General features: G+C 53.4%; 57 protein-coding genes and 1 riboswitch (1 of these 58 running past the window's edge). Of the genes, 55 read left to right on the top strand and 2 right to left on the bottom strand.

What is annotated here, in order from left to right; all coding sequences use genetic code 11:
* The 6 genes from BBD41_RS14270 to rsmI form a co-directional block, all read left to right on the top strand.
* On the top strand, positions 1–336 hold the 3' portion of the coding sequence (locus BBD41_RS14270; RefSeq protein ID WP_099477956.1) for a YaaR family protein. 108 nt of this gene lie to the left of the window's left edge; 336 of the gene's 444 nt are visible here — the last part of the coding sequence; the start codon falls outside the window, past its left edge; the stop codon is at positions 334–336.
* 191 nt (positions 337–527) lie between these two features.
* Positions 528–1,514: a DNA polymerase III subunit delta' gene (gene holB, locus BBD41_RS14265; protein ID WP_099477955.1), complete on the top strand. Its 987-nt coding sequence runs from the start codon at positions 528–530 to the stop codon at positions 1,512–1,514.
* 56 nt (positions 1,515–1,570) lie between these two features.
* A complete protein-coding gene (locus BBD41_RS14260; protein WP_007132855.1) occupies positions 1,571–2,371 on the top strand; it encodes a PSP1 domain-containing protein in 801 nt (266 codons plus the stop codon).
* Positions 2,372–2,403: 32 nt separating this feature from the next.
* On the top strand, positions 2,404–2,775 hold the full coding sequence (yabA, locus tag BBD41_RS14255) for a DNA replication initiation control protein YabA (protein ID WP_077570918.1): 372 nt from the start codon (positions 2,404–2,406) through the stop codon (positions 2,773–2,775).
* A 160-nt stretch (positions 2,776–2,935) separates the two neighbouring features.
* Positions 2,936–3,700, top strand: a complete 765-nt coding sequence (locus BBD41_RS14250; RefSeq protein WP_077570920.1) for a tRNA1(Val) (adenine(37)-N6)-methyltransferase — start codon at positions 2,936–2,938, stop codon at positions 3,698–3,700.
* The gene (gene rsmI / locus BBD41_RS14245; protein WP_099477954.1) at positions 3,697–4,587 is read left to right on the top strand and encodes a 16S rRNA (cytidine(1402)-2'-O)-methyltransferase; all 891 of its coding nucleotides are present in this window, start codon (positions 3,697–3,699) and stop codon (positions 4,585–4,587) included. The genes BBD41_RS14250 and rsmI overlap by 4 nt, the downstream gene beginning before the upstream one ends.
* Positions 4,588–4,876: 289 nt before the next feature.
* On the opposite strand, the gene BBD41_RS14240 is transcribed toward rsmI, so the two are convergent.
* Entirely contained in the window at positions 4,877–5,131 is a 255-nt protein-coding gene (locus tag BBD41_RS14240; protein WP_006207408.1) for an AbrB/MazE/SpoVT family DNA-binding domain-containing protein, read from the bottom strand.
* Positions 5,132–5,454: 323 nt separating this feature from the next.
* Here BBD41_RS14240 and BBD41_RS14235 point away from each other — a divergent pair, with 323 nt between their 5' ends.
* From BBD41_RS14235 to BBD41_RS14175, 13 genes are all read left to right on the top strand, one after another.
* Positions 5,455–6,744: an HD domain-containing protein gene (locus tag BBD41_RS14235; protein ID WP_077570924.1), complete on the top strand. Its 1,290-nt coding sequence runs from the start codon at positions 5,455–5,457 to the stop codon at positions 6,742–6,744.
* A 160-nt stretch (positions 6,745–6,904) separates the two neighbouring features.
* The gene (locus BBD41_RS14230; RefSeq protein ID WP_077570925.1) at positions 6,905–7,672 is read left to right on the top strand and encodes a TatD family hydrolase; all 768 of its coding nucleotides are present in this window, start codon (positions 6,905–6,907) and stop codon (positions 7,670–7,672) included.
* Between the two features lie 212 nt (positions 7,673–7,884).
* Positions 7,885–8,098: riboswitch (cyclic di-AMP (ydaO/yuaA leader) on the top strand.
* Between the two features lie 276 nt (positions 8,099–8,374).
* Positions 8,375–9,565, top strand: a complete 1,191-nt coding sequence (locus BBD41_RS14225; protein ID WP_099477953.1) for a resuscitation-promoting factor — start codon at positions 8,375–8,377, stop codon at positions 9,563–9,565.
* 227 nt (positions 9,566–9,792) lie between these two features.
* Positions 9,793–10,341 carry a ribonuclease M5 gene (gene rnmV, locus BBD41_RS14220; protein ID WP_077570929.1) on the top strand — a complete coding sequence of 183 codons (549 nt, stop codon included), beginning with the start codon at positions 9,793–9,795 and terminating at the stop codon, positions 10,339–10,341.
* Between the two features lies 1 nt (position 10,342).
* Positions 10,343–11,227, top strand: coding sequence for a 16S rRNA (adenine(1518)-N(6)/adenine(1519)-N(6))-dimethyltransferase RsmA (rsmA, locus tag BBD41_RS14215; RefSeq protein WP_077570931.1), 885 nt, complete (start codon positions 10,343–10,345; stop codon positions 11,225–11,227).
* Positions 11,228–11,356: 129 nt separating this feature from the next.
* Positions 11,357–12,253: a sporulation peptidase YabG gene (gene yabG / locus BBD41_RS14210; protein ID WP_077570933.1), complete on the top strand. Its 897-nt coding sequence runs from the start codon at positions 11,357–11,359 to the stop codon at positions 12,251–12,253.
* A 309-nt stretch (positions 12,254–12,562) separates the two neighbouring features.
* Positions 12,563–12,838, top strand: coding sequence for a biofilm formation stimulator Veg (gene veg / locus BBD41_RS14205; protein WP_007132865.1), 276 nt, complete (start codon positions 12,563–12,565; stop codon positions 12,836–12,838).
* 380 nt (positions 12,839–13,218) lie between these two features.
* Entirely contained in the window at positions 13,219–13,401 is a 183-nt protein-coding gene (locus BBD41_RS14200) for a small, acid-soluble spore protein, alpha/beta type (RefSeq protein ID WP_028406020.1), read from the top strand.
* Positions 13,402–13,587: 186 nt separating this feature from the next.
* Positions 13,588–14,454 carry a 4-(cytidine 5'-diphospho)-2-C-methyl-D-erythritol kinase gene (ispE, locus tag BBD41_RS14195; RefSeq protein WP_099477952.1) on the top strand — a complete coding sequence of 289 codons (867 nt, stop codon included), beginning with the start codon at positions 13,588–13,590 and terminating at the stop codon, positions 14,452–14,454.
* Positions 14,455–14,555: 101 nt separating this feature from the next.
* The gene (gene purR, locus BBD41_RS14190) at positions 14,556–15,383 is read left to right on the top strand and encodes a pur operon repressor (RefSeq protein WP_007132868.1); all 828 of its coding nucleotides are present in this window, start codon (positions 14,556–14,558) and stop codon (positions 15,381–15,383) included.
* A 186-nt stretch (positions 15,384–15,569) separates the two neighbouring features.
* On the top strand, positions 15,570–15,854 hold the full coding sequence (spoVG, locus tag BBD41_RS14185; RefSeq protein ID WP_006207419.1) for a septation regulator SpoVG: 285 nt from the start codon (positions 15,570–15,572) through the stop codon (positions 15,852–15,854).
* A 110-nt stretch (positions 15,855–15,964) separates the two neighbouring features.
* Positions 15,965–17,359: a bifunctional UDP-N-acetylglucosamine diphosphorylase/glucosamine-1-phosphate N-acetyltransferase GlmU gene (gene glmU, locus BBD41_RS14180; protein ID WP_077570937.1), complete on the top strand. Its 1,395-nt coding sequence runs from the start codon at positions 15,965–15,967 to the stop codon at positions 17,357–17,359.
* Positions 17,360–17,438: 79 nt separating this feature from the next.
* Entirely contained in the window at positions 17,439–18,392 is a 954-nt protein-coding gene (locus BBD41_RS14175) for a ribose-phosphate diphosphokinase (RefSeq protein ID WP_007132870.1), read from the top strand.
* 155 nt (positions 18,393–18,547) lie between these two features.
* Here BBD41_RS14175 and BBD41_RS14170 read toward each other — a convergent pair whose 3' ends face one another.
* On the bottom strand, positions 18,548–18,748 hold the full coding sequence (locus tag BBD41_RS14170) for a hypothetical protein (RefSeq protein WP_077570939.1): 201 nt from the start codon (positions 18,746–18,748) through the stop codon (positions 18,548–18,550).
* A 108-nt stretch (positions 18,749–18,856) separates the two neighbouring features.
* Here BBD41_RS14170 and pth point away from each other — a divergent pair, with 108 nt between their 5' ends.
* From pth to lysS, 36 genes are all read left to right on the top strand, one after another.
* Entirely contained in the window at positions 18,857–19,420 is a 564-nt protein-coding gene (gene pth / locus BBD41_RS14165; protein ID WP_077570941.1) for an aminoacyl-tRNA hydrolase, read from the top strand.
* 76 nt (positions 19,421–19,496) lie between these two features.
* Complete coding sequence (locus BBD41_RS14160) at positions 19,497–19,727, top strand: anti-sigma-F factor Fin (RefSeq protein ID WP_007132873.1); 231 nt, start codon at positions 19,497–19,499, stop codon at positions 19,725–19,727.
* Between the two features lie 195 nt (positions 19,728–19,922).
* A complete protein-coding gene (gene mfd, locus BBD41_RS14155) occupies positions 19,923–23,450 on the top strand; it encodes a transcription-repair coupling factor (RefSeq protein WP_099477951.1) in 3,528 nt (1,175 codons plus the stop codon).
* Complete coding sequence (locus BBD41_RS14150) at positions 23,434–24,537, top strand: peptidylprolyl isomerase (RefSeq protein ID WP_099477950.1); 1,104 nt, start codon at positions 23,434–23,436, stop codon at positions 24,535–24,537. The genes mfd and BBD41_RS14150 overlap by 17 nt, the downstream gene beginning before the upstream one ends.
* 381 nt (positions 24,538–24,918) lie before the next feature.
* The gene (spoVT, locus tag BBD41_RS14140) at positions 24,919–25,461 is read left to right on the top strand and encodes a stage V sporulation protein T (RefSeq protein WP_028406014.1); all 543 of its coding nucleotides are present in this window, start codon (positions 24,919–24,921) and stop codon (positions 25,459–25,461) included.
* 238 nt (positions 25,462–25,699) lie between these two features.
* Complete coding sequence (locus BBD41_RS14135) at positions 25,700–27,379, top strand: polysaccharide biosynthesis protein (RefSeq protein ID WP_099477948.1); 1,680 nt, start codon at positions 25,700–25,702, stop codon at positions 27,377–27,379.
* 117 nt (positions 27,380–27,496) lie between these two features.
* Positions 27,497–29,005, top strand: coding sequence for a bifunctional methyltransferase/pyrophosphohydrolase YabN (yabN, locus tag BBD41_RS14130; protein ID WP_099477947.1), 1,509 nt, complete (start codon positions 27,497–27,499; stop codon positions 29,003–29,005).
* 165 nt (positions 29,006–29,170) lie between these two features.
* Positions 29,171–29,443 (top strand): HU family DNA-binding protein, encoded by a 273-nt coding sequence (locus BBD41_RS14125; protein WP_007132879.1) that lies wholly within the window; start codon positions 29,171–29,173, stop codon positions 29,441–29,443.
* Complete coding sequence (locus BBD41_RS14120; protein ID WP_077570950.1) at positions 29,443–29,721, top strand: RNA-binding S4 domain-containing protein; 279 nt, start codon at positions 29,443–29,445, stop codon at positions 29,719–29,721. Before BBD41_RS14125 ends, BBD41_RS14120 begins: the two co-directional genes overlap by 1 nt.
* A gap of 166 nt (positions 29,722–29,887) precedes the next feature.
* Positions 29,888–30,169: a sporulation protein YabP gene (gene yabP, locus BBD41_RS14115; RefSeq protein WP_007132881.1), complete on the top strand. Its 282-nt coding sequence runs from the start codon at positions 29,888–29,890 to the stop codon at positions 30,167–30,169.
* The gene (gene yabQ, locus BBD41_RS14110; RefSeq protein WP_099477946.1) at positions 30,166–30,735 is read left to right on the top strand and encodes a spore cortex biosynthesis protein YabQ; all 570 of its coding nucleotides are present in this window, start codon (positions 30,166–30,168) and stop codon (positions 30,733–30,735) included. The genes yabP and yabQ overlap by 4 nt, the downstream gene beginning before the upstream one ends.
* Before the next feature lie 11 nt (positions 30,736–30,746).
* The gene (locus BBD41_RS14105; RefSeq protein WP_077570954.1) at positions 30,747–31,100 is read left to right on the top strand and encodes an FtsB family cell division protein; all 354 of its coding nucleotides are present in this window, start codon (positions 30,747–30,749) and stop codon (positions 31,098–31,100) included.
* Positions 31,101–31,223: 123 nt separating this feature from the next.
* Entirely contained in the window at positions 31,224–31,706 is a 483-nt protein-coding gene (locus BBD41_RS14100; protein WP_077570956.1) for a S1 domain-containing RNA-binding protein, read from the top strand.
* A 347-nt stretch (positions 31,707–32,053) separates the two neighbouring features.
* Complete coding sequence (spoIIE, locus tag BBD41_RS14095) at positions 32,054–34,564, top strand: stage II sporulation protein E (protein WP_099477945.1); 2,511 nt, start codon at positions 32,054–32,056, stop codon at positions 34,562–34,564.
* Positions 34,565–34,801: 237 nt separating this feature from the next.
* Positions 34,802–35,542: a vWA domain-containing protein gene (locus BBD41_RS14090; RefSeq protein ID WP_099477944.1), complete on the top strand. Its 741-nt coding sequence runs from the start codon at positions 34,802–34,804 to the stop codon at positions 35,540–35,542.
* Positions 35,526–36,446, top strand: coding sequence for a protein kinase domain-containing protein (locus BBD41_RS14085; RefSeq protein WP_099477943.1), 921 nt, complete (start codon positions 35,526–35,528; stop codon positions 36,444–36,446). The genes BBD41_RS14090 and BBD41_RS14085 overlap by 17 nt, the downstream gene beginning before the upstream one ends.
* A gap of 56 nt (positions 36,447–36,502) precedes the next feature.
* Positions 36,503–37,933, top strand: coding sequence for a tRNA lysidine(34) synthetase TilS (gene tilS / locus BBD41_RS14080; protein ID WP_099477942.1), 1,431 nt, complete (start codon positions 36,503–36,505; stop codon positions 37,931–37,933).
* A gap of 76 nt (positions 37,934–38,009) precedes the next feature.
* Positions 38,010–38,549 carry a hypoxanthine phosphoribosyltransferase gene (gene hpt / locus BBD41_RS14075; protein WP_077570966.1) on the top strand — a complete coding sequence of 180 codons (540 nt, stop codon included), beginning with the start codon at positions 38,010–38,012 and terminating at the stop codon, positions 38,547–38,549.
* A gap of 100 nt (positions 38,550–38,649) precedes the next feature.
* Positions 38,650–40,707 (top strand): ATP-dependent zinc metalloprotease FtsH, encoded by a 2,058-nt coding sequence (gene ftsH, locus BBD41_RS14070; RefSeq protein WP_077570968.1) that lies wholly within the window; start codon positions 38,650–38,652, stop codon positions 40,705–40,707.
* A 224-nt stretch (positions 40,708–40,931) separates the two neighbouring features.
* On the top strand, positions 40,932–41,870 hold the full coding sequence (nadA, locus tag BBD41_RS14065) for a quinolinate synthase NadA (RefSeq protein WP_077570970.1): 939 nt from the start codon (positions 40,932–40,934) through the stop codon (positions 41,868–41,870).
* A gap of 39 nt (positions 41,871–41,909) precedes the next feature.
* A complete protein-coding gene (gene nadB, locus BBD41_RS14060; RefSeq protein ID WP_099477941.1) occupies positions 41,910–43,526 on the top strand; it encodes an L-aspartate oxidase in 1,617 nt (538 codons plus the stop codon).
* Positions 43,516–44,391 carry a carboxylating nicotinate-nucleotide diphosphorylase gene (gene nadC, locus BBD41_RS14055; protein ID WP_099477940.1) on the top strand — a complete coding sequence of 292 codons (876 nt, stop codon included), beginning with the start codon at positions 43,516–43,518 and terminating at the stop codon, positions 44,389–44,391. Before nadB ends, nadC begins: the two co-directional genes overlap by 11 nt.
* Positions 44,388–45,152, top strand: a complete 765-nt coding sequence (locus tag BBD41_RS14050) for a type III pantothenate kinase (protein WP_077570976.1) — start codon at positions 44,388–44,390, stop codon at positions 45,150–45,152. The genes nadC and BBD41_RS14050 overlap by 4 nt, the downstream gene beginning before the upstream one ends.
* A 53-nt stretch (positions 45,153–45,205) precedes the next feature.
* Positions 45,206–46,090, top strand: coding sequence for an Hsp33 family molecular chaperone HslO (hslO, locus tag BBD41_RS14045; protein ID WP_099477939.1), 885 nt, complete (start codon positions 45,206–45,208; stop codon positions 46,088–46,090).
* Positions 46,091–46,113: 23 nt separating this feature from the next.
* A complete protein-coding gene (locus BBD41_RS14040) occupies positions 46,114–47,049 on the top strand; it encodes a peptidyl-prolyl cis-trans isomerase (protein ID WP_099477938.1) in 936 nt (311 codons plus the stop codon).
* 397 nt (positions 47,050–47,446) lie between these two features.
* Positions 47,447–48,385: a cysteine synthase A gene (gene cysK, locus BBD41_RS14035; protein ID WP_099477937.1), complete on the top strand. Its 939-nt coding sequence runs from the start codon at positions 47,447–47,449 to the stop codon at positions 48,383–48,385.
* A gap of 202 nt (positions 48,386–48,587) precedes the next feature.
* Positions 48,588–50,246, top strand: coding sequence for an anthranilate synthase component I family protein (locus BBD41_RS14030; RefSeq protein WP_099477936.1), 1,659 nt, complete (start codon positions 48,588–48,590; stop codon positions 50,244–50,246).
* Between the two features lie 4 nt (positions 50,247–50,250).
* Positions 50,251–50,832, top strand: a complete 582-nt coding sequence (gene pabA / locus BBD41_RS14025; RefSeq protein ID WP_028406001.1) for an aminodeoxychorismate/anthranilate synthase component II — start codon at positions 50,251–50,253, stop codon at positions 50,830–50,832.
* Positions 50,829–51,716 (top strand): aminotransferase class IV, encoded by an 888-nt coding sequence (locus tag BBD41_RS14020; protein ID WP_099477935.1) that lies wholly within the window; start codon positions 50,829–50,831, stop codon positions 51,714–51,716. The genes pabA and BBD41_RS14020 overlap by 4 nt, the downstream gene beginning before the upstream one ends.
* The gene (folP, locus tag BBD41_RS14015; RefSeq protein ID WP_099477934.1) at positions 51,713–52,573 is read left to right on the top strand and encodes a dihydropteroate synthase; all 861 of its coding nucleotides are present in this window, start codon (positions 51,713–51,715) and stop codon (positions 52,571–52,573) included. The genes BBD41_RS14020 and folP overlap by 4 nt, the downstream gene beginning before the upstream one ends.
* A 36-nt stretch (positions 52,574–52,609) precedes the next feature.
* Positions 52,610–52,972, top strand: coding sequence for a dihydroneopterin aldolase (gene folB, locus BBD41_RS14010; RefSeq protein WP_007132902.1), 363 nt, complete (start codon positions 52,610–52,612; stop codon positions 52,970–52,972).
* A gap of 7 nt (positions 52,973–52,979) precedes the next feature.
* Complete coding sequence (folK, locus tag BBD41_RS14005; RefSeq protein WP_099477933.1) at positions 52,980–53,528, top strand: 2-amino-4-hydroxy-6-hydroxymethyldihydropteridine diphosphokinase; 549 nt, start codon at positions 52,980–52,982, stop codon at positions 53,526–53,528.
* Entirely contained in the window at positions 53,480–53,686 is a 207-nt protein-coding gene (locus BBD41_RS14000) for a helix-turn-helix domain-containing protein (protein ID WP_077570995.1), read from the top strand. Before folK ends, BBD41_RS14000 begins: the two co-directional genes overlap by 49 nt.
* Positions 53,687–54,038: 352 nt before the next feature.
* Positions 54,039–55,064, top strand: a complete 1,026-nt coding sequence (gene dusB / locus BBD41_RS13995; RefSeq protein WP_099477932.1) for a tRNA dihydrouridine synthase DusB — start codon at positions 54,039–54,041, stop codon at positions 55,062–55,064.
* A gap of 212 nt (positions 55,065–55,276) precedes the next feature.
* Positions 55,277–55,753 (top strand): transcription elongation factor GreA, encoded by a 477-nt coding sequence (gene greA, locus BBD41_RS13990; RefSeq protein WP_007132906.1) that lies wholly within the window; start codon positions 55,277–55,279, stop codon positions 55,751–55,753.
* Between the two features lie 239 nt (positions 55,754–55,992).
* Positions 55,993–57,504 carry a lysine--tRNA ligase gene (gene lysS / locus BBD41_RS13985; protein WP_077570999.1) on the top strand — a complete coding sequence of 504 codons (1,512 nt, stop codon included), beginning with the start codon at positions 55,993–55,995 and terminating at the stop codon, positions 57,502–57,504.
* Positions 57,505–57,671: the final 167 nt, after the last annotated feature.

Genomic DNA, 57,671 nt, shown 5'->3' with positions numbered 1-57,671 from the left:
GGGGAACGGGCCACGCACGAGGAGCTGAGCCGCCAGATGCGTGAGATTGCGCTGCAGGGTGACCGATTAGCCAAATCGATGACCGTCCGGGAGCTTAAAGCGTATAAATTGATGGTCCGGCGTTTCCTGGAGGAGACGGTTCGGCGCGGTGTTAAAATGAAGGAAACCCGGGGCTGGGACCGGCGGGGACGCGGCAAGCGCTACAATGTGATCGATGAGATTGATTCGGTGCTGCTTGCGATGGCCGATGAACTGCTGTATACCGAGCAGGGAAGGATCGATTTGCTGAACAAGGTCGGAGAAATCCGGGGGATGCTGATTAATCTCGTATTTTAAACAGCTGGGAGGATCATCCCGGTTGGGGTTTGGAATTAGGATGGCTAAACCAACTTTTTCAGTTCGTAGGCATGATGTTTTTTTAGTTCTTGTAATGGATGGTTATTTAACTTTGGCTTATTAGATTATTTAGATAGCAGGTTCATAAGATGATAGAAAACGAAGTGAATGAAGCAGGAAAGAGAGGACTTATGTCTTTTAATCATATTATAGGCCAGGAGGCGGCCAAGCAGCTGCTGCAGAACGCCCTGCGCAAGCACGCGGTCAGCCATGCCTATCTGTTCAGCGGGCCGGCCGGTGCCGGACAGCTGCAGACGGCGCTTGTGTTTGCCAAGGCATTGTTCTGCACAGAGCTTGAGGATGATGCCTGCGGACAATGTCTGGAATGCCGGAAGGTCGAGCACGGCAATCACCCGGATTTGACGATGATTGAGCCGGATGGCGCCAGTATCAAGATCGATCAGATCCGCGAATTGCAGCTCATTTTCTCATACCGCTCCGAGAACCGCAATCCGAAGGTGTACATTATCGACCATGCGGAGAAAATGACGACCCAGGCAGCCAACAGCCTTCTGAAATTTCTGGAGGAGCCGCAATCGCCGGCAGTAGCTATCCTTATAGCGGAGAATGGACAAGCGCTGCTCCCGACCATTCAATCAAGGGTCCAGTCGGTGCCGTTCCGTTCGCTTTCTCCGCATATGATGGAGCAGGTGCTGGTAGGAGAAGGATATCCGGCAGCCCTTGTTCGCTGTGCCGTTCATCTGGCGTCAGGTCTTGACGGATGCAGGAAAATATTGAATGAGAATTGGTTTGCAGAAATTAGAAACGTAGTGTTACAATTAGGGAAGGAGTCTTTGAACCGAACCGGCCCTGCGATGATTACCGCGAGCCAGAAAGTGTTCAAAACCGAACTCTCCGATCATCTGGACATTCTGTTCAGTTTGTTTCATTTATGGTTTAAGGACATGATTCATGTTCAGTACGGAAGGAAAGAATCTCTCGTTTTCATAGATCAGGCGGAGTATATCTCTGGTCATGCGTCAGCCCGCAGCACAGCACAGTGGGTGTCCTATATGGATTTGGCCGCAGAGTGTCAGAAGAAGTTACGCTATAATGTCAATGGACAGCTCTGTGTAGAGCAGCTATTGATGGGTTTGGGCGGTAACACTCCGGCGTGAGCACACCCCCAGGCCCGAAGGATGGCCAATATGTACAGGCACAAGGGGGTTTATTTTTGTACAGTGTAGTGGGTGTCCGCTTTAAGAAAGCGGGCAAAATATATTACTTCGATCCGCTCGATCTACCCGTAGAGAAGGAGCAATCCGTCATTGTGGAGACGGCCCGGGGGATTGAATACGGTCAAGTTGTGATAGGAAAGAAGGAGGTAGGTGAAGCTGACGTTGTTCTTCCACTGAAGAAAGTCATTCGCATCGCCGGCGACTCGGATGCCCGTGTGGTTGAGGAGAACAAGCAGGCCGCGAAGGATGCATTCACCACCTGTTTAAATAAAATTCGGGATCACGGACTGAAAATGAAGCTGGTCGATGTGGAATTTACGTTCGACCGGAACAAAATCATTTTCTATTTCACGGCCGAAGGCCGCGTGGATTTCCGAGAGCTGGTTAAGGACCTGGCCAGCATCTTCCGGACCCGGATCGAGCTTCGTCAGATCGGAGTCCGGGACGAAGCCAAAATGCTGGGCGGCCTTGGACCTTGCGGTCGCGTACTGTGCTGTTCCTCATGGCTTGGTGATTTTGAGCCGGTATCCATTAAGATGGCGAAGGATCAGAGCTTGTCGCTCAATCCGACCAAAATTTCCGGGCTATGCGGAAGATTGATGTGCTGCTTGAAATTTGAGCATGATAATTATGAAAGCGTAAAAGAGGAGCTTCCATCCGTTGGGAAGCTGGTCGTGACCTCGCTTGGAGAAGGCAAGGTTGTCGGGATCAATGCGGATAAGCGGACGGTTCATGTTCAGCTGTTTGAAATCGGGAAGGTTAAGGAACTTCCGATGGACGACGTGGTTATCAAATAGTCCAATAGAATGTTTATTTTCGGGGTGTAGACTTGGAGAAGAAAAACATTTTTGTGCTCATTCAAGAGTTGGAATCACAGATGGGACATATACACAGTGAACTGGGTGGACTCAAGCTGGTCATCAAGGAACTGCTGGAAGAGAACCATCGCCTCAGTCTTGAAAATGAACAGCTCCGGAAAATACTAAAAAGGGAAGTCAATCCGGCGGAATTGGAACACCCGGTAGCCGCGATGCCTCTGCCTCATGCCGAGAAGGAGGATCAGGAGGAGGATGTGGTCGGGGAAGGATACGACAACCTGGCCCGTCTCTATCACGAAGGCTTTCACATCTGCAATGTGTACTATGGACATTTGCGTACGGAAGGGGATTGCCTGTTCTGCTTGTCATTTTTGAATAAATAAGAAGCCGTAGGGATATTGCCTACGGTTTTTTTCTAGCATTTGAAGGTTATACTGTAAGGGACCTTGCGGCTCCTTGCATTCGTGAACACTGCGCAAACCTATGGGCACGAGAGTTAGCCTCCACACGTGCCCCTAACTATCAAGCTAAAGGGTTGAAACTATGAAATTGAAGGACGTACATTTACATCCATCCGAGCGGATTGATGATCTGCTGACGCATGAGCTCGGAATCATCCAGAGCGAGGAGGTGTTCAGCTTCTCCATGGATGCGGTGCTGCTCGCACGGTTTGCCAGCATTCCGCGGAGAGGGAAAATTCTCGATATGTGCACCGGGAATGGGGTCATTCCTATTCTCTTGTCCACACGGACCAGCGCACCGATCGAAGGAATTGAAATTCAGCCCAGACTGGCCGATATGGCAAGACGAAGCGTCTATATGAATGATCTTGAGCACCAAATCACGATCCGGGAAGGGGACTTGAGAGAGCTGTACAAGGAGACGGGGTATGGAGCATATGACCTGATTACGGTGAATCCTCCATATATGCCGATGAACGGCAGCGACATCAAGCTGAATCCCCACCAGGCTATTGCGAGACATGAGATTCACTGCACGCTGGAGGAAGTGATTGCTTCCTGCTCCAAGCTGCTTCGCCAAGGCGGGAAAATGAGCATGGTACACAAGCCGCTGCGACTGGCTGAGATCATCACGCTCATGAGCAAATACCGCATCGAGCCGAAAGTGATTCGTTTTGTCCACCCCCGTGCCCATCTGGAAGCGAATATGGTGCTGATCGAGGGCATACGGGACGGGAAGCCCGAGGTTCGTCTACGGCCGCCGCTCATCGTTTATGACGAGCAGGGAAAATACTGCGCTGAATTTATGGATATATATTATGGAACGAATGAGGATGATCAAGCATGAGAATATCATTACAGCGAAGCTTTGAACCGCAAGGCGAAGGGAGCACCGGTTCTTTATATTTGGTTGCGACCCCGATCGGCAATTTGGAGGATATGACATATCGGGCGGTACGCGTTCTTAAGGAATGCGATATTATTGCGGCGGAGGATACAAGACAGAGCAGGAAACTGCTCACTCATTTTGAAATTCCATCCAAGCCGCTGTTCAGTTACCATGAGCATAATAAGGCGGCGAGCGGCCCTGAAATTATACGATATATAATAGAAGGAAAAAATGTAGCACTCGTGAGCGATGCCGGTCTGCCGGCGATTTCCGACCCTGGTGCTGACCTCGTGGCCCTTGCGATTGAAGCCGGGATATCGGTCATTCCGGTTCCCGGAGCGAATGCCGCGTTATCGGCGTTAATCGCATCGGGCCTGCCGACCGAACGGTTTACGTTCATCGGATTTTTGCCCAGGGAACGCAAAGACATCGTGGCCCAGTTAAACGCGCTGCAATCGGCCCAGGGAACGCTGATCTTCTATGAATCCCCGCATCGCATCAAGAAAACCCTGGAGCTGCTGAAGGAGGTGCTGGGGGATCGGAAGATTGCGCTGGCCCGGGAGCTCACCAAACGCTATGAGGAATTTGCCCGTGGAAGCGTGGAAGCATGCCTCTCCTGGCTAGAGGAGCATCCTCCTCTGGGCGAATACTGTGTCGTGGTGGAGGGCAGAAATGCCGAGGAAGAGCGGATGGAGCTGAATGCGTGGTGGCAGGAGCTTTCCCTGGAGGATCACGTCGGCAGATATATGCAGGAGGGATTAAACCGTAAGGACGCTATGAAGAAAACGGCGGCAGACCGCGGCGTCTCGAAACGGGACATCTATAATGCGCTGTTGGGGGATTAATTTATTTTAGGAGCCTGACATGCATAAGGGGATATGAGGCGCTCCTTCGCATCGGGCCGGAGTCAACAGCTTGCCGGCGGACATTTCACCCGGTGATGGCCGTCCAGCCAAAATCATGTTTCTCATTGATCGTAGTGGGGATTACATAGCGTGTTGCCGACCGCAGGAATTTTCGCATAAAAAAAGACCTTCCTGCGGCCGGGTTCATAGCCGAGGAAGGCACCAAGGAGATATGAAAAAGGTTAGAATTAACAAAATGTGATTGTGTACCTATTATATACTAATATCTTTAATTTGTCACAGGTGTAGGGATTTCCGAGATACATTCATGGCAAACGATTTTACCTTTGAAGTACGTAACGTTCTCGGCATTGCCGCAGAAGATGCACGCAGGCTCATACTTCTTAAGCATGATGCGTTCACCGTCCACATAAATTTCAAGAGCGTCCTTCTCGCCAATGCCGAGTGTACGGCGCAGCTCGATTGGAATAACGACCCGTCCAAGCTCATCGACTTTCCTTACAATTCCTGTTGATTTCATCATAACTTATTAATGCCCCTCTCGCCATAATTTAAAAAAGTCATAATTCGACATAGTTCTATTTTTTATGTTATTTATAGTACCAACGATTCCCAAAACAGTCAACCTATATTTTTGAGATTTCGGAACCTATTTACGAAAATATAGTGAAATAAACCGCTGTCCTACAACGAAGTTACCATTTTTGAACCAAAAAACGCTTCAATTTTCAAGATGTCGATTTGGAAAGCACCAAATTACCTAATTCGACATTGTTCGACATTAGATGTCAAAAGAAGTGAAAATAGTCCAAGTCCTAAATTTATGACTTAAGGAGTGATTTTACGATGCGCCTGCCAATCTCAGAGGAAAAGGTGTTTAAGGATCCGGTTCATAACTATATTCATGTCCAGGATGATATTATCTGGCGGCTCATCGACACGCCGGAATTTCAGCGGCTTCGCCGGGTCAGGCAGCTGGGCACATCCTATATGACGTTTCATGGCGCCGAGCACAGCCGATTCTCTCATTCCTTGGGCGTCTATGAAATTACAAGAAGAATCATTTCTCAATTCGAGCGGAGGGGGTACTCCGATTGGCCTGCGGAAGAGAGACAGGTAGCCTTATGTGCCGCGCTCCTGCATGATCTCGGTCATGGACCATTTTCCCATTCTATAGAAGAGGCGTTTGAGATGAACCATGAGGATTGGACATGCCGGATCTTGCTCGGCGATACGTGCGTGAACAAAGTGCTCCTGGAGCTTGGAGCAGACTTCCCGGAGCGGGTCGCTTCCGTCATTCGCAAGACGTACGACAAACCGATCGTGATGAATCTGGTGACGAGCCCGCTGGATGCGGACCGGATGGATTATTTGCTGCGCGATGCCTATTACACCGGCGTCAATTACGGGACGATCGACATCGACCGGATTCTGCGGATGCTGCGCCCGCACCGGGACCGGATCGTTGTGAAGGAATCGGGGATGCACGCGGTGGAGGATTATCTCATGTCCAGATACCAAATGTACTGGCAGGTGTACTTCCACCCGGTAACAAGAAGCTCGGAAATCATATTGCGCCAGATTTTCCGCCGGGCGAAGGAGCTCTATGAAGCAGGCTATGCGTTCCGGTTCATGATCGAACCGCTGCCGGCTCTGTTCGAAGGCAGCTTGACCGTACAGGAGTATCTGCGTCTGGATGAGGCGCTCATTCAGACGGCATTCCTGCAATGGACGTCCGAGAGCGATCCGCTCCTTAGCGAAATATGCGGCCGATTTATCCATCGGAAGCTCTATAAATATATAGAAATCGACACCGGCAATCCGGAGACAATCGACGCCGTCCGCCAGGCATTTCGGGATGCGGGTCTTGATCCCGCATATGATCTGGAGATTGATTTTCCGACCGATCTTCCTTATGATAAGTTTCATTCGGGCATGCCGCTGAACGAGAAGCAAATTCTGCTGTTGGACCGGCATGACCAGCTTCGGGAAATCTCCGAGGTGTCCGATATCGTGCGCTCCATTAGCGGGATCCATAAGGGCCGGAATTATCTGTATTACCCGGAGGAGAGAGTGGAGCCGCTGCTTGACCGGATGCCGGCCGAAATTGCTGATTTATTCCGCCGTCAGGGATGAGTCCCCTTATTTTAGGGTACTTGGATCAGGATAAAGATAAATCCGTCTTAAGGTTGCCGCCATCAGAGCAATGATATTGGACAACCATCGAACGGAATGCTAAAGGTTTTGTGCAGGAAAGATACGATCAAGGATCGACAAGAAAGGAGAGGGAGAGAACATGCTGTTCGACACGCATACCCATCTGGATGCTCCCCAATTCGACGAGGACCGGGAGGAGACGATTGCCCGGGCGCTTGAAGCCGGCGTCAGCCGGATGATCAATATCGGTTTTAATCGCGAAACGATTCCGACCACGATGAAGCTGGCGGAGACGTATGATTTTATATATGCGGCGGTAGGCTGGCATCCCGTGGATGCGATCACGATGGAGGAGGGCGACCTGGAATGGATCGCTTCGCTCTGCAGCCATGAGAAAGTTGTTGCGATCGGGGAGATCGGCCTCGATTATCACTGGGATACATCCCCGAAGGAGGTGCAGCACCGGGTGCTGCGCAGCCAAATCGGTCTGGCCCGGGAGCTCCGAATGCCGATTGTGATTCATAATCGCGATGCGCATGAGGATATCGTGAAGATTTTGAAGGAAGAGAAGGCTCATGAGGTTGGCGGCGTGATGCATTCGTTCTCGGGCAGCTGGGAAACGGCTAAGCTGTGCCTGGATATGGGCTTTCATATTTCGTTCGGCGGACCGATCACGTTCAAAAATGCCAAGCAGCCGAAGGAGGTTCTGGCCAAGGTTCCGCTAGATCGCCTTCTCATTGAAACGGACTCGCCTTACCTGACTCCGCACCCCTTCCGAGGGAAGCGAAACGAGTCCGCTTATGTGAAATTGGTGGCCGAGACGGCAGCCGAAATTCGGGGCATGTCCTTCGATGAACTGGTCCAAATTACCACGAGAAACGCGCTGGAACGATTTGGTATTTCGTGAAAACGAGAGCAAAAGCGATGAAAAAGTGAGGAATTGCGATTAATTAAAGTTTTTTAACCTGAAAAGACGATTGTTTTACAATTTTTTAACCTTTTACATCAAAAAATGTGCTTGATTGTTCCTTTACAACCTGCATGGAAACAGGATATCATCTTTTCAGTGATAAGAAGCTGCAAGTTTGCAAAGCTGTAAACTTCAGCGATCATATTTCATGAACCGTCTCGCTTAATCTCCGAAGTCTGGGGAACGGGGGAACCGATACTGCCGTGCATCGTAAACTGTCGTGCATGAGCCGTATATGATTTCTTTATCGGGTCTTTGGGGTGAATGTGAAGGTCCTCGCCATGAGCGGGCGACCGGAGCTAGGGCGTCTCTCTTACGTCCGAACCCGACAGCTAACTCCGTAAGCGAAGTAAGAGGGGAATTCTCGTGCATACCATTTCCATGATTTCAATCATCAGGAAGCCACGTTAGAGCCTCTAGTACTCTTTCACGCTGGCTTCTTTTATTTTTGAATATTGGAGTAGGTTTCGTCATACTGTTGGTAAACAGGAGGTGATTCCTAGTGGTGAACGGGAAGACGGGGATTGACGCAGGGCGTTAGATAGATAGCAGCACGCCTTGCGAGAATAACTGCTATAGTCACGTCAAATGCATTCATGCGTTACCTAAGACGGCGGGACTATGAAGGAGGATGGAATAGTGGGCATTTTTCAACCTGAAGAAACCCATGAATCACAATCATCCAGCATGTCTTACGCATTGCGATGGAAGCATGAGAATTTGCGTCAATTGATGATGCTCGGCGCCATGGGGGCTGTTACGGTATCACTACTCGTATCGCTGGTTATCCATGATCAATCGGGCAAGCAAGTTCAAATTGTGGTCGATGGCCGCGTAACCACGGTAGAAACCAGAGGATCGTTGCTTCAGGAATTGCTGGATGAGCAAGCGATCACACTGAATCCGCAGGATCAGGTCTCGATGCCTTTAAACGGGACGATCCAGGATGGGGACCGGATTATCATTGACCGTGCAATCCCAGTTAAAGTAACAGTAGGGGGCACCACCAAAACCATTTTCACGACCCAGGACACGGTCGATAGTGTACTCAAAGAAGCTGGCATTACGATCAAGGGTGAAGATATAGTAAAGCCGTCACAGGACACGAAGCTTACCAGCGATATGAACATTCAAGTCGTTCGGGTTACGAAGCAGACCGTAGCGGAGAAGGAGAACCGCGAGTTCCGCGTCATCAAGACCGCGGATCCGTCGCTGGAGCGCGGCGATAACCGTGTCATTCAGCGTGGTGAGCCGGGCGTTCTCGTACATCACTACGAGAAGGTGTACCATAACGGCAAGCTGGTATCCAAGACAAAGGTCTCGCAAGAGGTTGAGCGTAAGACGAAGGACAAAATTATCGCCGTAGGTACGAAGAAGGTTGAGAAACCTGTTGTGCTTCAGGCGGCAGCGACTCCGAATGTGAAATCTGCCCCGGCGAAGCTTACGGGCACAAGAAAGGTGTCCACCGCCAAAGCGACGGAGAATAATGTCATCTCCAGAGCGGGTGTTGATTTCAAATACCAGAAAGTGCTGAACAATGTTTCGATGACTGCATATTCCGCCGAGCAGGAGGGAATCGGAACCCGTACGGCTTCCGGAACACGGGTAACCGAGGGTCGTACGATCGCGGTTGATCCGAGCGTCATTCCGATTGGCTGGTGGGTGTATATCGAAGGCATCGGCTTCCGCCGCGCAGAGGATACCGGCGGAGCGATTAAGGGACATAAAATTGATGTGTATTACGATTCGCTGAAAGCGGCCATGAACTTTGGCCGGAAATCGGGCCGCACCGTTTATGTGATCGGTCCCGTAAAGCCTGATGTGAACTAATGAATCCCATTTTCTAATGACATTGCCATTCTAATGCTAACGAATTTAGCTTATAATAGATCATAATGAAGAAGAGGAGAAACTCCTCTTCTTTTGTTTTGCGGCGTTTCGGTCATTTTGAGCCTACCGCCGCATGGATAAGGCTGGGCCGGTTCATTGAGAACGGTTGGACTGGCTGTATGTATGTATGTATGTATGTGTCCTTTTGGGAAGGAAGAGAGAACGTTATGATCCGTGAAGTGATTGTGGTTGAAGGCAGGGACGATACGGTAGCGATCAAGCGTGCGGTGGATGCCGACACGATCGAGACCGGCGGCTCTGCTATTAATAAGCATACGCTGCGCCGTATTGCCCTCGCAAAGGAGCGCAGGGGGGTAATCATCCTGACAGACCCCGATCATGCAGGGGAGCGGATACGCAAAATCATCGACCGTCATGTCCCCGGCTGCAAGCACGCCTTCATTCCGGAGGCGGATGCGACGCGCAAGGGCGATATCGGAGTCGAGAATGCATCGCCGGAGGCCATACGGCATGCCCTGGACCGCGTCCACACCTCGTTTGAGGGGGCGGAGAGCCAGATCAGCCTGGAGGATCTGATCGATGCGGGGCTGACGGCTCATCCGGACGCTGCAGCCCGGAGAATGTTCATGGGGAATGTACTGGGTATCGGGTATTGCAACTCCAAGCAGTTCCATAAACGTTTGGCGATGTTTCAAATATCGCGTGAAGAGTTTCTGGCGGCGTTAGCGCAGCTGGAAGAGGGAGGCCAAAGCTGAGATGAACCGGATGGAAGATATATCGACACCTAGACGTACGAAGGAGATCATTGCCCGCCATGGCTTCTCCTTTAAGAAGAGCCTGGGGCAGAATTTTCTGATCGACCAGAATATTTTGGGCAAGATTGTGGAGGCCGCAGGGCTTGATCAAGAGAAAGGGGCGCTTGAGATTGGACCCGGCATCGGGGCGCTGACGGAGAAGCTTGCGCAAATGGCAGGAGCCGTTACCGCAGTGGAGATCGACCAGCGACTGATTCCGATCCTTAAAGAAGTACTGGAGCCTTATGATAACGTGAAAGTTCATCACGGAGACGTGCTTAAGGTGGATCTGCACGAGCTGTTCCGCGAGGATTTCGCCGAGGTAAAGAAGGTAAGCGTTGTAGCCAACCTGCCGTATTACGTGACGACCCCGATTCTGATGAAGCTGCTGGAGGAGAAGCTCCCGCTGGAGAATATTGTGGTTATGATCCAGAAGGAGGTTGCCGAGCGGATGGCCGCGTCGCCGGGCAGCAAGGATTACGGCAGCCTAAGCATTGCCGTCCAATATTACAGCGAGCCAAAGCTTGTCTGTGTCGTTCCGCATACCGTATTCATCCCGCAGCCTAATGTTGAATCGGCCGTCATTCGCCTGGCGGTAAGGGAAGAGCCCCCGGTTTCGGTTGAGGACGAAGCCTTTTTCTTCGAGGTCGTGCAGGCATCATTCGCCCAGCGGCGAAAGACGATCGCCAATAACCTGAAGAGCCGTTTCTTCGCCGAAGAAGGGCGCGAGCGGCTGGAGCAGCTGCTGGAGGAAGCGGGGCTCGATCCGAAGCGCCGAGGGGAGACGCTGAGCATTGAGGAGTACGCACGGCTGAGCAATGTCCTGTATCAGGCGGGAATCCGTTAGAGCATGGCATGCAGGCCTAGTATACCAAACCGTTGCCAGAGGTGCGGAGAAGCCGCCAGGGGGAATTTTCCCGCCATGACGAACCAATGGCTCCATCAGCCCATACCATAGGGTAGGGGTGATGTTGTGATGAACTTGGGAGACTTGGTCGTTCGTAAATCCTACGGCGGCGATGTAACGTTCCGGGTAGAAGGATTGCGGCATAATCTTATCGTCATCAAAGGCACGGAATTCCGGCTGCTGGCCGACGCTCCCGCCGATGACCTGATCCAGGTACCGCATCCCGCCGTAAGCGAGCGAACGAAGCAGGCACAGATTAAGGCGAATGAGACGCTGGAGAGCCTGAAGAAGCGCCGACAAGAAGATAGTGAGCGGCAGCTGGCGAGCCTCAGGAATAACGGCGGCCCGCAGGCCGCTAAAGGATATTTCGACGTTCCGGGGAAGGTCCTGCATCTGGACGGGGATCCTCAGTATCTGAAGAAGAGCATGGCGCTGTACAACCAGCTTCGGGTCCCTGCGGAAGGCCATTATGTGAATGAATCGGCGATGGCCGATACGTTGTATCGGCTCCTTCCGCGGGTTCGACCCGATATCGTCGTGATTACAGGCCATGACGGGGTCCTCAAGCGCAGACAGCCGTATGATTTATACAGCCTGGACAGCTACAAAAATTCGCATAACTTCGTATCAGCGATCCAGGTGGCCCGGCAATATGAGCGGAACCTGGACACCTTGGTCATCGTGGCCGGCGCGTGCCAGTCGCATTTTGAAGCGCTGCTGCAGGCAGGAGCCAATTTTGCTAGCTCGCCGGGGAGAATCCTCATCCACGCGCTGGACCCGGTCTATGTGGCCGCCAAGACCGCCTATACGTCCGTTCGCGAAACGGTCAACATCAACGATGTTATCCATCACACGATCAGCGGCAGTCAAGGCGTAGGCGGAATTGAGACCAGGGGTAGCTACCGGATCGGCCTGCCGAGCCTCCAGGACCTGTCTACATTGAAAGTAACGCCTTCCGTCAGCTAAGCAGTGCTGCATCGCAAACCAGGCATTCAATTGGGTAGACGCTAGGGGCGGATGAAGAACCGAATATTGATTGTGAAAACCCCGGGAGCCGGGGTTTTTTGTATTGCTCTCTAAGGAGAAGGAAATTGTCAAATAAAATACATAAAGCTTGTCGATTTAGCGCATATTAATGCAAATGGAAATGAGATTTGCCGGGCTGAAAAAAATACATTGACAACGTATTTTTGATGCTGATATAATTAATGTTTTTGATTTGACAAAATGCTGGAAGTTCGGTATAATGGACAAGGAAAGAGGTGGTCGTCGACAATGGCTAAAAATGCGCTGTTGGAAATCAAACGCAGTCTCGATGCCCATTTAGGGCAAAAAATTACGCTTCGGGCTAACGGTGGCCGCCGTAAGACCGTCGAGCGTACTGGTGTTTTGGAAGAAACGTACCCTTCTGTTTTCATTGTTAAGCTGGATCAAGACCAGCAGACCTTTAAACGCGTGTCTTACAGTTATGCCGATATTCTGACCGAAACCGTGGAAATCATGGTGACCGGCGATGACAACCAGATGCGAATCACCTATATCAAGTCATAACGACATGACGATATGTCGCGAGAGAACAGCCTTCGTTAAGCGGAGGCTGTTTTTGTTTTCCTGGAGGGTCCGGTTCAAGCGAGTATCGTCGAAGGCGTATATAGCGTTATAGAGGGAAAGGGCAAAGGTGCTGGCAGCATCCTAACCTTTCGGGTTTCGCATATTCAGGGGATTCTGCCATGGACAGCCTGGAATGAGGGGAGTTCCGGGTACGCATACTAACCGGGAGCGAAACTTCTGCAGTGGGCAGCTGCCGGTGTGCGGGCAGAGGGATGATGCGAGCTGATTCCTTGGTGCCTGATGACCGACGAGGCTTGTCCGCTGAAGATGCGCTCATCACTGCCGTTATGATCACGAAATCATCCAAGGAGGCGTTTAGGATGGGCCGGAGAAGACGCAGTATTATGTCAGAGCAGCTCAAGACTGAATTGGCAAAAGAGCTTGGATTCTACGATACGGTGGAAAAGGAAGGCTGGGGCGGCATTCGCGCGAAGGACGCGGGCAATATGGTGAAGCGTGCGATTGAGCTTGCGGAGCGGGCCGCCAAGAAATCCGATCTCTAAATCCGTTCGTAAAGTGAATGCGGCAAGCAGCCCTCCGGTGACGGAGGGCTCTCTGTTCAGCATCGCAAGACGTAAACCGGGTCCATGACTTCGAAGCCCGAGTTTGTTAAGATAGAGGCAATAGAAGTTTTTCTCTGGATATGGTAAGTTCATGCATAGGGAAAAGCTAAGGATAGGTGAACGTTCTTGAAAATATACGAAAAAGCACCGGCCAAAATCAACCTGATGCTGGATGTGCTCTATAAGCGCCCGGACGGGTTCCATGAGGTGGAAATGGTCATGACCATGATTGACCTTGCCGACCGGCTCGAAATGTCGGAGCAGAAGCGGGATACCATCATCATAACGTCCCAGGCGGGTTACATCCCTCTGGACGAGAAGAATTTGGCCTTTCAGGCAGCAAGACTCATTAAAGAGCGGTACGACGTGCGAAAAGGTGTACATATCCACCTCGACAAGAAAATTCCGGTAGCAGCGGGATTGGCAGGAGGCAGCAGCGATGCGGCGGCGACCTTGCGGGGCCTAAACCGCCTCTGGGGTTTGAATATCCCGAAAGAAGAGCTGCTTAAGCTCGGAGCCGAGCTCGGCTCCGACGTGCCCTTCTGCGTGAGCGGCGGAACTGCCCTGGCTACCGGGCGGGGCGAGGTGCTAAAGCCGATCCCCAGCCCGCCTCAGTGCTGGGTAATCGTGGCGAAGCCGCCGATCAACGTATCGACGGCAGAGGTGTACGGACGTCTTCGCAGCGACCAAATCCAGGTGCATCCGTCGGCGGAGCGAATGATCGGGGCGCTCGAGCAGGGCAGCTTCCACCAGATGTGCAAAGAGCTCGGAAACGTGCTGGAGGAGGTTACCCTGAAGATGCATCCTGAGGTTCAGCAGCTGAAGGAAGGGATGCTGAAGCTGGGCGCGGACGGCGCGCTGATGTCCGGCAGCGGACCGACCGTCTTTGGCCTGGTATCCAAGGAGTCAAAGGTCGCACGGATTTATAACGGCCTCCGAGGATTCTGCAAGGAGGTTTATGCGGTCCGCCTGCTAACCGGAGGAAATGCATAAAACGGACACGGATTCGGGGAAGAATTTTAATCTGAGTTGTATAAATACGTACAAAGATGTTATATTTAACATACAATATTCGGATTTAGCGAGGAATCCCAGTGAAAAAATTAAAACGAAGCGAACGATTGGTCGATATGACCCAATATTTACTATCAGAACCGCATACGTTGATTCCCTTGACGACGTTCGCCGAGCGTTATAGTGCGGCCAAGTCGTCCATCAGCGAGGACTTGGCGATTATTAAGGACGTGTTCGAAAACGAGGGGCTTGGAGAGCTTCAGACGCTCGCTGGCGCCGCAGGAGGCGTACGATATATTCCGAAGCTGCGCAGAGACCACGCCCTCGCTTTTGCCGAGGAGCTGTGCAGGCAGCTTCAGCAGTCGGACCGGATTCTGCCGGGAGGCTATCTCTACATGTCCGACCTGCTTGGTCAGCCGTCGCTTATGAACGAAGCGGGCAAAATTATTGCCACCGCGTTCTCCGACCGGGAGATCGACGTGGTGATGACCGTGGAGACGAAAGGCATTCCGCTCGCCTATGCGACCGCGGCACAGCTTAACCTGCCGGTCGTACTAGTCCGCCGGGACCATCAAGTGACGGAAGGATCGGCCGTAAGCATCAATTACGTTTCCGGCTCCCATAAGAGCATCCATACGATGTCGCTGTCCCGCCGGGCCCTCAAGGAGCGCTCCCGCGTCCTTATCGTGGATGATTTCATGAAGGCCGGAGGCACCATTCAGGGAATGGTCGATCTGCTCGGCGAATTTAATGCCGAAGTCGCAGGAGTGGGCGTATTGGTGGAATCAGGGGCCGTAGAGAACGAGGAGAGACTTCTTCAAGACTATATTTCGCTCGCCCGGTTGAGCGACGTGGACGCCAAAACCAAGATGATTACGGTGAATCCTGGAAATTATTTCGAGAAATAAACATTGCATTTTTTGTCGATATAATAGCGTTTCCATCCGAATAGGCACGAAGTCTGTCGAAAATATCACATTCTAAAAAAAATTCCTGATTTTAGGACATTTTATAGGACAAAAAAGAAGGATTTCGTGTTTGCTGTGTGGAATTATACTACCCAAGTCTCTGATGGAAAAAGGTGGTGAACACATATGCAAATTACGGATGTCAGACTCCGCCGTGTTAACTCTGAGGGGAGAATGAAGGCAATCGCATCCATTACCATCGATAATGAATTTGTCGTTCACGACATTCGCGTCATCGACGGAAACAATGGAATGTTTGTTGCAATGCCGAGCAAACGCACTCCGGACGGAGAATTCCGCGATATTGCCCATCCCATTTCTTCGGGTACCCGCGAGAAGATTCAATCGGCTGTCCTGGCCGAGTATGAGCGTGCGGCTACAGAAGAAGAAGTGATTGAAGAAGGCGCTTAAGATTTACAATTGGGGTTCAAGGAAAAGAGAGCCATATCTGTGGCTCTCTTTTCTTTTTTTGTAGAATGAGATATATTCAGTAGTGAGTTCAAGAGGAGGAGGCATGGCCCTTGAAAAGATTTGCTATTGTGCTCGCCGCTGGGCAGGGCAAACGTATGAAATCCAAACTATATAAAGTGCTGCATCCTGTTTGTGGCAAGCCGATGGTAGGACATGTACTGCAGACGGTACAGCAGGTAAACTGTGAGCGCAGCGTTGTGGTGGTTGGACATGGCGCGGAAGCCGTTCGCACGTACCTGCAGGACGCAGCGGAATATGTTTTACAAGAGCAGCAGCTCGGAACGGGCCACGCTGTGAAGCAAGCCAAGGATCTTCTTGGCGAGGAAGACGGCTCGACGATCGTCATTTGCGGAGACACGCCGCTTGTGACGTCAAGCACGCTGGAAAACTTGCTGAAACTGCACGAAAGTAATAACGCAGCGGCAACGGTATTGACGGCGCATATGGATAACCCGAAGGGCTACGGCCGGGTCATTCGCGGCGGCGATGACAGCGTGCAGCGGATCGTAGAGCAGAAGGACTGCAGCCCAGCTGAGGATGCGGTCACTGAGATTAATACCGGTACCTATTGTTTTGATAATAAAAAGCTATTTGCTGCACTGGAGAAAGTGACGAACCAGAACGCGCAGCAGGAATATTATCTGACCGATTGCATCGGTATCCTGAAGGAAGCCGGCGAAACCGTGCTTGCTTATCAGACCGATGATTACGCGGAGTCGATCGGCGTCAATGACCGGCTTGCCCTCTCCGAAGCCGAAGGCTTCATGCGGGAGCGCATTAACCGTATGCATATGCTGAACGGGGTTACGATCATCGATCCGGCGTCGACGTATATCGGTGCGGATGTGACCATCGGTGCGGATACCGTGCTGTATCCGGGAACGGTGCTGAAGGGCAATACCGTCATCGGTGAGAACTGCGTAATCGGACCGAACTCGGATATTGAGGATTCTGCCATCGCGGACGGTGCCAGCGTTAAGCATTCGGTGCTGAGCAAGGCGGAGGTCGGAGCACGCACATCGGTAGGCCCGTTTGCGTATCTTCGTCCGGGCGCCAAGCTGGGCGAGGACGTGAAGGTGGGAGACTTTGTCGAGGTGAAGAATGCTACGATCGACAATGGCTCGAAGGTGTCGCATCTTAGCTATGTCGGCGACGCCAAGGTCGGGAAAAACGTCAATATCGGCTGCGGTGCGATTACGGTCAACTATGATGGTTATAATAAGTCCGTTACCGAAATTGAGGACGACGCATTTATCGGCAGCAATGTCAATTTGATTGCTCCGGTCAAAGTCGGCAAAGGCGCGTTTGTGGTTGCCGGCTCGACCATTACCCAGTCGGTTGACGAGAATGATCTGGCCATCGCAAGACAGCGTCAGGAGAACAAGCCGGGTTATGCGGAGAAGATCCGGGCGCGAGCTAAAGCCAAGAAGAACAGGGAATCGTAATACGCCGGCTTCCTGAATTGACGTGAAGCGGTGATCGGATAGCCTAATTCAACGAACCAGCACGGAGGGTTTTTATTCTATGACTTATCTTGATTCTAAATTAAAAATATTTACGTGTAATTCCAATCCAAAGCTCGCCCATCAAATCGCCGACTATATCGGTATTCCGATGGGAGAATCGCTTACGACCAGCTTTAGCGACGGCGAAATTCAAGTAAAGCTCTCCGAAAGCGTGCGCGGCTGCCATGTCTATGTTGTGCAGTCCACATGCCTTCCGGTGAATGACAACTTGATGGAGCTGCTGGTTATGGTGGATGCGCTCAAACGGGCATCGGCAAAGAGCATCAACGTGGTCATCCCGTATTACGGATATGCCCGTCAAGACCGCAAGGCTCGTTCGCGTGATCCGATCACCGCCAAGTTGGTGGCGAATCTGATTGAGAAAGCCGGCGCTCACCGCGTCATTACGATGGACCTGCATGCGATGCAGATCCAGGGATTTTTCGATATTCCGGTGGATCACTTGCTGGGTGTTCCGATTCTCGCCCAATATTTCCGTTCGAAGCAAATCGAGAACCCTGTCGTCGTATCCCCGGACCATGGCGGCGTCGTTCGGGCAAGGAAGCTTGCCGATTTCCTGAATGCTCCGCTGGCTATTATCGATAAGCGGCGGCCGGAGCCGAACGTCAGCGAAGTGATGAACATCATCGGACATATCGAGGGCAAAACCGCGATTCTGATCGACGATATTATCGATACCGCCGGCACGATCGTTCTTGGTGCCAATGCGCTGATGGAAGGCGGCGTGAAGGAAGTGTATGCTTGCTGTACGCATCCGGTGCTGTCCGGCCCTGCCCATGAACGCTTGGAGAACTCGCCGCTGAAGGAAGTTGTCGTGACGGACACCATTCCGATCACACATCCGAATCCGAGCAGCAAGCTGACCGTGCTGTCTGTTGCCCCGCTCATGGGAGAAGCGATTATCCGGGTTCACGAGGAATTATCCATCAGCAAATTGTTCGAAATAGAATAACAAACCTGGCCGTAAGGGTTACATCTTCTGCTTGCAGGAAATGTAGCCCTTGCCTTGCTATCCTGACTTCATGAATATTGGAATAGCAGGAAAGTAACCGTTTTCAAAAATGCAGGATTCAAAAGGATATAGCGCCTACTTCATGGCAGGTGTCATCAATATCCAGGTCTTGAAATAAAGGTAAACGTATTGCGGTTATACACCGTTCCCTCAAGCTCGACAAAATAAGCGTCGACCGCCGTGATCAGGCCTACGTCGACATGACACCCGAGCTCGTAGACTTGAACGGGGATGCCATGCTTCATATGGTATTGAAAATGGCTGTGATGCGTCAACTTCTGTTCATACTCTCTCAAAACCGATTCACCTTCTTATGAGGGCATAAATACCAATAGGTTTTGTTCATATTGTACTCGAAATACAGGTTAAGAAGAAAGTATTATTCGTGAAAGGAATTAACTGCGATGAAATGGATTGTCGGATTGGGAAATCCCGGTCCAGCTTATGAGAAAACACGCCATAACGTTGGGTTCATGGCACTGGATGCTCTCGCGGAGCGCCATGGCATGAAGTTCAACCAAAGTAAATGCAAGTCGGTCATTGCCGAGGGCTTTATCGGCGGCACCAAAACGGTGCTGATCAAACCGATGACCTTCATGAATCTGTCCGGCGAAGCGGTGCGGGCCTATATGGATTATTATAAGGCATCGCTCGAAGATATGATTGTTGTCTATGACGATCTCGACACGGTCGTTGGAAAGATCCGTCTTCGGTATCAAGGCAGTGCGGGCGGGCATAACGGCATTAAGTCCATCATCCAGCATACGGGGACCCAGACCTTTAACCGCGTCCGGATGGGCATCTCGAGACCGGAGCCGGGCTACGCCATCGTCGATTACGTCCTCGGGGCATTTCCGAAGGGCGAGCGGGAGCAGCTGCAGCGCATGGTGGACATGACCTGCGATGCGTTGGAGTTCAGCCTGGATCATACCTTTGAGCAGACCATGGCGAAATTCAATAACGCATAGACGGCACGAAGCATAGTCTGAAACGGGAGATTTCCGGGCATACTGAAGGGTATATACGACCTTCAGGAGGCATATGATGGCGATAACCTACGTTTGCAGACATTGTCGAGCCTTTCAGGGCCGGATTGATTCGAGCGTCATTACGGAAGAAAAGCTCGGATTCGATTCCTTGACCCCTGAGGAGCGCAAGGATATAATAGCGTATGATTTGAACGGCGACGTGATGGTTAAGGTCACCTGCGACCACTGCAGGGAGGCGCTTGAAGCCCATCCGGAGCTGAGTCTTTTGGCAAATCCCCTTCAATAAGCGTATAATGGGGTACAAGATTAAATATGGTAGAAGACATCAGGCGGCTTGCTTTGTTCGGCAGCCGCCGTGTGTTAGCCTTGGCAGCGTTGCCCAAGGCTTCTTTTCGGTTTTAATTTTACAATTGTCGTCTCAGCACGCAAGTTAGAACGAAATAGAATAATCCATTTCTTTTGCATAAGAGAGGTGCCCCCTTTGTTACAAGCACTTATTGATGTATTTTCGAAGGATTCGGATTTCAAATCCATTGCGGCCGGAATAGGAACCGGAATGAGGGAGCAGCTGATATCCGGGTTATCCGGATCCTCCAGGCAAATCCTCATGGCTGCCCTGCATCAGGACCAGCAGCGCCCGCTGCTCGTTGTTACGCATAATATGTTCTCAGCCCAGAAAATCGCTGACGATTTACAGGAGGCGCTTTCACCGGATCAAGTGCTGCTCTACCCGGCAAATGAACTGGTTGCGGCGGAATCGGCCGTATCGAGCCCCGAGACTCTAGCACAGCGGATCGATGTCCTTGTCCGCTGCGCCAGAGGCTTCCGGGGTATTGTCGTTGCGCCGTTTTCCGGCGTGCGCCGGCTGCTTCCGGCTCCGGAAGTTATGGCGGACGCCCGGATTACGCTTCATGACGGAGGAACGCTGGAGCTGGAGGCGTTCCTGAATCAGATGATCGAGATGGGATATGAAAGGGTGGAGCGCGTCGAAAGCCGCGGCGAGATGAGCGTTCGCGGCGGAATCATCGACTTCTATCCGATGACGGCGGCGATGGCTTATCGGGTCGAGCTGTTCGACGAGGACATCGATTCCATCCGAACCTTTGATCCGGCCGATCAGCGATCGATTGATAAGGTTCGGGAAGTTGTCATTACACCGTGCAAGGAGATCATTGCCGATTCGGAACGGCTGAACCGCACGGCCGAAACGGTGACCCGAATGCTGGAGGCGCAGCTCGAGCGGATGACCGACCGGCAGGCCAAGCTCCGGCTGCGGGAAGAAATTCACCGGGAAGTGGAGATGCTGCGCGAGCGAATCTATTTCCCTGAAATCTATAAATATATTTCGCTGCTCTATCCGGAGAAGACGCATCTTTATGACTACATGCCGAAGGATACGATCTTGGTGCTGGATGAGCCGGCAAGGCTGCTGGAAACGGCCAAGCAGCTGGAACGGGACGAGGCGGAGTGGAACCTCCATTTGCTGCAGCACGGTAAATCGCTGCCGGATCTTCCATTGTCGCTGGATACGGAGGAGCTGATTTATCAGCATCCGTACCAATGCCTGCTCATATCCATTTTCCTGCGCCAGGTTCCGAGAATGCAGCCGCAGAATATCGTTAACTTCATTACGCGCGGCATGCAGGATTTCCACGGGCAGATGAATGTATTGAAATCGGAGATGGACCGTTGGAAGAAGTCCGGCGTCCAGGTTATGATGCTCGCCGGCGATGCAGAGCGCATGGAGCGTATGCGCCGGGTGCTGCATGACTATGGCATTGACGAGCCTCTGATGTTCGAGGGCCATCTACAAAACGGCTTCGAGATGCCGTCCGTTCACGCGGCTGTCATTACCGAGAGTGAGATGTTCTCCTCGAAGCAGCGCAAAACCCGCAAAACGACGAAAAGCATGGATAACGCCGAACGCATCAAGAGCTACACGGAGCTTAAGGTCGGCGACTATGTCGTGCATCAAAACCACGGTATCGGGAAATATATGGGGATCGGCACGCTCGAGATCAACGGAATTCATAAGGATTACATGCACATCATGTATGCGGGAGGCGATAAGCTGTCCGTTCCGATCGAGCAGATCGATCTCATTCAGAAATATGTCGGCTCCGAGGATAAGGAGCCGAAGATTTACAAGCTGGGCGGCAATGAATGGACCCGCGTAAAGAACAAGGTCCGATCCTCCGTGCAGGATATCGCCGACGACTTGATCAAGCTGTACGCTGAGCGTCAGTCGGCTCCGGGATACGGATTCGACAAAGATACGCCGGAGCAGCAGGAGTTTGAGGACATGTTCCCTTACGACGAAACGCCGGACCAGCTTCGCGCCATTGAGGAAATCAAGAAGGATATGGAGCAGAACCGCCCGATGGACCGGCTGCTGTGCGGAGACGTCGGCTACGGCAAAACCGAGGTGGCTGTTCGAGCGGCGTTTAAGGCCGCGATTGAAGGCAAACAGGTGGCCGTGCTGGTTCCGACGACCATTCTGGCCCAGCAGCACTATGAAACGTTCCGCGAACGGTTCGCGAACTACCCGATCAACATTCAGGTGTTGAGCCGCTTCCGGAGCCGCAAGGAACAGAATGAAACGATCAAGAAGGTAAAGCAGGGCGGTGTTGACATCCTGATCGGGACGCACCGGCTGCTGTCGCAGGACATCGTCTTTAAGGATCTCGGCCTTCTGATCGTGGATGAGGAGCAGCGGTTCGGCGTAACGCACAAGGAGAAGCTGAAGAAGCTGAAGACCAATGTCGATGTGCTGACATTGACGGCGACGCCGATTCCGCGGACGCTGCATATGTCGATGCTTGGAGTAAGAGACCTGTCGGTTATTGAGACACCGCCGGAGAACCGCTTCCCGGTGCAGACGTATGTCGTGGAGCACAGCCAGACCCTGGTCCGTGAAGCGATAGAGCGCGAGCTGGCCAGAGGCGGGCAGGTCTACTACCTGTATAACCGGGTGCAGGGCATTCATGAGATGGCCGCGCAAATTTCGATGCTTGTTCCTGAAGCGAGAGTCGGCGTGGGCCATGGGCAGATGTCCGAGACCGAGCTGGAGAAGACGATCCTGGACTTCCTTGACGGGGAGTATGATGTGCTCGTCAGCACCAGCATTATTGAGACGGGCGTCGACATACCGAACGTGAATACCCTCATCGTCCACGACGCGGACAAAATGGGATTATCCCAGCTCTACCAGCTGCGCGGGCGGGTAGGACGCTCGAATCGAATCGCCTACGCTTACTTCACATACCAGCGGGATAAAGTGCTTACCGAGGTTGCGGAGAAGCGGCTTCAGTCGATTAAAGAATTTACCGAGCTGGGATCCGGCTTCAAAATCGCGATGCGCGACTTGTCGATCCGGGGCGCGGGCAATCTGCTCGGCGCGGAGCAGCACGGCTTTATCGCTTCGGTCGGTTTCGATCTGTACTCCCAAATGCTGGCGGAGGAAATCCAGAAGCGCAAAGTCAGCATGCTTGGCGAGACGGCTGCGCCGACCAAGGATTGGAACACCTCCATCGACCTGGGGATCGACGCGTATCTGCCGTCGGATTACATTTACGACAGTATTCAGAAGATTGAAATTTACAAAAAAGTGGCTTCCGTCACCACCATTGATGAATCGGCAGAGCTTGAGGACGAGCTGCTTGACCGCTTCGGCGAGCTGCCGCAGGCGGTAAACAACTTGCTTGCGGTTTCCCGATTGAAAGTGTATGGTCGTACGTATGGCATCGACTCCATTACGCAGCGGGGAGACGATGTCCTGCTCCAGTTCTACGAAGGGCAGGATAAGGCAGTCAACACGGCAGCGCTTGCGCAAATTGGAAATCTGTCCGAAAGACGTGTACAATTTGAACAAGGGCCAGCCATGGTTATCCGGATCAAAGGCAAGGGTCTTGACGATCAACAATTGCTCGAATTGCTGGAGAAGTTTCTGGAGGCTGCCAAGGAGCCATTTAACCTGAAGGGAGAACTACACAATGCCGTCAAGAAATAAAAGGGCATGGAAAACCTTTATCGTATCATTAACAGCCGTGCTGTCCATGTCGATGATCGCCGCTTGCGGGAAGGATGACAGCAAGGGGAATGAAGTGGATGACAGCAAAGTTATTGTCAAATATAAAGGCGGAGAGTTGACCGCGAAAGAATTCGATCTGGAGCAGCGGATGATTCAGTTCATGTCGCCAGAGTACGCACAATTCCTGCAGATGGACGAATTCAAGGAGTATTTGGCGAAGCAGGGAGTCGCTTACGAATACCTGTACGCCAAAGCGGATGACAAAGCCAAGGAAGCTGCCGGGAAGCAGGCGGATGAACTGCTGAAGAGCAACAAGAGCGCGATGGGAGAAGAGAATTACAAGAAGGCGCTGGAAGCTCAGAAGCTGACCGAGGAGGATGTGAAGAATTACATGCTTCGCATTATGACGGTCGTGGAATACGAGAAGAGCCAAGTAACCGAGGACGATATGAAGAAGGATTTCGAGGCGAACAAGCAGGATTATACAAAAGTCAGCGTTCGCCACGTCCTCGTCGGCTTCCAGGATCCGGAGGGCAAGGAAAGACCGGAGGGCGAGGCGCTCAAGATTGCGAAGGAAGTGCAGTCCAAGCTGAATAAAGGCGAGGATTTCGCTGCAATCGCTAAGGAATACTCCGAGGATCCGGGCTCCAAGGACAAGGGTGGCTTGTATGAGAATGAGCCGGCTGGCCGATGGGTTCCCGAATTCAAGGAAAAGGCCCTGTCCCTTGAGCTGAACAAAATCAGCGATCCCGTGGAGACCAGCTACGGCTACCACATCATGAAGGTCGAGAAGCGGGAAGAAGTAACGTATGACAAGCTTACCGCCGAGGAGAAGGAAGGCATTCAGAACAAGCTGGCTTCAGGCAAAATCGATAACTTTATGCAGAATGAGCTCAGTGGTTTAATCGAGAGCATGAACCTGCCGAAGAGCGAGAACGCCGGGGACAAGCCTGCTGAAGAGAAGCCTGCGGAGGGCGGCGATGCAACGAAGCCTGCCGATGGGAGCGATGCGCCGGCTGATGGCGAGAAGGCACCGGCTGCCGGTACTGGAGACAGCGTGAAGTAGTAGTCTGATCACTCTGCCTGAACCGGTCAGTGTTCGAGCCTTTACTGCTTGTATGAGCCGGACTGGCTTTTACGTCTGCTTCCTCATGAGAATGCAGGCAGTACCTCTGAGAGCGCGTCCGTAAAGTGAAAACCGGGCTGAATTTCGAATCCATAACGTGTGAAATGACACGTTATGGATTTTTTTCCCCGAAAAGCGATAATCTTCACCTGATTTTTATTATGGATTTCGCAACCAATGCAAGGTTCATGATGTATAAGGATTTGGGAATGGATGAATACTATGGGCAGACAATTAACTCTTATACACCTGGGGACATCCTCTTCCCGTAAGGAAACAGTAGTTGAAAAATCTTCTTATGAAAGTGGGGCAACAAGTGAAATGAAAGCTACTGGTATCGTCCGCCGTATCGATGACCTCGGGCGCGTGGTCATCCCTAAAGAAATTCGACGCACATTACGGATTCGCGAAGGTGATCCGCTGGAAATTTTCGTAGATCGGGATGGAGAAGTCATTCTGAAGAAATATTCGCCAATCGGCGAGCTTGGCGATTTTGCGAAGGAATACGCGGAATCCCTGTACGAAAGCACGGGCCACATTACGATTATATCGGATCGTGACTCCTTTATCGCCGTTGCCGGCGGCTCCAAGAAGGAATACTTGGACAAACCGATCGGCAATTTGCTGGAAAACTGCATGGAAAACCGCAAGACCGTTCTCGAAAGCAACAGCGGAACGTACGAGATCAGCAAGGATAATCCGGAGACGCTGTCGGCCTTCGTAGCCGCACCGATCATTGCAGGCGGTGACCCGATCGGGAGCGTCGTGCTGCTGAACAAGGACGAGTCCGTCAACATGGGCGAGATGGAAGTGAAGATGGCTGAAACGGCCGCAGGCTTCCTCGGGAAGCAAATGGAGCAGTAAGACAACCGATGGACAGCCTTAGGGCTGGATTTGACTCCCGCTGAACTTGGATCCTTGCGGTCTATAGGGAAGCCGGGAGTTTTTTGCTGTCATGGCGGCGAGGGCCCACGGAGGAGGTAACCCGTAAATTTTGTGTCCGGCCTGGTTCCGCGGTTATAATGGGGATACACGTTCAAACATCGGGCATGCCGCCACGGTGCGAAGAACCCTAAGATAAGCGTGGGATTGGATAACGGATATGAAACCAGAAGAGACAGGCGCAAGGCTGCTGAAGGGAGCCTTCATCCTTAGTGCTGCAGCGATGCTGTCGAAGCTGATCGGCACTTTGCAAAAAATACCGCTGCAGAACATGGGCGGAGATGCCGTGTTCGGCATCTATAACACGGTTTACCCCTTCTATATGATGATGATCACGGTGGCGGTGCTCGGCTTTCCGGCAGCCGTCTCCATGTTTGTGGCCGAATACGAAGCCGAGGGCCGAAGCGGGGACAGCCGCCGGCTGCTGCGCATCTCTTCGGTGACGCTCGTGCTGTTCGGGCTGGTGCTCGGCCTTATCATGTATGGCGCAGCTCCCTGGCTCGGACAAGCCATAGGCAGCGGGCAGGTGGTGCCGGCGCTCCGGGCAGGCGCCTTGGCGCTGGCCTTCGTGCCATGGATGTCGGTGCTGCGCGGGTATTTTCAGGGCCTGCACAATATGGTGCCGACGGCCGTCTCCCAGATCGTGGAGCAGTCGGTCCGGGTAGCCGTCATGATCGCGCTGCTGCTGTATCTCATCGAAGCCGGGGCATCCCCGGACCGAATTGCGGCGGGAGCGCTGCTGGGATCGGCGGCCGGAGGGGCTGCAGGGCTCCTGATTATGGGCTGGTATTGGCGCAGACACGGAAGCAGGCCCCTTACAGGAGCGCCGCAGCCTCTGCCCTCCGCCGAACCGGAAGATGTGAAGAAGGATTCCGGAGCGCATGCCGATGTAAACAAGGAGGGAGCGGGCGTTCTTCTCCGCCGCCTGCTCGCATACGGCATCCCGGTGTGCCTCAGCCTGCTGGCCGTCCCGCTGATCGGATTGGCCGATACGTTTACCGTGCCGCGGCTGCTTAGCATGGCCGGGCTGCCGGAAGAGGCGGCGATGGCCGAATTCGGGATTTACAACCGGGGGCTGCCGCTGGTGCAGCTGGTAACCATGCTGGCCACGTCCTTGTCCGTGCTGTTTATACCGGCGCTGGCCGAAGCCAAGTTCCGCGGCGAGCGGGACCGGGTGGCCAGCCATACCGGGCTGGCGCTCCGCTGGTTCTGGCTGATCGGGATGAGCGCGTCCATTGGGCTGGCGGTGCTGGCCAAGCCCATTAACGTCATGCTGTACGAAGACGCCGCAGGCACCGTAACGATGCAGGTCATTGCGTTTACGGCAGCCGGCGGCACGATGAGCACGATTACGGCAGCGCTGCTGCAGGGCGTTGGCATCGTTAAGGCGCCGGCCCTGCACCTGCTTGCCGCTGCGGCGCTGAAGCTGCTGCTCAACCTGCTGCTGGTGCCGCAGCTTGGCATAACAGGCGCCGCCGTCGCGGGCGTGGCGGCGCACTTGGCCGCAGCAGCGCTCAACCTCGCGCTGCTCTCGCGAAGCGCCCGCATCACCGCGGGTGCGGGCGCGGTCATGGCGAGGACGCTTGCGGTCCTCGCCGCGGTGGCGCTGGCCGCCTGGTGCGCGCAAGCGGCGGCCGGCGCCATGCTCGGGGCGGCCGGCATAGCGCCGGGCCGCCTTGCCGACGCCGCTGCTGCGCTTGGCGGCGTGCTTGCGGGAGGCGGCGCGTTCCTTGCCGCCGCCGCTTGGACGAAGCTCCTCACAGCGTCGGAGCTTCGGATGCTGCCGAAGGTCGGCGGGCCGCTGGCAGCCCTCTTGAAGGCGCTGCGCCTGCTGCGCTAAGCGAAGGGATGCCAAGCGGAGCCCCAGCGTGAGATGTTTGATCTGGTGTGATATAGTAGTGTACGATATAACGAAGTCTGGGAAGGCCCCGGGCGAAGAGCGAAAGGAAGTTAACCTATGAGTGCAGCTATTACGGTGGTCGGCCTCGGCTCCGGGAATCCGGACCGGTTAACCGTCGGCATCCTGAAAACCATGCAGCGGGCGTCCAAGGTTTATGTGCGCACGATGTCCCATCCCGTGATCGAGGCACTGGGCGAGCTGGGCATTCAGGCGGAGTCGTTTGATCATATCTATGAAGCCCATGACTCCTTTCCGGAGGTGTACGAGTCCATTGCATCCACGCTGATCAATTTGGCGAAAGCCGCGGAGGATGACCGCGGGATCGTGTATGCCGTCCCCGGACACCCCATGGTGGCGGAGGCGACGGTCCGGCTGCTGCGGGAACGCTGCCCTGAGCAGCAGGTGAGTCTTTCCGTGCTCGGCGGGGAGAGCTTCCTGGACGAGGCGTTCGTGCGGCTCGGCTTCGATCCGATCGAAGGCTTTCAGCTGCTGGATGCCGCTGAGCTTCGAAGCGACCTCATTCAGCCCCAGCTTCACACTCTGATCGGCCAGGTGTATGATATGTTCACGGCTTCCGAGGTCAAGCTCGCGCTGATGGAGCTCTACCCTGATGATTATCCGGTCGTCGTGGGACACGCGCTCGGCGTCGAGGGGGAAGAGGATATTCGTCACGTTCCGCTCTATGAGCTGGACCGGATCGAGGGATACGGAAATCTGTCGCTGATCTATGTTCCGCGAAGCGATGATCCGTCGCTTCGTCAGCGCACGTTCTCCCGCCTGCATGAAATTGTGGGCATTCTTCGAAGTCCCGAGGGCTGTCCGTGGGACCGGGAGCAGACCCACGAGTCCATCCGCAAGAATCTGATCGAGGAAACCTACGAGGTGCTCGAGACGATTGACGAGGATGATCCGGAGCATATGCAGGAAGAGCTGGGTGATCTGCTGCTGCAGATTATGCTGCATTCCCAGATGGAGGAGGAGCTCGGCACCTTTACGGTGTACGATGTCATTCAAGGCTTGAACGACAAGCTCATCTTCCGCCATCCGCATGTATTCGGCGAGAGCAGCGCCAACGACGCGGAATCCGCGCTTCGGAACTGGGAGCAGATGAAAGCGGAGGAGAAGCGCCGCAAGGGGCTCCACCCGGATCAAGCTTCGGCGCTTGACGGGATTCCGCGGGATTTGCCGGCGCTGATGAAGGCCTACAAGCTTCAGAAGAAGGCGTCCAAGGTCGGCTTTGATTGGGACAGCATCGAAGGCGTATTCGAGAAAATCGAGGAGGAGCTCCGGGAGCTGCGCCAGGCGGTAGAAGATGGACAGAGCGCGGACGAAGCGGCCTTGGAGCTGGGAGACCTCCTGTTCGCGGTTTCGAATGCGGCAAGGTTTATCGGCGCGGACCCGGAAGAAGCGCTCTCGAGAACGAACCGCAAATTCTATACTCGCTTCCGCTACATAGAAGAGCAGCTTGCCGCCCAGGGAAAAGCTCTTTCCGACAGCACGCTGGATGAGATGGAGACCCTTTGGCAGGAAGCGAAGACTCGGGCAGACAGCGCTGACGGCCGGTGATGCGGGCATTTTTCCCGCAAAAAATAAAAAAATACGGTAGCCCGGCAGGAATTCCGCAAATCATCCAGAATAATCTTTTATGGTGAAATCTTGCTACTTTCGCAAGGCGGTTTAACCGACTACCGTAAATCTTATATTTTTCTGATAATTGGGAGGATTTAATTCATGAACAAAACAGATTTGATCAACAACATTTCCAACAAAAGCGGTTTGACTAAGAAGGACGTAGAGAACGTTCTGAACGGTTTCCTTGGCGAAATCACGGACGCCTTGGCTAATGGAGATAAAGTTCAATTGATCGGCTTCGGCACATTCGAAACCCGCAAGCGCGCAGGCCGTACGGGCCGCAACCCGCAAACGGGCAACACGATCGAAATTCCGGAATCGAACGTTCCTGCATTCAAAGCAGGCAACAAGCTTAAAGAAGCTGTAAAATAATGCGCGTCGATAAATTCCTGAAAGTATCGAGGTTAATCAAGCGGCGTACCGTAGCGAAGGATGTATCGGATCAAGGCCGGGTGCTGATCAACGGCCGCGAGGCCAAGCCGAGCAGCTCGGTGAAGCTGGGCGACGAAATCACCGTCCAGTTTGGCCAGAAGCTGGTAACGGTCCGGGTCGAGCGTCTCGCGGAGACTACCCGTAAAGATGAGGCGAACAGTCTCTATACCTTGGTCAAGGAAGAACCGATCGTTAAAGATAACGGACTGGACTGGTAGATGTCCCGCCCGTTTCAAGCGTCCCTCTCCAAATGGAGCAGGGGCGCTTTTTTCATCCCGATTTGCGTAAGCGAAGGTGAGCTCTTTGTCTAGAAGTGTCTTCCTTTACCTGTTCTAAAGGCAGCCGCCTCCCCATAAGCTATTGTTAAAAGGAGGGGTACATGCCATGATCGACCAAGGGAAGGGTAAATTTCACGACCTGCGCATGCAGAACCGGAAGCTGCTGGACATTACCGGCGTCCAGAATGTGGAGAGCTTCGACAGCGAAGAGTTTCTGCTTCAGACCGAGCTTGGGCATCTCACGATTCGGGGGCAAAATTTACATATTAAAAATCTCAGCCTGGAAGAGGGGCTTTTGTCGATTGAAGGTCTGGTGCATTCACTTATTTATTTGAATCCCGGGTCCCAGGCCAAGAACAAGAGTCTTCTGGGCAAGCTGTTTAAATGAACCCGAGCGTTCAATGGATCACGCTGCTCTGGATGCTCTTCTCCGGGGCAGCAATGGGCGTGGCCTTCGACAGCTACCGGGTGCTGGCCGGCCAGCTCCACTTCCCGAGGTGGTCCAAGCATGCCCTTGATTTTCTATATTGGGTGGCGGCAGCCCTCTTCATCTTCCGCATGCTGTATGTGACAAATAACGGACAGCTCCGCTTCTATGTGTTTGTAGGACTCTTCATAGGGGTTTGGATCTATTTTTTATTATGGAGTGTCATAACCCAGCGTTTTGTGGTAATGTTAATTCAGGCAGCAAAAGGGCTCTTGTCTATTTTGTACAAGTTATTCCGAATGCTGATATGGAATCCGGTAAGAGGGATTCTCATGATATTGCTGGGACTGCTTCGCTTCCTGTGGAAGTTTCTGTTGTCGCTTCTGCGTCTGGTGCTGAAATGCCTGATGCCTTTTTGGCGGCTCTTGAAATGGATGCTGAAGCCGATCACATCCCGGCTCAAGCTGCCGGCTTGGTGCAAGCTGGTGGCGGACAAGGTCATTAAGGCGTGGAAACGCTGGTTCTAGGAGGTAGGGTCATGGGGCGATATGCTGAACAGCCGAATTCGAAGAAGCAGGCTTCCGGGCAGACACAAGCCAACACGCAAGGCGCCCGCCGGCGTAAACGAATATTTTTTACGATCATGGCGCTGTTTTTGATCTGGGCCGGTTCTTCGCTCTGGTCCCAAAATGACCGTATCCGCAAACAGAATGAAGCGCTTGAGGAGAAGCAGCAGCAATACAAGGTGATCGAGCAGTCGATGAACCAGCTCCAACACGAGGTGGAGCGGCTGAATGATCCTGAATATATCGGGCAGATTGCCCGGAAGAAATTCGGGCTTTACTTGCCGAATGAAACGCCGATTATTCAGCCCCAAAATTCGGGCGAATAGCCGTAATTAGGCATGACAGACGTCTGTTGACCTTGATCAGGTCATTATGTATAATCAAATCACCGTAGCTTGGATTCCAGAAGATCTGGGCCGTATATTTTTAAGGGAGGATCATTTTATTCTATGGCAATTGAAGTGGGCACCAAGTTAGAGGGCAAGGTGACAGGCATAACGCATTTTGGAGCATTTGTGGATCTGTCAGGAGGTGTCACGGGTCTCGTTCACATCTCAGAAATCGCCGATAATTACGTTAAGGACGTCAACGACCATTTGAAGATTAACGATGTCGTGACCGTCAAGGTAATTAATGTCGATAAGGACGGCAAGATCGGTCTTTCGATCAAGCAAGCTGTCGACAAGCCGGCTTCTGAAAGTCGACCACCCCGGGGACCAAGACCGGAGCGCAGCAGCGGCGGAGAACGATTTGGTGGTGGCGGCGGTGGTTTCAACCGTGAACGCGGCGGACGCCCGTTTAAGCCTGCAGCCAATAAGACTTCTTTTGAGGATAAAATGTCACGCTTCCTGAAAGATAGTGAAGAACGAATTTCTTCGCTCAAGAAGAATACCGAGGGCAAACGCGGCGGACGCGGAGCCAAACGTATGTAAATTCGATAAAATATAAACTGACCGCAGAGGGACCTAAGCCTTCTGCGGTTTTTTTGTCGCCGCAGGCAAGCGTACGACAGGTTCCTACGGGATTTACGGTGGAATGGACCGTGATGGAGGGAGACGGGACGCCGCAATTCGGGAAATGAACGGCAGGTCCGCATTGGAGCGGACACCTGCTAATGCCGCTTGGGCACGGGGATGATCCGCTTTTGTTCGTCCGTTCGCGGAAGGCGGCTTTTTTGTCGGAAATTTCTTTTGAGCTTGTCCGGTGTTCTGACAAACTTTCCTGTACGGGGGTTTTATAATGGGACCAACAAATTCGTGAAGAATGGGGTGCCAGCGTAATGGATAAAAGAAATCTGGTGATGTTTCCGGGTACTGAGGCAGTCAAGGGAGGAGCGGGTTCGCTGCGTGCCCGTTTGACGGATCGATTAGGGCTGTTGTCCTTCCTGCAGCGTCCCATCCACTTCCTGGCCACGAAGAAGTGGATGATCTTATTGACCTTTATGGGGTTCCTGCTTGGACGAGCCATGATTTTGGGGGAGCTCTCGCCGTTTGCGGCAGCCTACTTCGCGGTCATTGCTTTTATGCGCCGCGACGTGCTGCTGCCGGTAGGAATCGCCATTGTAGCAGGAAGCCTGCTTACCCCCTTTCCGGTCGCTTGGATGGTGCCGGCAGAGATTCTCATTTTTTATTTCATGATGCGGGGACTGGAAACGTATGACCGGGCGGAATTATCGTATGCCCCGATGATGGTCTTCGTCTCCACGTTCTTCGTGAACCTGTTCGCCGTGCTGGTCGGACCGAGCATTACCTGGTATTCGATGATGATGCTGACCTTGAATGCGGTGCTCAGCTTCGTGCTGACGCTGGTGTTCATTCAGGCGATACCGGTAATGACGCTCCGCAAGAAATCATATGTGCTTCGGAATGAGGAAATTCTATGCTTGATCATTCTGCTGGCGTCGGTCATGACAGGTGCCGTCGGCTGGACGATCCAATCCCTGTCGATCGAGCATGTCCTCTCCCGTTATTTGATCCTTCTCTTCGCACTGGTTGGAGGTGCTCCTCTAGGAGCCTCGGTAGGGGTCGTGACAGGGCTCATCCTGAGCCTTGCGAATATATCCGCTTTCTCTCAAATGAGTCTGCTCGCGTTCTCCGGCATGCTTGCCGGCATGCTGAAGGAAGGGAAGAAGCCCGGCGTATCGCTTGGCATGCTGCTCGGCGCGACCATTCTCTCCATTTATTTCAGCAGCCCGAACGAGGTGCTTGTCTCCACGTGGGAAACCTGCGCAGCCATCGTATTCTTCCTGCTGACGCCGAAGAGCGTAATGCAGGCGATTGGCAAATATGTTCCCGGCACGCAGGATCACACCCGTTCCCAGCATGAGTATGCGAAGCGGGTTCGCGATCTGACGGCAGACCGGGTGACCCAATTCTCCCGGGTATTTCGCCAGCTGTCGCAAAGCTTCGGGCAGACGACCGGAACGGTGCAGCCGCCCGGCAAACAGGCCGAAGAGATGAATCATTTCATGAATGCGGTTGCCGAAGGCAGCTGTGCGACATGCTATAAACGCAATCAATGCTGGGACATGAAATTCTATCAGACCTATAAATATATGACGGATATGATGACTTCGATCGAAGAAAATCCGGAGCTGGAGGTGAAGGATCTGCCAGCGGAGTGGAGCCGAATCTGCTCCAAGAAGGAGGAGGTGCTGGCGATCCTCAAGCAGCAATACCATCTATACCAACATGATATGCAGTGGAAACGCCAAATATACGACAGCCGTCACCTGGTCGCCGAGCAATTGTCCGGCGTCTCGCAGGTGATGGAGGATCTTGCGCGGGAAATTAAACGGGAGAGCCAGACGATGCACATCCAGGAGGAGCAGATCCGGGAAGCCTTGCAGCATTTGGGATTGTCGATCCAAGGCATCGATATCATCAGCCTGGACTCCGGCCATGTGGAAATTGAGATCATTCATGCCTATACCCGGGGATATGATGAATGCAGGAAGATTATCGCCCCGCTGCTGTCCGATATTCTCGGCGAGCATATCGCCGTGGTGGAGGAGACGCTGACCCATCCGCGGGACGGGCTGGCCACGGTGCGTTTCGGATCGGCGAAGACCTTTGAAGTCATCACGGGTGTGGCCGGGGCCGCCAAGGGCGGGGATATTTTGTCCGGCGACAGCTTCAGTACGGTGGAGCTGGGGAACGGCACATTTGCCGTGGCTCTGAGCGACGGTATGGGCAACGGGGAGAGAGCGCGGCTCGAGAGCAGCTCCGCGCTGAGCATTCTGGAGCAGCTGCTCCAATCCGGCATGGACGAGAAGCTGGCGATCAAGTCGGTGAATTCGATATTAATGCTGCGATCGCCGGATGAGATTTATGCGACGGTCGATATGGCGTTAATCGATCAATATACGGCTCAGACGACATTTATGAAGATCGGCTCGACCCCGAGCTTTATTAAGCGGGGGAATGAAGTGATCCCCGTTACCGCCAGCAATCTGCCGATCGGTATCATTCAAGATATTGAAGTCGATCTGGTGTCGATTCAGCTGCAGGCGGGAGATGTGCTCATCATGATGACGGACGGTATTTATGATGCGCCGGGTTATGCCGTTAACAAGGAGCTGTGGATGAAGCGGATGATTCAAGAGGTGACCAGCTCCGATCCGCAGGAAATTGCCGATTGCCTGCTCGAAAAGGTGATACGCTATCAGCAGAATCAAATTCATGACGATATGACGGTCGTAGTCGGACGTGTGGATCACTATCAACCGGAATGGTCCAATGTGCATATCCCCGGATTCTCCAGAATGGAACGGCCGCGTACGGTAAGTTAGGAGGATCATCCGCGATATTATCCATACGGACTGGCTGAACAGCACAGTTGAGCGTGACCAGTTGCACAGAAAAACACCACAATACTTCCGATTGCCCGGGAAATGGAGGTGCCTGGCTGCTAGAATCGGATTATCCCTGCAATTGGAGCGGTTTTGTTTGAACTCTCTCAAAAGTGGAAATGATAGAGATAGAACTCAAACAGACCGAAACCGATGGAACGGGAGGCGATTCTACCTATGAAACAAATCTTGCTGATAACCGACGGATGCTCGAATGTAGGCACAAGCCCGGTGCTCGCTGCGGCTCATGCGCTGCAGGAAGGGATCGTTGTGAATGTGGTGGGCGTGCTGGATTATGGTACGATCGGCGAGCTCGGAGGATTGGAAATCCAAGAAATTGCCAAGGCCGGAGGGGGGATACACCGGATCGTGGGAACGCCGCAGCTGGCTCAGACGATACAGATGATGACGCGGAAAACCGTGGTTCAAACGATCCAGCAAGCGGTAAATAAGGAGATACAGCATATTTTGGGGGATGGATCGCTGGAGGATCTGCCGCCTGCCAAGCGCTCTCAGGTCGTTGAGGTGGTGGATGAGCTGGCGGAAACGTCGCCGCTTCAGGTAGCACTGCTGATTGACGCGAGTGCCAGCATGAAGCCGAAGCTGGCTGCCGTCGAGGAAGCGATACGGGATCTGATGCTCAGTCTGAAAGCCCGTGCGGGCTCGAGCCGGTTATCCGTGTTTCACTTTCCGGGCAAGCATAGCGGCGAGGATGCGGTGATGGACGTCGACTGGACCTCGGATTTGGACGGCGTCAGGAGCATGTTCGGCCGGCTTCAGATGAAGGGAGCCACCCCGACGGGACCAGCGCTGTTAAAGGTGATTGAATTTTACCGATATGGTACACTAGAGGGTAATCAATCATGGCAGGGACATTCCAGCCAAGAGGAAGGGATGCTCGGTGACTACGTCGTCTAGTCCGGCGTACCCGCCAGGGACCGTCATAACGGGAAAATGGGGGAGGAGCCGGTACATCGTTGAGCGGCTCCTAGGCAAAGGGGCCAACGGCAAGGTATATCTTGTGCGCCCGTCTGGCGGACGGGGCCGGTATGCCCTTAAGGTGGGGTACGACGCCTTGGATCTGCAATCCGAAATTAACGTGCTGAACGCGCTGAAGGAGCAAATGCCGGATCCGTATCTGGTGGAGGCGGATGACCATTTGGAAGGCAGCCGGGAAGTGACATTTTACGTCATGCGCTATATCGAAGGCAGCCCCCTGCACCGCTTTATCCGCGCCCGCGGCACGGAGTGGCTCGCCTTGATCGGGATGAAGCTGCTCGAGAAGCTCTCGGTCCTCCATGCATCCGGTTACGCCTTCGGGGATTTGAAGCCGGATAACGTAATGGTTTCGGCCTACGGTAGGGTGGAGCTGATCGATTATGGAGGCGTCAGTCGGTTTGGCCGGAGCGTGAAGCAGTTTACGGAATGGTATGACCGGGGATATTGGAATGCCGGAAGCAGGACCGGCGACGGTTCCTACGACCTGTTCTCGTTTGCCGTGATGTGTATCGGGCTGCTGGATGAAAAGGCTCTGCGTGAAGCCTCCTGCCAGCTTCCCCAGACGCGGAGCGTTTCGGATCTGCAGCTGCTAATGCGAAGAAATCCTGTATTTAAGCCTTATGCCGCTTGGCTGAACAAGGCGCTCACAGGTGATTTCGCGGATTCACGGGAAGCGCTGAACGAGTGGAAGCGCCGGATTTATGAAGCCTCGGAGCGTCATGTCCGGCATATCCCGGTCAGCACGCCGAGATGGCTCAAGAATGCGTTCGGCATTTCGGCAGCCATTTTGGCCTGCGCCATCTATCTCTTCCTTCGCTCTTGATGTCCGTTGCCGTGTTACGGATTCATAAAGTGCAACCTCATAAAGGGGACTTAAAAGTGAAACAGGATTATATGCACCGGATCGTTTCGGACGTGTTGCGCGCTGCCGCCGAATATGGGCTGTGGTCCGAAGGGGACTGCATCGTGGTCGCCGTATCCGGCGGGCCCGATTCCGTAGCTCTGCTGCATGTGCTGCATGAAATTTCGACCAAGCATACGCCGCTTAGGCTCGTATGCGCTCATGTCCATCATGGCTTTCGCGCCGAGTCGGATGCGGAAGCGGAGTTCGTGCGCGAATTGGCGGAATCCCTCGGTCTTCCGCTGGAGATCGCGTACGCCGACATTCCCTCATATATGGAAGAGAGCGGAAAGGGCGGGCAGGAGGCGGCCAGAGAGAAGCGATATGATTTTCTCCTCCAAACGGCTCGGACATACGGAGCCCGAGCGGTGGCTCTTGCCCATCATGCCGACGATCAGGCCGAGACGGTCATGATGAAGCTTCTGCGCGGCAGCGGCTTGTCGGGCTTGTCCGGCATGCGATGGAAGCGCACCGAAAAAAATGTGGAACTCATCCGCCCCTTCCTTCGTATAAACAAGGCGGACATTTTGGAGCTGTGCCGCCGCTGCGGCTTTTCATATGCCATGGACTACACCAACCTGCAGACGAAATACCGCCGCAACGCGATTCGCCTGGAGGTATTGCCGTTTCTGGAACAATACAATGCGCAGCTGTCATCCTCGCTGAATCAATTAGCGGAAATTGTACAGTATGAGGATGATTACATGGATCGGGAAGCGGAGCGGGCATATCGTCAGTTGGTGCAGGAGAACAATGGGAGGCTCGCCATCGACGCGCCTTCCTTTTTGGCCTTACATGTCGCTTTACAACGGCGTTTGATTAAACTAATATTAACTTATCTGCCCTCTAAACAGGAAATCGCCGATTTTGTCAAGATCGAATCGGTACGCCAAGGCATCTTGAACAATCAGCGGAGCAGTTGGCGTCTTTCACTGGGGGGCGGCATTACCTGTATCCGCGAGTACGGTCGAATTACTTTTTGGCCGGAGCCTCCGTCCGAACAGGGACAGTACATATATACTCTCGATTCTCCCGGAGACTGGCAGGTGCCCATTCCGGAAATCGGCAAGCTGCTGACGCTGTCGATCAGGACAGACGGCAGCACTCGGTCCGGGGCAGCCGGCTCCGCCAGCGCGGTGGAGTTCGATGCCGACGAGCTTCGATTTCCTTTAACCGTGCGTAACAGACAGCCGGGAGACAAGATGAAGGTTATGGGATTAAACGGAAGCAAAAAGGTGAAAGATATTCTCATTGATGAGAAAATTCCACCGTCTGTCCGTTCCCGGATTCCGATCGTTTGCGACAGTGCCGGCAACATTGTATGGATTCCGGATGTACGACGTTCCTATCATGCTGCCCCAGGGCGGCATACCGTGCGGATTCTCCGTATGGAGTTTACGGAGCTTTAAGGTTTCAGGCAAGCATAGACGCTAAGCATGGCCCGTTTCACGCTTTCATATGTATAAACTAGGAGGTCCATTGAAGTTGCAGAATGACATTCAGGAAATACTGATCACAGAAGAAGAAATTCACGCGAAGATTAAGGAACTCGGTTCAAAGCTCAGCGCCGAATACGAAGGACGCAATCCGCTCGTTATCTGCGTTCTTAAAGGTGCGTTTATTTTTATGGCAGACTTGGTTAAATCCATTACAGTACCGCTGGAGCTGGATTTCATGGCAGTGTCCAGCTACGGGGCATCCACCAAGTCATCGGGCGTGGTCAAGATCATTAAAGATCTCGATGCATCCGTTGAAGGCAGGGATGTGCTGATCGTGGAGGATATCATCGACAGCGGCCTTACGCTGAGCCATTTGATCGAGCTCCTCAAGAGCCGCAAGGCCAACACGGTTCGCGTTGTTACTTTGTTCGACAAGCCTGCCCGCCGCACGGTGGATTTGCAGGCCGATTACACCGGGTTCGTGCTGCCTGACGCATTCGTCGTCGGCTACGGGCTTGATTATGCCGAGCATTACCGGAACCTCCCCTACATCGGGATTCTGAAGCCGGAAATCTACAGCAGTTAAACCGCGCCATATGGGCTGCTGCCACGGATCTTGGCCCTTTGTTGAGAAGGCCAGACAGGCTGTGGTAAAATATCTTATGTGTCTTGAGAGGAGGTAGGGGATGAGTCGGTTCATCCGGAATTCTGGTTTTTATTTGATTCTATTTTTGGTCGTGGTGGGCATAGTACAATTCGTCACCAACGGTGGCGAGCAGGCCGATGCCCCTAGTTATAATCAGCTGCGGCAGGAAGTCAAAGATAACAACATAAAGGAAATGACGGTTCAGTTCGACGGCTACGCGTATCTGGTGACCGGTAAGTATAGGGAAGTCACCGAAGAGAAGAAGTCGGAGAATTTCTCAACCTACATTCCGGCTACTGATGCGGCGATGCAGGAATTGACCGCAGCCAGCGAGAGCAACGATGTAAAGCTGACCGTGGTGCCGATGGAAGGCCAAAGCATTTGGCTGACACTGCTTTCATCCTTTATTCCGCTCGTGATCATGTTTGTTCTGTTCTTCTTCCTGTTCAATCAAGCTCAGGGCGGCGGCGGCAAAGTGATGAACTTTGGCAAGAGCAAAGCCCGCTTATATAATGAAGAGAAGAAACGCGTTACGTTTGAAGACGTAGCCGGTGCTGATGAGGAGAAGCAGGAGCTCGTTGAGGTTGTCGACTTCCTGAAGGATCCGCGCAAATTCAACACCGTCGGCGCCCGCATTCCGAAGGGTGTGCTGCTTGTCGGTCCTCCGGGAACCGGTAAGACCCTCCTGGCTCGTGCGGTTGCCGGTGAAGCAGGCGTTCCGTTCTTCAGTATTTCCGGTTCCGACTTCGTGGAAATGTTCGTCGGTGTCGGTGCTTCGCGTGTACGCGACTTGTTCGAGAACGCGAAGAAGAATGCGCCATGTATTATCTTCATTGACGAGATTGATGCTGTGGGCCGCCAGCGCGGCGCCGGCCTTGGCGGCGGACATGACGAGCGCGAGCAAACGCTGAACCAGTTGCTCGTAGAGATGGACGGTTTCGGGGCGAACGAAGGCATCATCATCGTCGCTGCTACGAACCGCCCGGATATTCTGGACCCGGCCTTGCTGCGTCCGGGACGTTTCGACCGTCAGATTACTGTAGATCGTCCGGATGTTAAGGGACGTGAAGCTGTACTGAAGGTGCATGCACGCAACAAACCGCTGACGAAGGATGTCAAACTCGACATCATCGCGAAGCGTACGACCGGTTTTACAGGCGCCGATCTGGAGAACCTTCTGAATGAGGCGGCCTTGCTTGCCGCACGTCGTAACCGTAAAGATATATCCATGACGGAAGTCGACGAGGCAATCGACCGCGTGATTGTCGGTACCGAGAAGCGCAGCCGCGTAATCAGCGACCGCGAGAAGCGCATCGTGGCTTACCACGAAGCCGGTCATACGATTGTCGGTTACTTCTTGGAGCACGCGGATACGGTGCATAAAGTAACGATTATTCCACGCGGCCGCGCCGGCGGATACGTTATCATGATGCCGAAGGAAGACCGCATGCTCGTGACCAAGCAGGAACTGCTCGATCGCGTAACCGGGCTGCTCGGCGGCCGCGTGGCGGAAGAGCTGTTCATCGGAGAAATCGGAACCGGAGCATACAGCGACTTCCAGCAGGCAACCAGCATTATCCGCAGCATGATCGTGGAATACGGTATGAGCGAGAAGCTCGGTCCGATGCAGTTCGGTACCTCCCAGGGACAAGTGTTCCTTGGCCGGGATATCGGGCACGAGCAGAACTACAGTGACCAAATCGCCTACGAAATCGATCAGGAAATGCAGCGGTTTATTACCGAATGCTACGAGAAGTGTAAAGAGCTTCTGTCCAAGCATGCCAAAGAGGTTCATTTGATTGCGAATACGCTCCTGGAGAAAGAAACGCTGGAGCTTGAGCAGATTAAGAATCTCATTGAGACTGGAACAGTCGAAGGCAACGGCGAAGGCGAAGGCTCCGGCTCTTCCGAGAACGGTGAGCCAACGATCGATAACATCGGTGATGTCCGCGTCCGTATTCAAGGGAAGGAAGAAGGCCAGCAGCCGACTTCTACGGAAGAGATTCCGAACAACCCGATGGATTCGAATCCGGAACGTAAGGATTCGGAGCGCAAAGATCCTCCTGGCGGATCGGACAACGATAGCAGCTTAACGTAAATTCGCTCAAATACTCGTATTTGGAATAAAAATGAAGAACCGGAGAACGATCATTCGTTTTCCGGTTCTTTTTGTGCTTCTTATCACATTGACAGGGATTAGAGCTCCGTGTACATTAGTTGTTAAATAAGGATGCGCATCCTTTCACAAAGGTTGCGAATGTCCTTCAACACATGGTCATCAAGCGGCCGAAGGCCGGATAACATAAGGGGAGAGGGTCGATCATGGAAGCTTTGGCACTGGAGCGCAAGGCGGAGCAGAACCGCGTGCTGCGTGAACGGTTAATGGAGTTGAAGAAGGAACGCAATGCCATCATTTTGGCGCATTATTATCAACGGGATGAAATTCAGGAAGTCGCCGATTTCCGCGGAGATTCCTTTTTGCTGGCCCAAAAGGCGGCTCAGACCGATGCCGAGGTCATCGTTTTTTGCGGCGTGCATTTTATGGGAGAAAGCGCAAAGATATTGGCACCGAACAAAACGGTGCTTATTCCTGACGAGCGCGCAGGCTGTCCGATGGCCGATATGGTGAACGTTGACGGGCTGCGTAAGCTGAAGGCCCAGCATCCGAATGCCAAAGTGGTCACGTATATCAATTCATCGGCCGAGATCAAGGCGGAGACCGATATTTGCTGTACATCCTCGAATGCGGTTAAGGTCATTCAGTCGGTCGATTCGGATGAAATCATTTGGGTGCCCGACAAAAACCTGGGGCATTACGTCCAGCAGCACACTGACAAAAAGCTGATCATCTGGGAAGGGTACTGCAATACGCATGATATGTTAACCGTGAAAGATGTTGTGGAGATGAAGGCGAAATATCCGAACGCCGAGTTCGTCGTGCATCCGGAATGCCGTCCGGAGGTTGTCGCTATGGGCGACTTTGTGGGCAGCACCACCGCCATTCTGGAATACTGCAAAAACTCGCCGGCCCAGGAATTTATCGTAGGAACCGAAGACGGAACCGGCTATCAGCTCCGTTTGGACAGTCCGAATAAATCCTTCCATTTTGCGACTAAATTCCTCGTATGTCCGAATATGAAAGTGAATAATCTCAAAAAGCTGGTCAAAGCTCTGGAGACAATGAAGCCGCAGATTTACGTGCCGCCTGTCGTTGCAGAGAAAGCCAGAACTTCCTTAGAGCGCATGTTACAAGTTAAGTAGCATGCGCTACTCTTTCGCGAGAAGACAGGTGAGACGAGCGTGATACCGCAGTATTTGATCGATTTTGACCTAAAGGACCTGCCGGTAAAAGAGACGGATGTGATCGTCATCGGCTCCGGCATCGCCGGTTTATATACCGCTATTCTGGCAAGCGAGCATCATAAGGTGCTGTTGATTACGAAGAAATCGCTGCTCGAGAGCAATACGCGCTATGCGCAAGGCGGCATCGCTGCCGTGACGGCGGAGGACGATTCACCGGCCTATCATCGGCAGGATACGCTGCTTGCAGGGGCCGGGTTATGCTCCTCGGCAGCGGTGGATGTGCTGGTTAACGAGGGACCGGCCGGTGTCCAGGAATTGATCCGTCTCGGGACGATGTTTGACGTCGAGAACGGGGAGCTCGCTCTAACGAAGGAAGGAGCCCATAGCCACCGCCGCATTCTCCATGCGAATGGGGATGCTACCGGCTATGAAATCGTACGCGCCCTTTCCATTCAAGTCGAAATGCTTCACAATATAGAGGTGTGGGATGATCATTTTGTCATCGATCTGGTTACCGATCAAGGCGAATGCCATGGAGCGATTGTCCAGATGCCGGACGGGAAGCGGATCTTCGTGCGGGGCGAAGCAACGATTATGTGCTCCGGCGGTGCGGGTCAGCTGTACCGGTACACGACCAATCCCGAGGTTGCGACCGCCGATGGTGTCGCGATGGCCTATCGGGCGGGCGCCCAGATTCGGGACATGGAGTTTATTCAGTTCCACCCAACGGCGCTGAGTTATCCGGGAGCACCGCGGTTTCTGGTTTCGGAAGCGGTGCGCGGAGAAGGCGCGGTGCTCCGGAATATTAAAGGCGAGCGCTTCATGCACAAATATCATGAGCTGCTGGAGCTGGCGCCCCGGGATATTGTCGCCCGGGCGATCGTCAGCGAAATGGAGGCGACGGGCTCCACGTTCGTCTACCTGGACATTACCCATGAATCTCCGGAGATGGTCAAGCACCGGTTTCCAACAATTTACGAAACCTGCATGCGCTATGGGCTTGATCTGACCTCCGATTGGATTCCGGTCTCTCCCGCTGCGCATTATATGATGGGGGGCATCAAAACGAATCTGTACGGGGAGAGCAGTGTGAAGCGTCTGTTCGCCTGCGGGGAAGTGTCCTCGACCGGCGTTCATGGCGCAAATCGCTTAGCCAGCAATTCGCTTTCCGAGGCGGTTGTATACGGAAGCCGGATTGTTGAACGGATTGGGCAGCTTCCGAAACAGGAGAAGCGACCCCTTGATGTAACCTTCAGGCTTGGACGCAAGGATGCGCCTTCCCAGGCTATGGTCGAAAAGCGGCTGAAGCTTCAGAAAGTGATGGTGCGGTATGCCGGACTTCGCCGCAACCGGGACACCCTATTACGGGCGGAGGAAGAGCTTGGCCGGCAGCTGCCCCTGTTTCAAGCGGTATTGACCAAACGCGAGGAGTATGAATTTGCCAATATGCTTACAGCCTCCCTGCTGGTCGTTCACGGCGCGCTGTGCCGCGAAGAGAGCCGGGGGGCCCATTACCGCGAGGATTTCCCGGAACGAAATGATGCTGCATGGAAGAAGCATATCGTGCATACCCGGGATCAAGATAGGACGGAGGAAATAAGCGATGATGTTTAACGGTTACCATGACGGCCTGCTCCAGAGTATTCGAACATGGCTTCAAGAGGATGTCGGCTCTGGAGATATTACGACCCTTACGACGATTGAGCCCGGACATGAATCCAAGGCCGTGATTCATGCCAAGGAATCGGGCATCGTAGCCGGCATGCCGGTTGCAGAGCTGGTGTTCGAGTCGGTTGACCCGACGCTCGTGTTCAGGCCGCTGGTCCGGGACGGCGAGCGGGTGGAGAAGGGAACCGTCCTGGCTGAAGTCGAGGGGTCTACGCACCGTATATTGACCGGCGAGAGACTGGCCCTGAATCTTCTGCAGCGTTTGTCCGGCATCGCAACCACGACGCGCGCCTATGTCGATGCGCTGGAAGGGCTGCCTACCCGGCTTGTGGACACGCGCAAGACGACGCCGGGCCACCGGATGCTTGAGAAGTACGCAGTCCGGGTAGGCGGCGGGTCGAACCACCGGTTCGGCTTGTATGATGCCGTCATGATCAAGGATAATCATATTAAAGGCGCCGGCGGCATCCGTCAGGCGGTAGAACGCGCAAGAGCGAATATTCCGCATACGATGACCATCGAGGTTGAGACGGAAAGCCTAGAACAGGTAGAGGAAGCGCTTGATGCCGGCGCAGATATCATCATGCTCGACAACATGAATCATGAGCTGATGACTGAGGCGGTTCGAAGAATTAAGGCAAGGTCGCCGCATGTTCGGGTCGAGGCTTCCGGCAATGTGTCGCTTCAGACCGTACGCGGCATAGCGGAAACCGGGGTGGATGTCATTTCGGTCGGACGGCTCACCTATTCATTCCACAACCTGGACATCAGCTTAGATCTAAACGCCAAGAAGGGAGGAGCAGGGGTTTGATTCTGGTCGTAGACGTAGGCAACACGAACATCGTGCTTGGCGTGTATCAGGGCAAGAAGCTGCTGCACGATTTCCGGATCAGCACGTCACGCCAATCCACGGTGGATGAATACGGCGTACTGATTCACAATTTGTTTCAAATGTCGAATATAACGGTAAGCCAGATTGAAGGAGTCATCGTCTCCTCCGTCGTTCCGCCGCTTATCCGAGTGGTCGAGGAGATGTGCAGCAAGTATATTGGCAAGGCTCCGCTGATCGTCGGCCCCGGCATTAAGACCGGCCTAAATCTGCGGTATGAGAACCCGCGGGAGGTCGGTGCGGACCGGATCGTCAACGCTGTAGCTGCGATCGAGCAGTACGGAAGCCCGGTCATTGTGGTGGATTTTGGAACGGCAACGACCTTTGACTGTATCGATAAGGATCGAAATTATCTGGGCGGCGTCATCGTTCCAGGGATCGGGATCGCGACCGAAGCCTTGGTGCAGCGCGCATCGAAGCTCCCCCGCGTAGAGCTCGAGAAGCCGAAGAAGGTGATCGGACGCAATACCGTCCACGCGATGCAGGCCGGAATCGTTTACGGATATGCCGGACAGGTTGACGGGCTGGTTAAACGTATAAAAGCCGAGATGGGGACGGACAATGTTAAGGTTATCGCAACCGGAGGATTGGCAGAGCTGATCGCGAGCGAAACGGAATCCATCGAGGAGATTGCGCCACTGCTAACGCTCGATGGACTGCGTATCATTTACGAGCGCAACTAAGCCCGGGATTCGGGGTAAAACATAACAACTAGAAAGACAAGGAGGGCCTCAAGATGGATCAACAAAAAGACCGCATACTGCGGGGAACCGCATTAGGCGGGAAAGTGCGGGCCTTCGCCGTCCGGACCACGGATCTGGTCGAGGAGCTGCGCAGCAGGCATGACACGTTCCCGGTCGTTACAGCCGCTTTAGGCCGTACCGTGTCGGCAGCAGCGATGATGGGAGCGATGCTGAAAGGCGACGAGCGCCTCAGCATTCAAGTGCGCGGGGACGGCCCGATCGGCTTGATCGCCGCAGAGAGCAACGCAAACGGCGAGGTGCGCGGGTATGTTCACAATCCGCATGTCGAGCTGACGAATATCCGTCCGGGCAAGATGGACGTGGCAGCTGCCGTCGGCCGCACCGGTTATATTCACGTCATCAAAGACTTGGGATTGAAGGAGCCCTACCGCGGCAGCGTGCCAATTATTTCCGGCGAGCTGGCCGAGGATTTCACGTATTATTTTGCCGTATCCGAACAGACGAATTCCGCCGTCAGCCTTGGAGTGCTCGTATCGCCGGACTATACGGTCGCGAGTGCAGGTGGATTCATCATCCAGCTTCTTCCCGGGATCACGGATGAAGAGATCACGGAGCTCGAGCGTGCGCTTGGCGCGATTCCGCCGATGACGGAGATGCTGGAGGAGGGGCTCAGCCTGGAGGACATCCTGAAGCGGGTCGTACCGGATGTGAGCATTTTGGATGAAATGGACGTGAAATTCAGCTGTGACTGCAGCCAGGAGCGGGTTGAGCGGGCATTGATCAGCTTGGGACGCGATGAGATTCAACAAATGATTGATGAAGACGGTAAGGCGGAAGTATCCTGCCATTTCTGCAACGAAACGTATACCTTTGATGTAGAACAGCTAAAATCCGTGCTAGAGCGGGCCAAATCTTAAACGTTAAGGATTGAGCGACCGTGATGACGAGACAAGAGAAGGGATTGTGGGCGACCGTCATTGTCTTGACAGCAGGCGTACTGGTCATGGGCAGCTACATGCTGTTCTCCGGGGAGGGTTCTCGGGCAGGTTCTCCATCAGGGAATGGGCCGTCTCCGGCTGTTGCCACCATTCAGGACAAGGCGATCACAGAAGACGAGTGGGTTCGCGAGCTGAAGAAGCGTTACGGGCATGAAATGCTGATGACCATCCTTAACCGGAAGGCCGTAGCATTAGAGGCCGAAGCGAGGGGCATCGACGTGACGAAGTCAGAGCTGGAAGCGGAGATCGACATGATGAGTCGAACTTACGGCTCGAAGGAACGTTTTTTTGCGGAGATGGAACATCAGCTTGGCATCTCAGAAGAAGAGCTGAGGATAGAGACGACTTATCGGTTGCTGCTTGAAAAAATTGCCACGGCGGATGTCCACATCGATGAGCAGCAGATTGATTCCTATCTAGAGCAGTATCCGGATCAATTTCGCCCCAAGAAACAGCTGAACTTATCGATGATTGAGGTCGCGTCGGAGGCCGAAGCGAATCAGGTTATGGACCGACTGGAGGCCGGAGAGGACTTTGCGGATCTTGCCGCCGAGGTTTCCCTGGATGAGTATACCCGGGGCGACGGCGGGAAGATCGGCTTGGTGGAGGAAGATGATCCTTTTGTGCCCTCTGAGCTGATGGAGGCTGCCCTGACGCTGGAGGCCGGAGATATCGCCGGACCGATCGAGCTGGAGGACAATTACGCCATCGTTTATGTTGAGGAAATCGTGGAGCCGAAGGTTCCGAGCGAGGAAAGCATCCGCGAATCGGTCCGCAAACAGCTCGCGCTGGAGCAGTCGATTTCGTTGACGGAACTTGAACAGCAGCTGCGGGAGAAATACGAAGCCCGCATCGTTGCAAGCACGGTAACCTTATGACTTATACCGATATATCAATCCGAGCGGAATAGCTCCCGGGGGAAGGATCATCCTTGCTTCGGGAGCTTTTTGCTTGAAGGCTTCCATAAAGCATTCCTAGGAGGATTCCTCTGGCAGACTCGTCCGTAAGATGCAGGGAAGAATACCTAGAAAAGCTTATTTTCAACGCAAAGTGTTATTGACAATGGCCTTTATCGTTGATAAGATGAAAGTATAAAAACCTACCTATTTACTCGGATTAACAAAAGGCCGCAGACATGAGTTGCCTGCAGCGCGTTTAGCGGCTCTTATGATGTGACATCACGGATGGGCTATGCATATACACGATGACATGGCTTGCCTAACAAAGTTATGTATTCATGGAAACACACCCATATTTATGAGGAGGGCTTCATTCATGGCAAAAGTCGTAAACAATGTGACAGAACTCATCGGCGATACACCCCTTGTCCGCTTGAACCGGATTGTGCCGGAGGACAGTGCGGAGATCTATTTGAAGCTGGAGTACCAGAACCCGGGAGCCAGCGTTAAAGACCGGATTGCGGTCAGCATCGTAGAGGAAGCGGAGAAGGAAGGCCGTTTGAAGCCGGGCGATACGATCATTGAAGCAACGAGCGGCAATACGGGAATCGGGCTGGCGATGGTGGCTGCGGCGAAAGGCTACAAAGCCGTCATCGTTATGCCTGAAACGATGAGCTTGGAACGCCGCAACCTGCTGCGCGCATATGGCGCCGAGCTTGTTCTGACGCCAGGCTCCGAGGGAATGAACGGGGCGGTGAAGAAGGCGGAGGAGATTTTGAAGGAGAACTCCGGATTTTTCATGGCGGAGCAGTTCAAGAACCAAGCAAACGTAAAAATTCACCGTGAAACGACCGGTCCTGAAATTGTAGAAGCAATCGAGTCCATCGGCGGCATGCTGGATGCATTCGTAGCCGGGATCGGCACAGGCGGTACGATTACGGGTGCCGGCGAAGTGCTGAAGAGCCAATACCCTGATATTAAAATCTATGCGGTTGAGCCTGCAGCATCCCCGATTCTGGCCGGCGGCAAGCCTGGCCCGCATAAAATTCAAGGCATCGGCGCGAACTTCGTTCCGGAAATTCTGAATCAGGAAATCTATGATGAAATCATTCATGTCGAGAATGATGAAGCCTTCGAAACTTCCCGCCGCGTAGCGAAAGAGGAAGGCGTTCTTGGCGGAATTTCTTCCGGCGCAGCTGTGTTCGCGGCATTGAAGGTTGCCAAGGAGCTTGGCAAAGGCAAGCGCGTGGTTGCCGTCATCCCGAGCAACGGGGAGCGCTACCTCAGCACGCCGCTTTATAACTTCGAGGCATAAACCGTTCATACAGCGTTGCCCTCAATGTGTTCATAGCATTGAGGGCTTTTTGTGTATACTACAACCATATTCGGCGGCTCCGGATCGTAAAAAAATAATGTTTTGCCAAGCATGTTTTTAGGGTTTTCAAGTGAGGCGGGATACAGTATACTGACAGGCAACAGTAAGGGTTTATGCGTTCAAGACTAGAGGGAGGATCGGCATGAAGAGAAGAATGGAATTCGCCCATTGGCTTACATGGGCTGCGGAGGGCTGGTCCGTACTTCCCTATTTGGTTGAGTATAAAGGAAGTTCCGGGGGGCTTCCTCCATCGTGGAGGCAGGCTTGGAGATCAGCTTCTCCCTATGCGTTCGTATTAGAGAGCGGCAAGGGCGGACGATACACGTATCTTGGCCTGCATCCGGCGTCCATTCTGCAGGGCAAGGGCGATGAGGGCGAGATCCTTACGCTGTCTACCGGGGAACGGCAAAAGGTGGCGGGTAAACCGCTGCATCTCTTGGAGAAATGGATGCACGCTTTTCGTGCGCCGCGGATTCAGGGGTGGCCGGATTTTCGCGGTGGCTGCGCGGGCTTCCTCAGCTATGACGTCATCCGCTCCATCGAACAGCTGCCGGCCTTGGCCAAGGACGAGCCCGGCTTCCCCGATTATTTATGGATGCAGATGAATGAGATTTGGATCTACGACCATAAGGATGATTCGATCTACTGCTCGATCCATGTTCCGTGGGATGGCAAACGGCAAGAGGATCAATCCGGTTTAAGCGATAAGTCCGGTTCGGGGAGGAATCAGGCCTCCGGTCTATCACCGGAGCAGGAGCGTTCGCTCCGACAGCGGTACGCCGAAGTCGAGGCAAAGGCAGAGCGGATGCTGGCCGCATGGAACGATTTGTTCGGCCAACCTTCGGAAGCCGGAGGCGAGGGCGAGTCCGAGGATTCAAGGCAGCGACGTAAGCGCATGGAGAAGTCCGGGCAGCTGTCAGGACCTCATGTGGAAGGCTGGGATCGGCTCGAGATCGATTTCTCGCAGGATGCGTTTCAGCAGGCAGTGCTGGCCATCCAGGAGTATATAAGGCAAGGGGATGTGTTTCAGGTTAATCTGTCCCTCAGGCGGCATCTGAAGCTCCATGGGGATCCGGCAGAGGTCTATGAATGGATGCGGATCTTGAATCCGTCCCCATATATGGGTTACCTGATGTCGCCGGGATTCAGTCTGGCCAGCGGATCGCCGGAGCTGCTGGTGAAGGTGGACGGCGATATTGTATCGGCCCGTCCGATTGCAGGAACCCGGCGCCGCGGGGGCAATCCCGAAGAGGATGCGGCCATGGAGGCTGAGCTTCTAGGCAGCGAGAAGGAGCGCGCGGAGCATATTATGCTTGTTGATCTGGAGCGCAATGATATCGGCCGGATTGCAGCTTACGGCACCGTTCATGTTCCGGAGCTGATGACGGTGGAGCGGTATTCGCATGTCATGCATCTCGTATCGCAGGTCGAGGGGCGACTTGCAGAGGGCAGCAAGGCGTATGACGTCATCGCCGCCGTATTTCCGGGAGGCACGATAACAGGCGCACCCAAAATCCGGACGATGGAAATCATCGAGGAGCTGGAGCCTGTTACGAGAGGGCCCTACACTGGTTCGATGGGCTGGATTGACTATAACGGGGATATGGAGCTGAATATTATTATCCGAACCCTCGCCGTGAAGGATGGGATCGGCTATATTCAGACGGGGGCCGGCATCGTGATTGATTCGGATCCTTATCGGGAGTACAGGGAGTGCCATAACAAGGCAAAGGCCTTGATTGCAGCCTTGATGTGCAGTGAAGACGAAGCTGCAGCCGTAGCTGCGGATATAGGGGGATAAACGTATGATACTTGTGATCGACAATTATGATTCATTTACGTACAACCTGGTTCAATATTTGGGTGAACTCGGCGAGGAAGTTAAGGTATTCCGGAACGATGAGATTGATATTGCCGGCATTGAAGCGCTGGCGCCGGATCATATTCTGATCTCCCCGGGTCCGTGCACACCGAACGAGGCAGGCGTCAGCTTGGAAGTCATATCCCATTTCAAAGGCGTCATCCCGATCTTCGGCGTTTGCCTGGGGCATCAGGCCATCGGCCAGGCCTTCGGCGGCAAGGTCATCCGGGCCGAGCGGCTCATGCACGGCAAGACCTCGCCGATCCAACATGAGGGCCGTTCCGTCTTTGAGGGGCTGCCAAATCCGTTCACGGCGACGCGTTATCACTCGCTGATCGTTGAGAAGGAAAGCCTCCCGGATGAGCTGGAGATTACCGCTTGGACCGAAGAAGGCGAAATTATGGGGCTTGCCCATAAGCAGTACCCAGTAGAAGGCGTGCAGTTCCATCCGGAATCGATCATTACGGATCATGGCCATCAAATGCTCCGGAATTTCCTGAAGCGGACCGCAGGTGCCAAGGCATGAAATTTGTCGGCTTGAACGGCGGCATTGTCGAAGCTGCCCGGGCTGAATTGTCTGTGTTGGACCACGGATTGTTATACGGGATGGGCGCGTTCGAGACGTTTCGCACCTATAACGGCCAGCCGTTCCTGCTGGAGCGGCATCTGAACCGTCTCGCTGAGAGCTGTGCATGGATGGGCATCGAATATCAGGCGGATCCGGAGTCCATCCGTGCCTGGATCACGGGCCTAATGAAGGCGAACGGGCTGGCGGATGCCTATATCCGTTACACGATAACGGCCGGCGAGGCTCCTCTGGGGCTGCCGTCCGGCGATTATGTCAAACCGGCGCAAATCTTGTTTGCCAAAGCACTGCCAGGAACGAATGCATCCTTATACGAGAAGGGACGTGCCCTTCGGCTCCTTTCTCTTCCCCGAAACACACCGGAGTCGCCGGTCCGGATGAAATCCTTGCATTATATGAATAATATACTCGCGAAGCGGGAGCTCGACCGTTACCCGGTCCATACGGACGGACCGGCTGAAGGCTTGCTGCTCACAGCTGCCGGGGAGCTGGCTGAGGGGATCGTGAGCAACGTGTTTTTCGTGAAAGACGGGCGATTGTATACACCGGACCTCGGGACGGGCATTCTCCCCGGCATTACGCGGGCGGTTGTAATGGAGCTGGCTGCGGGAGCCGGGATTAGGACCGAGGAGGGGCGCTACCGCTGGAAAGATTTGCTGGAAGCGGATGAAATATTTACGACTGGCTCCGTTCAGGAGATTGTACCGGTAACGACGCTGATTGGGCTGGACGATGTTCACCAGGTCGTCGGAGCAGGAACAGCGGGTCCGATCACCCGGACTTTGCTCGGAGCTTATCGAGAGAAAGCAGGGTTGCACCAATGAAAACCACGATATATGAACGGGAATACCGATTAAGCGAAGAGGCAGTCCTAAAGCTGGGACAATCGACGCTGATCATGGGGATATTGAATGTTACGCCGGACTCGTTCTCGGACGGCGGCCGGTATAATGATACGGAGCGGGCGCTTGCGCATGCGATGCAGCTGATCGAGGACGGTGCCGATCTGATTGATATCGGGGGGGAATCGACCCGTCCGGGTCATGAGCCGGTCGGGGTCGAGGAGGAGCTTGCCCGGGTTATTCCGGTTGTGGAGGCGATTCACCGCCATGCCCCCCACATTCCTTTGTCGGTCGACACCTATAAGGCCGAGGTAGCCCGCCGGGCGATCGAAGCCGGCGCCCATATGATCAACGATATTTGGGGGTTCAAAGAGGATCCGGACATGGCGAAAACTGCGGCGGAGCTAGGATGCCCGGTTATCCTGATGCATAACCGCCGGAACCGGGATTATACCGACCTGGTGGAAGACGTGAAGCGGGATTTAATGGAAAGTGTCGAAATTGCTCGGGCGGCCGGAGTAAAGGATGAACATATTTTGCTGGATCCGGGGATCGGGTTTGCCAAGGATTATAAGGAGAACCTGCAGGTGATGGCATCCCTGGACAAGCTGGTTGAGCTTGGGTTTCCGGTGCTCCTGGCGACATCGCGCAAACGGTTCATTCAGACGACGCTCGATGCACCGGCCCAGGACGTGCTGGAAGGGACGGCCGCGACGGTGGCGTACGGCATCGCGCAAGGCTGCCAGATCGTTCGGGTGCATGACGTGCTGCATATGAAACGCACGGCGAAGATGTGTGACGCGATGGTATACGCCTCACCGGAACTACGCCGGATGTGATTTTTTTCAGATTGGATGGAAGGGCGGAGCTAGAGTATGGATAAAATGATTTTGAGCCGGATGGAATACTATGGTTACCACGGCGTGTTTGAAGAAGAGCGCAAGCTTGGCCAGCGTTTTTACGTCGATCTGGAGCTTGAGCTGGATCTCAGCAAGGCTGCGGCTGCCGACGATCTGACATTAACGGTAAATTATGCCGAGATTCATGAGCTCCTTCAAGGCATCATGCGGCAGGAGTCCTTTCAATTAATTGAAGCTTTAGCGGAGCATATTGCAACTAAAGTACTGGACACTTATACTATTATCGATGCTTTAACGGTCCGATTAACGAAGCCGCATCCTCCTTTTGATATTCATTTCGAAGGTGTTACCATCGAGCTCCATCGGACCAGAAAGTGAGACGATCATGAATTCACACGCCACCTCTGAGTGCTCAGAGGCTTATATTGCTTTAGGGGCCAATTTGGGGGACCGTGAAGGGAACCTGATGGAGGCCCTCGAACGTTTGGATGATACGCTGGGCATTCAGGTGCTGCGAGTCTCCAATCTATACGAGACCGAGCCTGTCGGTTATGTTGATCAACCGATGTTCCTCAACATGGCGGCGGTTGTGTCGACATCCTTGAGTCCGCACGCGCTTCTTGCCGAAATGCAGCGGATTGAGAAGGAACTCGGCCGTGTCCGTCATATCCATTGGGGACCGCGGACGGTTGATCTGGATTTGCTGTGGATGGAGGGACGCCGTCTGGATACGCCGGAGCTTGTGCTTCCGCATCCCCGCATGCAGGAGCGTTCGTTTGTTCTTAGGCCGCTTTCCGATATCGTATTTGAGGATGAGCCTTCCGGCTTGTACCGGGCAGTGCAGACAGCTCTTGCGAAACTGGAAGGAAAGGAAGGAATACAGCTTTGGAAAACAAGCAGCTGGCGCAGCGTATCCGCGCTTTCCGAAAATTAAAGGGTTTGACGCAGCAGGAACTGGCCGAGCGCACCGGCATTTCGCTCGCCGTGCTCGGGGCCGTTGAGCGAGGCAATCGCAAGGCCGAGGAGCAGGTCCTCGCGAAGATTGCCGAAGTGCTTGAAATTTCGCTGCAGGAGCTGAAGGCAGAAGGCTGATTGCCTGCTCGTTTGCTTGCCGGGTTAAAGCCGAGGCCTGAGGAAGATGGAGATCCATGAATCACTTGCAACCCGAGCAGCCGCGAATTCGACGGCTCTTTCGGAATTTTTACGACTACGCATGTCGTCAAGGTATTAACAGTGCATAGCTTGCTAATCACTATACCGTACAGCAGGGAAGCAAGGCGTATAGGCGCATGGATATCCTGTCTGTCTTCCATTAACCGGCATCGTCTGGACGGACATGACGGAAATGAGTATGATGAATGAGTTTGAGAATTCGATTCACTTTCTAATCAAGAGAGGAATCTTTCAAGGATATATAAATTGAGGCGTAAAGGGGTGACACATTATGTTGAAAATCGGAGACATCGAGATGAAGAACCAGGTTGTTCTCGCCCCAATGGCAGGCGTGTGCAACCCGGCATTCCGGCTGATCGCCAAGGAATTCGGCACGGGCCTGGTCTGTGCGGAGATGGTTAGCGGCAAAGCGATCGTGCACGGGAATAAGCGTACACAAGAGATGCTGTTTGTCGACGAACGGGAGAAGCCGCTGAGCCTTCAGATTTTCGGCGGTGACCGCGATTCTCTCGTCGAGGCCGCGAAAGTTGTCGACCAGCAGACCAATGCCGATATTATTGATATCAATATGGGCTGTCCGGCACCTAAAGTGACAAAGATGGATGCTGGCGCCCGCTGGCTGCTGGATTCGAACAAAATTTACGAAATGGTGGCCGCCGTGGTGGATGCCGTGAACAAACCGGTTACGGTGAAAATGCGTACCGGCTGGGACAGCGAGCATATCTTTGCGGTTGAGAATGCGCAGGCGGTGGAGCGCGCGGGCGGCCAGGCCGTCAGCCTCCACGGACGTACGCGGGAGCAGCTGTACACGGGACATGCCGATTGGAACATGATCCGGCAGGTGAAGGAAGCTGTGTCGATTCCGGTTATCGGCAACGGAGACGTGGTCACGCCCGAGGACGCCAAGCGGATGCTGGATACGACAGGATGCGACGGAGTCATGATCGGCCGCGGGGCGCTGGGTAATCCTTGGATGCTCTATCGGACCGTGGAGTATCTGAAGACAGGTGAGCTTCTTCCGGATCCGTCGCCGCAGGAGAAGATCCGCATTGCTATTTTGCATATGGACCGGTTGATTGCCCTTCGGGGTGAGCAGGTTGCAGTCAAAGAGATGCGAAAGCATCTTGCCTGGTATCTCAAGGGGCTGAAGGGATCTGCCCGGATCAAGGATACCATTATGGAAGGAACGAAGCGGGATGAAATGGTCAATATCCTGAACGAATTCGTCAATTCACTCGAGGACCAAGGGGAGACGTCCGATAGTGCGTATCCTAAGACTGCCGCAGCGGTGGGATAATGATAAGCTAAAGAGGCTGTTAACGGTGTGCTGTATAATCACCGCTGACAGCCTTGGCCCACATTGACTTTTTGAAATGGTTACCATATAATCTTTCAGTATAAATTCCAAGAAAGAAGCTTGCATCACGGGGAGGTTCTGATCCCCAAGAATTCGCATATAGTATGGTGATACCGTGGTATAAATTATTTACATGACAGGAGAATCGGTTAATGAGCGATAAAGAAGTCATTCTTACACAGGACGGTCTGAAGAAACTGGAGGACGAACTTGAAAATCTAAAATCTGTGAAACGCCGCGAAGTGGCAGAGCGGATCAAGGTTGCCATCGGCTATGGCGATATTAGTGAAAACTCCGAATATGAAGACGCCAAGAACGAGCAGGCCTTTATCGAAGGACGAATCATTACGCTGGAGAAAATGCTCCGCAATGCGCGTATCATCAACCACGATGACATTAACACCGATATCGTCAGTGTCGGCAATACCGTTATCGTTGAAGATCTGGAGTTTGGCGACAAGATGGAATATACGATTGTGGGTACGGCAGAATCCGATCCGCTTAACAATAAGATTTCCAACGAAAGCCCTGTCGGCAAAGCGATCATCGGCAAGGCCAAAGGCTCGGTTGTTGATGTTAACGTTCCAGCGGGCGTTATTCAATATAAAATTGTAGATATTAAGAAGTAAGTCGGAATGTGATTGCGAAAGCTTCCTTCGGGGGGCTTTTTTAAATTAGATAGCTGTGCATAGGACTTAATCGTGTGATGCTGCGAAGATCAGGCAAGCCATACCTTTAAGTCCTTGGTGAATATGTGCACCTGCAGGAAGATTTAGTCACAAACGAAGAGCTCGGACGGCGTTGTATGATGCTGTATTTGTTGGTGGCGGGTCAATGCATGGAAGTGAAATGAAGGAGATGAACGACAATGACGGAAGAAATCAATAACCAGGAACAGGAGCAGGAGCTAAGTGAGCTGCTGCAGATTCGACGCAATAAATTGGACGAGCTTCGGAAGCTTGGCATCGATCCGTTTGGGGGAAAATACGAAAGAGAGCATCATGCCGGCGATATTGTGAAGGCGTATGACGCGCTTTCCAAGGAAGAGCTCGATGAGAAGCAGGTGGAAGTGAACCTGGCTGGCCGGATTATGGCCAAGCGCGGCATGGGTAAGGCTTCTTTCGCCCATATCCAGGATTTGAGCGGCCGCATTCAGATTTACGTTCGTCAGGATACGGTTGCCGAGGCCCAGTACGAAGCGTTCAGCATTCTCGATCTTGGGGATATCATCGGCGTCAAAGGTGTTCTTTTCAAGACGAAGACCGGTGAGTTAACCGTGAAAGTGATGGAGATTGAGGTTCTTTCAAAATCACTGTATCCGCTCCCTGAGAAGTTCCATGGGTTGAAGGATGTGGAGCTTCGTTACCGTCAGCGTTACGTCGACCTGATCATCAATCCGGATGTTCAGAAGACCTTCATTACCCGTTCCCGCATTATTCAGTCGATGCGCCGTTACCTCGATTCGTTGGGATATCTCGAGGTGGAAACGCCAACCCTGCATTCGATCGCGGGAGGAGCTGCCGCCCGTCCGTTTATTACGCATCACAATGCGCTCGATATGGAGCTGTACATGCGTATTGCGATCGAGCTTCATCTAAAGCGCCTGATCGTAGGCGGATTGGAGAAAGTATACGAGATCGGCCGCGTGTACCGGAATGAAGGGATTTCCACCCGTCATAATCCGGAGTTCACCATGATTGAGCTGTATGAAGCATATGCGGATTACAAGGATATTATGGCTCTGACCGAGAACATGATCGCTCACATTGCCCAGGAAGTACTGGGCACGCAGGTCATCAATTATCAAGGGCATGAAGTCAACTTGAAGCCGCAATGGCGCCGCGTATCCATGGTGGATGCGGTCAAGGAAGTTGTCGGGGTTGATTTCGGCATTCAGATGACGAATGAAGAAGCCCATCGCTTGGCAAAAGAGCATAAAGTGCCGGTTGAGCCGCATATGACCTTTGGCCACATTCTGAATGCGTTCTTCGAGCAGTTCGTCGAGGAGACGTTGATTCAACCGACCTTCGTTACCGGTCATCCGGTTGAAATTTCGCCGCTGGCGAAAAAGAATGATGCCGACCCGCGCTTTACGGATCGTTTTGAGCTGTTTATCGTAGCCCGCGAGCATGCCAATGCATTCTCCGAGCTGAATGATCCGATCGATCAGCGCCAGCGTTTTGAAGCGCAGCTGAAAGAGAAGGAGCAGGGGAACGATGAAGCGCATGAGATGGATGAGGATTTCCTGCGTGCGCTGGAGTATGGCATGCCGCCGACAGGCGGACTCGGTATCGGTATCGACCGTTTGATCATGCTGCTCACCGATTCACCGTCTATCCGCGATGTGCTGCTCTTCCCGCATATGCGTAATCGCGAGTAGTTGAAGATGTTCTTACGATGAGATTTCAAAGGCAGTCAGCTTGGTGCTGGCTGCTTTTTTATGACTTCTTTCCATTGTTCCTTGTTTATGTGGCTGTATCATTGGACGCAGCTGGTCTCCTTCATGTATTTAATTAGAATCTATTCGCAAATGGATCGAGCAATAGG

It is taken from the genome of Paenibacillus ihbetae, from assembly GCF_002741055.1.
In the GTDB taxonomy this organism is placed as follows: Bacteria; Bacillota; Bacilli; order Paenibacillales; family Paenibacillaceae; genus Paenibacillus_AQ; species Paenibacillus_AQ ihbetae.
Note: the sequence above shows the minus strand (reverse complement) of the source record. Positions and strands in the feature narration are given on the sequence as shown.

Excerpts from the sequence above, each read along its gene's own strand:
- holB (WP_099477955.1), top strand. The coding sequence starts at position 528 with ATGTCTTTTAATCATATTATAGGCCAGGAGGCGGCCAAGCAGCTGCTG.
- BBD41_RS14250 (WP_077570920.1), top strand. The coding sequence starts at position 2,936 with ATGAAATTGAAGGACGTACATTTACATCCATCCGAGCGGATTGATGAT.
- rsmI (WP_099477954.1), top strand. The coding sequence starts at position 3,697 with ATGAGAATATCATTACAGCGAAGCTTTGAACCGCAAGGCGAAGGGAGC.
- BBD41_RS14240 (WP_006207408.1), bottom strand. The coding sequence starts at position 5,131 with ATGATGAAATCAACAGGAATTGTAAGGAAAGTCGATGAGCTTGGACGG.
- BBD41_RS14235 (WP_077570924.1), top strand. The coding sequence starts at position 5,455 with ATGCGCCTGCCAATCTCAGAGGAAAAGGTGTTTAAGGATCCGGTTCAT.
- BBD41_RS14230 (WP_077570925.1), top strand. The coding sequence starts at position 6,905 with ATGCTGTTCGACACGCATACCCATCTGGATGCTCCCCAATTCGACGAG.
- rnmV (WP_077570929.1), top strand. The coding sequence starts at position 9,793 with ATGATCCGTGAAGTGATTGTGGTTGAAGGCAGGGACGATACGGTAGCG.
- rsmA (WP_077570931.1), top strand. The coding sequence starts at position 10,343 with ATGAACCGGATGGAAGATATATCGACACCTAGACGTACGAAGGAGATC.
- yabG (WP_077570933.1), top strand. The coding sequence starts at position 11,357 with ATGAACTTGGGAGACTTGGTCGTTCGTAAATCCTACGGCGGCGATGTA.
- veg (WP_007132865.1), top strand. The coding sequence starts at position 12,563 with ATGGCTAAAAATGCGCTGTTGGAAATCAAACGCAGTCTCGATGCCCAT.
- BBD41_RS14200 (WP_028406020.1), top strand. The coding sequence starts at position 13,219 with ATGGGCCGGAGAAGACGCAGTATTATGTCAGAGCAGCTCAAGACTGAA.
- spoVG (WP_006207419.1), top strand. The coding sequence starts at position 15,570 with ATGCAAATTACGGATGTCAGACTCCGCCGTGTTAACTCTGAGGGGAGA.
- BBD41_RS14175 (WP_007132870.1), top strand. The coding sequence starts at position 17,439 with ATGACTTATCTTGATTCTAAATTAAAAATATTTACGTGTAATTCCAAT.
- pth (WP_077570941.1), top strand. The coding sequence starts at position 18,857 with ATGAAATGGATTGTCGGATTGGGAAATCCCGGTCCAGCTTATGAGAAA.
- BBD41_RS14160 (WP_007132873.1), top strand. The coding sequence starts at position 19,497 with ATGGCGATAACCTACGTTTGCAGACATTGTCGAGCCTTTCAGGGCCGG.
- BBD41_RS14150 (WP_099477950.1), top strand. The coding sequence starts at position 23,434 with ATGCCGTCAAGAAATAAAAGGGCATGGAAAACCTTTATCGTATCATTA.
- spoVT (WP_028406014.1), top strand. The coding sequence starts at position 24,919 with ATGAAAGCTACTGGTATCGTCCGCCGTATCGATGACCTCGGGCGCGTG.
- BBD41_RS14135 (WP_099477948.1), top strand. The coding sequence starts at position 25,700 with ATGAAACCAGAAGAGACAGGCGCAAGGCTGCTGAAGGGAGCCTTCATC.
- yabN (WP_099477947.1), top strand. The coding sequence starts at position 27,497 with ATGAGTGCAGCTATTACGGTGGTCGGCCTCGGCTCCGGGAATCCGGAC.
- BBD41_RS14125 (WP_007132879.1), top strand. The coding sequence starts at position 29,171 with ATGAACAAAACAGATTTGATCAACAACATTTCCAACAAAAGCGGTTTG.
- BBD41_RS14120 (WP_077570950.1), top strand. The coding sequence starts at position 29,443 with ATGCGCGTCGATAAATTCCTGAAAGTATCGAGGTTAATCAAGCGGCGT.
- yabP (WP_007132881.1), top strand. The coding sequence starts at position 29,888 with ATGATCGACCAAGGGAAGGGTAAATTTCACGACCTGCGCATGCAGAAC.
- yabQ (WP_099477946.1), top strand. The coding sequence starts at position 30,166 with ATGAACCCGAGCGTTCAATGGATCACGCTGCTCTGGATGCTCTTCTCC.
- BBD41_RS14105 (WP_077570954.1), top strand. The coding sequence starts at position 30,747 with ATGGGGCGATATGCTGAACAGCCGAATTCGAAGAAGCAGGCTTCCGGG.
- BBD41_RS14100 (WP_077570956.1), top strand. The coding sequence starts at position 31,224 with ATGGCAATTGAAGTGGGCACCAAGTTAGAGGGCAAGGTGACAGGCATA.
- spoIIE (WP_099477945.1), top strand. The coding sequence starts at position 32,054 with ATGGATAAAAGAAATCTGGTGATGTTTCCGGGTACTGAGGCAGTCAAG.
- BBD41_RS14090 (WP_099477944.1), top strand. The coding sequence starts at position 34,802 with ATGAAACAAATCTTGCTGATAACCGACGGATGCTCGAATGTAGGCACA.
- ftsH (WP_077570968.1), top strand. The coding sequence starts at position 38,650 with ATGAGTCGGTTCATCCGGAATTCTGGTTTTTATTTGATTCTATTTTTG.
- nadA (WP_077570970.1), top strand. The coding sequence starts at position 40,932 with ATGGAAGCTTTGGCACTGGAGCGCAAGGCGGAGCAGAACCGCGTGCTG.
- nadC (WP_099477940.1), top strand. The coding sequence starts at position 43,516 with ATGATGTTTAACGGTTACCATGACGGCCTGCTCCAGAGTATTCGAACA.
- hslO (WP_099477939.1), top strand. The coding sequence starts at position 45,206 with ATGGATCAACAAAAAGACCGCATACTGCGGGGAACCGCATTAGGCGGG.
- BBD41_RS14040 (WP_099477938.1), top strand. The coding sequence starts at position 46,114 with ATGACGAGACAAGAGAAGGGATTGTGGGCGACCGTCATTGTCTTGACA.
- cysK (WP_099477937.1), top strand. The coding sequence starts at position 47,447 with ATGGCAAAAGTCGTAAACAATGTGACAGAACTCATCGGCGATACACCC.
- BBD41_RS14030 (WP_099477936.1), top strand. The coding sequence starts at position 48,588 with ATGAAGAGAAGAATGGAATTCGCCCATTGGCTTACATGGGCTGCGGAG.
- pabA (WP_028406001.1), top strand. The coding sequence starts at position 50,251 with ATGATACTTGTGATCGACAATTATGATTCATTTACGTACAACCTGGTT.
- BBD41_RS14020 (WP_099477935.1), top strand. The coding sequence starts at position 50,829 with ATGAAATTTGTCGGCTTGAACGGCGGCATTGTCGAAGCTGCCCGGGCT.
- folP (WP_099477934.1), top strand. The coding sequence starts at position 51,713 with ATGAAAACCACGATATATGAACGGGAATACCGATTAAGCGAAGAGGCA.
- folB (WP_007132902.1), top strand. The coding sequence starts at position 52,610 with ATGGATAAAATGATTTTGAGCCGGATGGAATACTATGGTTACCACGGC.
- folK (WP_099477933.1), top strand. The coding sequence starts at position 52,980 with ATGAATTCACACGCCACCTCTGAGTGCTCAGAGGCTTATATTGCTTTA.
- dusB (WP_099477932.1), top strand. The coding sequence starts at position 54,039 with ATGTTGAAAATCGGAGACATCGAGATGAAGAACCAGGTTGTTCTCGCC.
- greA (WP_007132906.1), top strand. The coding sequence starts at position 55,277 with ATGAGCGATAAAGAAGTCATTCTTACACAGGACGGTCTGAAGAAACTG.
- lysS (WP_077570999.1), top strand. The coding sequence starts at position 55,993 with ATGACGGAAGAAATCAATAACCAGGAACAGGAGCAGGAGCTAAGTGAG.